This is a genomic window from Marinobacter alkalisoli, from assembly GCF_045449855.1.
Lineage (GTDB): Bacteria > Pseudomonadota > Gammaproteobacteria > Pseudomonadales > Oleiphilaceae > Marinobacter.
Map to the genome: position 1 here is coordinate 113,137 of NZ_JBJJLC010000005.1, position 57,671 is coordinate 170,807.

Here is a 57,671-nt window from a genome sequence, read left to right on the forward strand (position 1 = left end):
GGTTCCTTTGGCTCCGGCGGTTGGGTTCTCAAGCTGGTGCTGACCCGTGGCAGCGGGGGCCGTGGCTACCGGCCCGCGGCTGAGGGGGTACCAAGCCTGATCGTATCCGCCAGTGCCATGCCGCCGCTTCCCGGTCCTGAGGGGGTCGAGGTTGGCCTGGCGGAGTTTCCACTGACCGTAAACCCGCGCCTGGCGGGTATCAAGACGCTTAACCGGCTGGAACAGGTGATGGCGAGCCGTGAGCTCACCGATGACCTGTATGAGATGATCATGCGTGACCCCGCCGGCCAACTGGTCGAAGGCACTCGCACCAACGTTTTGCTGAAAGCCGGTGGCCATTGGGTAACACCACTTCGTGAGCAGCTGGCGGTGGCCGGCATTATGCGTGGCCATGTGCTGGATTATCTGGAAGGTCAGGGAGAGAAGGTCGAATATTCAACGATTTCCCCTTCGAGCCTTGAAGGCAAGGACTGCGAGGGCCTCTACCTGATGAACAGCGTCATTGGTGTGGTGCCGGTTCGCAGAATCGACGGACTGGATTTGCCTGTTGATGACGCTCTTGCGACAATCGCTAACCCCCTCGATTTAGTGGAATCCTAGTTTGCTCCGGAAGTTACTGATAACCGTTATATGTGTCCTGGTGCTGGCTGTCTCTGGCGGCGCGCTCTGGGTGTGGCAGGGCTTGAATACCCTGGATATCCCTGTGGCCCTGGAAGAGCCTGTGCTTCTTGATGTGCCCTCCGGTACCGGTTTCGGCCAGGTGGCCCGCATTCTGGAGACTGAAGGCTTTCTGAAAGACTCCCTGTGGCTGCGTATCCATGGTCGCCTGAATCCGGAGGTTGTCCAGGTAAAGGCCGGGGAGTATGAGATCGTCTCAGGTATGACTCCCAGAGATATCGTGTCGAAGATGGTGGCGGGTGATACCAAGCAGTGGTCCATCCAGTTTATCGAGGGCTGGACGTTTCGCGACATGCGACAGGCTCTTGCGAACAGCGAGCGACTGAAAAAGGAAACCACGGACTGGAGTGATGAAGCGATCATGGAAGCCGTCGGTGCCGAGGGCGAGCATCCGGAGGGGCGCTTCTTCCCGGATACCTTTGCGTTTACCGGGAGTGAAACCGATCTGGATCTGTTGCGCCGGTCCTTTGAGCGCATGGAACGGGTTCTGGCCGAGGAATGGGGCAACCGCGCTGAAGACCTGCCGTACGATTCGCCCTACGAAGCCCTGATTATGGCGTCCATCGTTGAGCGGGAGACCGGCGCCCCCCACGAGCGGGGCCAAGTCGCCGGTGTGTTTGTGCGCCGATTGCAGAAGGGCATGCGGTTACAGACGGACCCCACGGTGATTTATGGCATGGGCGATCGCTATATTGGCCGCATTACCCGCAAGGATCTGCGGCGTCACACCCCTTACAACACCTACCGCATTGATGGACTGCCGCCCACGCCCATAGCACTCCCGGGTCGGGAAGCTATTCATGCGGCGCTGAACCCGGAAGATGGGGATGCTCTCTACTTCGTCGCCCGTGGTGATGGTACCCACAAGTTTTCCCGCACATTGAGCGAGCATCAGAAAGCTGTCAGGGAGTTCCAGTTGAACCGTCGCTCGGATTACCGGTCATCGCCGGCCCCGGTGGTTAATGAGGATAACCCATGAGTCAACGTGGTCAATTCATTACCTTTGAGGGTACCGAAGGGGTGGGTAAATCCACTCAGCTGGAAACCGCGGCACAGACGCTGAGAAACCTCGGGGTTGAGTTCATCGTCACCCGGGAACCCGGTGGCACGCCGATGGCCGAAGCCATTCGTGAGCTGCTGCTGGCGCCGAGGGATGAGCCGGTGAACGAAACAACCGAGCTGTTGCTGATGTTCGCCGCCCGGGCCCAGCACCTCCATACTCGCATCCTGCCGGAACTGGAAGCCGGTCGCTGGGTGTTGTGTGACCGCTTCACCGATGCCACGTTCGCCTACCAGGGTGGTGGTCGTGGTGTGCCCGCGGAACGCATTGCCCTGCTGGAGAACCTGGTGCAGGGCGAGGTCCGCCCGGATCGTGTGATCCTGCTGGATGCGCCGGTGGAAACCGGCATGACCCGTGCCCGCCACCGGGGCGAACTGGACCGCTTCGAGCGTGAGGCGGTGGATTTCTTCCAGCGGATCCGTAATACCTATCTGGAACGTGCCGCTGCCGACCCCAAGCGTTATCAGGTGGTGGATGCGGGCAGATCTCTGGATGAAGTCACCGGGGACGTGGCCCGTCGTATCACCGAGCTGGTTGCCTTGGCCTGATGCCCCAGCTGGTATTATCGCGATGTTCCGCTCAGCTTTGTGCAAAATTTGCTCATATCTGCTTTAATTGAAGTTCATTCGCACTAGTCATCCGGAAACCGGGTATGTTGAACGCACGCTTGCTTAAGCTCCCGATAGCGTCACACCAGCACCGCCATGAACACCATCAGATTGTCGTGGGTGTGCGGGGAGAGGCGGACCTGAGCGTGGACGGTACCGGTTCCCACCTGGATACCTGGCGAGCCTGCCTGGTACCCACGGAAGCGCGTCACGACTACTGCGGCGATAACCAGAACCATGTGCTGGTGATCAACCTTGATCCCTACATGCCCGCCATAAACACACCTGCTCATGCGGAATATGAGCGGTTGGCGCCGTTGTTTGAACGTCCAAGAACCCTGGAAATGGATAATAAATTACAGGGGCTGGTTCAGTTCACGGCCGGTGAGTTTGATCGGGCTCCGGAAAACGAAGGCCTGAAGCAGCATCTGGCGGCAAGCATCCTGCATTGTATGGCGGAGCGCCTGAACGACGGCCGATCGGTACAGAGTAATCGGCACGTGATACGGCCCGACACCATTCGCCGCTATATCATGGAAAACCTGCATCGCAAGATCACGGTCACTGATCTGGCGGGGGTGGCCTGCCTGAGTGTCAGCCGTTTCCATGAAATGTTCCGGGAGGTGACCGGCATTACGCCTCATCAGTTCCTGTTGCAGACGCGCCTCGATCAGGCGGCGCAGTTACTCCTTTCCACCGGTCTTTCGGTGTCTGAAGTCAGTTACCGGACCGGGTTTTCCTCCCAGGGCGCCCTCACGAACGCACTGAGAAAGTACAAGGGCACTACTCCTACCAAGTTACGATTTGGCGAAAAAGTCGCCTGATTTCACAAAAAATCAGCACTTCCGGACGAATTTGCAAAAGAATCGTAGGATTTTGTAAGCCTGTCATTCGTAGTAATACTAACTTATACGCTCAATGACTATCGTCTGGTGATGAGGGTGCATTTGCTGACCTGTCAATCCTGATAATGAGAGCCGAAAGGCCAGTCCCGGTAAGTGTAAGAGGTATGCCGATGTTCAGTGCAAGCAAAGTGCTTGAGCCTGCATTTCAGGAACAGCCGCGATCCTGTTTCTGGCAGGGCATTACCGGGAACTATGCGGTTGATGAGACCCGCTACCTCAACGAGTTGATCCCCCTGGCCCAGAGCGATGCCGCTGAGCAGCGCGCCGTGACCGAAACGGCAACTGCGCTCATCAAAAAAGTGCGGGAGCAGGATGATGCAGTCCACATGGTGGACGCCCTGCTGCAGGAATACAGCCTGGATACCGAGGAAGGCATCCTGCTGATGTGTCTGGCCGAAGCGCTGATGCGCATCCCCGACAAATATACCGCCGATGCCCTGATTGAGGACAAGATGTCAGTGGCGGACTGGCAGAAACATGTGGGGCGCAGCGAATCCACTCTGGTGAACGCCTCGACCTGGGGGCTGCTGCTCACCGGTCACGTGGTCCGGATGGACAAGCGTCTGGACGGCTCGCCATCCAGTATCTGGAAGCGGCTGGTCAAGCGCAGCGGTGAGCCGGTCATCCGCAGTGCGATGTACCGGGCGATGGCCATCATGGGAAAGCAGTTTGTGCTGGGGCGGGACATCAATGAAGCTCTGAAGAACGCCCGAGAGTATCGCGACATGGGGTATACCTACTCGTTTGATATGCTCGGCGAAGCCGCCATGACCCGCGAGGATGCCGATCGCTACCTGCAGGATTATCTCCGCGCCATCGAATCCGTGGGTAACGATACCTATCCGCAAGGCAATGCTCCGACGCCCTCCATTTCCATCAAGCTGTCTGCCCTCCATCCCCGGTATGAAGTGGCCCAGGAAGAGCGGGTTCTGACGGAATTGGCGAGTACCGTCACCGGGTTACTGGAGCTGGCGCGGGCACAGGGCGTGTCGATCACCATCGACGCCGAGGAAATGGACCGCCTCGAGCTGTCACTCAAACTGTTTGAAAAGGTGTTTACCTCACCCGTCGCCAGGGGATGGGGTGGCTTTGGGCTGGTTATCCAGGCCTATTCCAAGCGCGCACTGCCTGTGTTGTGCTGGCTGACCAAGCTGGCGAAGGAGCAGGGTGACGAAATTCCGATTCGCCTGGTTAAGGGCGCCTACTGGGACACCGAAATCAAGATCTGTCAGCAGCTGGGGCTGGACAGCTATCCGGTGTTTACCCGCAAGGAAGCCACGGACACATCCTATCTGGCCTGCCTGCGTTACCTGCTGAGCGATTACACCGAAGGGGCGCTGTACCCGCAACTGGCCAGCCATAATGCCCATACCGTGGCTTCGGTTCTGGAGATGGCGCGGAACAGGGGGCGGAAGATCGAGTTTCAGCGCCTGCACGGCATGGGGGATGCGCTTTATAACGGCATTCTCCAGGAGCACGATATCCCGGTGCGCATCTACGCTCCGGTCGGCGCCCACAAGGACTTGCTGCCTTATCTGGTGCGTCGATTGCTGGAGAACGGCGCCAACTCCTCGTTTGTGCATCGTCTTGTGGATGCGGCCACGCCTGTTGAAGCGCTGGTGCAGAACCCGGTCCAGGGGTTGCTGCGGTATGAATCCCTGCCCAATGACCGGATACCTCTGCCAAAAGACATCTACGGTGAGGAGCGCAGGAATTCCAGGGGGCTGAACATTCATATTGCCTCTGACCTCGACCCGCTGATGAACCACCTGGCGGAGTGGGGCAATGCAAGCTGGCAAGCCGGCCCCCTGATCAATGGCACCCGCCGTCAGGATGGTGAACGTTCAGAGGTATGCTCTCCCTATGACCGGAACAGACCCGTGGGTCATGTGGTGTGGGCGAATGAGTCCCACGCCGAAGAGGCACTGGATGTCGCTGCCTCGGGTTTCTGCGAGTGGAGTGAACGAACGGTCGCGGAGCGGGCCCGGTGCCTGGAAAAGTACGCGGACCTGCTGGAAGCCCATATGGAAGAACTCATGGCCATCTGTTGCCGTGAAGCGGGCAAAACCATGCAGGATGGCATTGACGAAGTCCGTGAGGCGGTGGATTTCTGTCGTTATTACGCCGTGCAGGGGCAGGCCCGCTTTGGCAAGGCCGTGGCGTTGCCTGGCCCTACCGGCGAGAGCAACGAGCTTTATATGGAAGGTCGGGGCGTGTTTCTCTGCATCAGTCCCTGGAACTTTCCCCTGGCCATTTTTACCGGCCAGATCATGGCCGCCCTGGTGGCAGGCAACACCGTGATTGCCAAACCGGCTGAACAAGCAAGCCTGGTGGCCCATCGGGCCACGGAACTGATGCTCGAAGCCGGCTTCCCGCCGGACGTTATTCAACTGTTACCCGGTGAGGGGGCAACAATTGGCGGCAAACTGACCCCGGACCCCAGAATTGCCGGCATTGCCTTCACCGGATCTACTCAGGTTGCCCATATTCTCAATCGCACGCTGGCCCTTCGGGAAGGCGCTATCGTGCCATTGATTGCAGAAACGGGTGGCCAGAACGCGATGATCGTGGACAGCAGCGCCCTACCTGAGCAGGTGGTTCAGGACGTGCTGCAATCCGCCTTTGCCAGCGCCGGCCAGCGCTGCTCCGCATTGCGGGTGCTGTACCTGCAGAAAGATGTGGCGGACAAGATCGAAACCCTGCTGGCGGGGGCTATGCAGGAGCTGTCTGTGGGTAATCCGGAGCTTCACAGTACGGATGTTGGGCCGGTCATTGATGAGGAGGCCCAATCCGGACTGCAGCAGCATCTGCAGTCGCTGGAAAACAGCGCACGATTCATCGCCAGGGCGCCGGTTCCGACTTCCTGCGAAGCCGGGTACTTTATCCCGCCCTCGGCTTATGGCATTTCCAGCATCACGGACCTGAAGACCGAGCATTTCGGCCCGATCCTTCATGTTGTCCGCTATGACGCCGAGAAGCTGGACGAGGTTATTGATGAGATCAATGCAGCAGGCTACGGGCTCACACTGGGAATTCACAGTCGCAGTGAGGGCACCGCAGCTTACATTGAGCAACGGGTAAAAGTGGGTAACTGCTACATCAACCGCAACCAGATTGGTGCGGTGGTTGGTGTCCAGCCGTTTGGCGGCCGTGGCCTCTCAGGCACGGGGCCAAAGGCGGGCGGTCCACATTACCTGCTGAGGTTCGCCACCGAGCGGACACGCACCATAAATACCACGGCAGTGGGCGGTAACGCGTCCCTGCTGTCGCTTGGAATCGAAAAGGTTTGAAGGGCGTCATGCTCTCAAAATGGTGCACAACGACAACTGAGTGATACGGAGGTAAGCATTGAGATGCAGACGCTGGCGTTAATGGCAGTAGCGCACTATAAGGGGATAAGAAAAAAGCAATAAAACAACAAAGGGCGCGATTACCGGATTCAACATGGTAAGCGCGCCAATCGGTCGGAGTTAGTTCCGTCCCATTTGAACTGGAGGAGTTTCATGGCTATTGGTGTTTGGATAAGTCTATTTCTTTATTTTGCGCTCATGATTGCCATCGGCATTTATGCGATGCGCAGAGCTACGTCGTCATCCGAGGACTACATGCTGGGTGGGCGAGCGCTCAGTCCAAAAGTGGCGGCCTTATCGGCCGGGGCTTCGGACATGAGTGGTTGGTTGCTTCTGGGGTTGCCCGGGGCACTGTTTGTATCGGGCCTGGCTTCGGCCTGGATCGGTATCGGCCTGCTTGTGGGTGCGTTCTTTAATTGGACCCTCGTAGCGCCACGGCTGCGTGAACAGACGGTTCACTATGGCAATGCGATCACGATTCCGTCCTTTCTGGCTAACCGGTTCCCGACACAGGCGCTTTCCCTGCGCACGGTGTCAGCCATCGTTATCGTTATCTTCTTCGCGGTTTACACAGCGTCCGGCCTGGTTGCCGGCGGCAAGCTGTTTGAAAGCGCGTTTGCCGGAATCTTCAACTTCGGTGGCTTGAGTGACTACGCTGTGGGTATCGTCATCACACTGGGCGTCGTGCTGTGCTATACGGTTGTTGGTGGCTTCCTGGCTGTGAGCATGACGGACTTCGTACAGGGCTGCATCATGATGCTGGCACTGGTCATCATGCCGGCGGTTGTGCTCTTTGGCGAAGGCGGTGGCGGTTTCGCTCAGGCATCACAAACGCTGAACGAGGTCGACCCCTCGCTACTGTCGTGGACTGAGGGACTGACGATCGTCGGCTGGCTGTCTGCGGTTACCTGGGGTCTGGGCTATTTTGGTCAGCCACACATCATTGTGCGCTTCATGGCAATCCGTACGCTTGAAGAGGTGCCGACTGCCCGTAACATCGGTATGAGCTGGATGCTTATTTCCCTGGTCGGTGCTGTCTCTCTTGGCATATTCGGGCGGGCATACGCGGTGCGTAACGGTATGGATGTAGCGGATCCGGAAACCATCTTTATCATCCTGTCGGACCTGCTGTTCCATCCACTGATCACCGGTTTCCTCTACGCTGCGCTGCTTGCTGCGGTCATGAGCACCATTTCCAGTCAGCTGCTGGTGTCTTCATCGTCACTGACTGAAGATTTCTATCGTCTGTTCCTGCGCAAGGAAGCCTCCGACCGTGAGTGCGTGAATGTGGGCCGGGTTTGTGTCGTACTGGTTGGTCTGGTTGCTGCCGTTATTGCGTCTGACCCGAACTCTCAGGTTCTGGCGCTGGTGAGTAACGCCTGGGCAGGCTTTGGTGCGGCGTTTGGCCCGCTGATTATCTTGTCGCTGATGTGGTCGCGTACGAACGGCGCTGGTGCCATTGCGGGCATGGTTGCGGGTGCAGCCACTGTCATCATCTGGATTTCGCTGGGCTGGAACGGTGAGTTCATGGGTGGCCCGGGTGTGTACGAGATCATTCCTGGCTTCATCGTTGCCTGGATTGCCATCATGGTGGTAAGCCTTGCTACAGAAGATGCCGGCGAGTATCAGGCCATCCCCCGGTAAACAAGAGCGCTTACAACGCTCTGAGTAATGACAGGGGCTCCTTCGGGGGCCCCTTTTTGTATTGGCCGGTTTGTGGGGGGGCTGGGCCCGGGGCGGGGTACCTTTTCTTCTGGGAAAAAGAACTCGCTGCGCTCAGACACCTTTATTCCCGGCAGAAAAGGTACCCCACCCCGGGCCCGATCTGGCTACACAGGGTTATCCGTGGCCAACAAAAAACGCCAGCCCGGAGGCTGGCGTTTTCGTGGAGCTAAACTAAACCTTGAAGGTCAGGTCTTAAGCGACGTCCGCTTCAGACGCCTTCTTGGTGTAGTTCTCCATCTGGTCGAAGTTGAGATACTTGTAGATCTCTTTCGACATGCTGTTCAGGTCCTTGGCGTACTCCATGTACTCCGCCGGAGAGGGGAGTTTGCCCAGTACCGCACCCACAGCTGCCAGCTCCGCAGAGGTCAGGTACACGTTGGCACCATCGCCCAGACGGTTCGGGAAGTTACGGGTGGAGGTGGACAGCACCGTGGACTTGGCAGCCACACGCGCCTGGTTACCCATGCACAGGGAGCAGCCCGGCATCTCGGTGCGCACACCAGCGGTGCCGTAGGTGTTGAAGTAGCCTTCTTCCATCAGCTGCGCCTGGTCCATCTTGGTGGGCGGAGACATCCACAGACGGGTCTTCAGCGGCTCCTTGTTCATCTCCAGCAGCTTGCCGGCGGCACGGAAGTGACCGATGTTGGTCATGCAGGAACCGATGAACACTTCGTCGACCTTGTCGCCAGCCACTTCGGACAGGAACTTGGCGTCGTCCGGGTCGTTCGGGCAGCATACGATCGGCTCTTTGATGTCGGCCAGATCGATTTCCACCACGTGGGCGTACTCGGCGTCTTTGTCGGCACGCATCAGCTTCGGATCGGCAATCCACTCTTCCATCTGCTTGGCGCGACGCTCCAGGGTACGCGGATCGCCGTAACCTTCGGCAATCATCCAGCGCAGCATGGTGATGTTGGAGCGCAGGTACTCGGCCACGGACTCTTCAGACAGGTTGATGGTACAACCGGCTGCGGAGCGCTCGGCGGAGGCGTCAGACAGCTCGAACGCCTGCTCAACGGTCAGGTGCTCAAGGCCTTCGATTTCCAGGATGCGACCAGAGAACTCGTTGATCTTGCCTTTCTTCTCAACGGTCAGCATGCCGTTCTTGATGCCGTACAGGGGAATCGCGTGTACCAGGTCACGCAGGGTGATACCCGGCTGCATTTCGCCCTTGAAGCGAACCAGAACGGATTCCGGCATATCCAGCGGCATAACACCGGTGGCGGCAGCAAACGCCACCAGACCGGAGCCGGCCGGGAAGGAGATGCCCATCGGGAAGCGGGTGTGGGAGTCACCACCGGTACCGACGGTGTCCGGCAACAGCATGCGGTTCAGCCAGGAGTGGATGATGCCGTCACCCGGACGCAGGGCAACACCGCCACGGGTCTGGATGAAGTCCGGCATGGTGTGCTGCATCTCAACGTCAACCGGCTTCGGATAAGCGGCGGTGTGACAGAACGACTGCATCACCAGGTCGGCCTGGAAGCCCAGACACGCCAAGTCTTTCAGCTCGTCACGGGTCATCGGGCCGGTGGTGTCCTGGGAGCCCACGGTGGTCATGTGCGGCTCACAGTAGGTGCCAGGACGAACGCCTTTGCCTTCTTCCAGGCCACAGGCCTTGCCAACCATCTTCTGACCCAGGGTGAAGCCTTTGGTGCCGGCTTCCGGATCCGTCGGCAGACGGAAGGTATCGGTAGCGCCCAGGCCGAGAGCGGCGCGCGCCTTGGCAGTCAGGCCACGACCGATGATCAGCGGAATACGGCCGCCAGCCTGAACTTCGTCCAGGATCACGTCGGACTTGAAGCCGAATTCGGAGAGGGTTTCGCCGGCTTCGTTCAGGATCTTGCCTTCGTACGGACGGATCTCGATGACGTCGCCCATGTTCAGGTCGTCTACCGGTGCTTCGAATACCAGGGCGCCGGCATCTTCCATGGTGTTGAAGAAGATCGGAGCAACCTTGTTACCGATACAGACACCACCGGCACGCTTGTTCGGTACACCCGGGATGTCTTCGCCGAAGAACCACAGCACGGAGTTGGTGGCAGATTTACGTGAGGAGCCGGTACCCACAACGTCACCCACGAAGGCAACGGGCAGGCCCTTGGACTTGATTTCGTCGATCTGGCTCATCGGGCCAGTGACGCCGGGCTCTTCCGGCTTCAGGCCATCACGCTCCATTTTGTAGGCAGCGCGGGCGTGCAGCGGGATATCCGGGCGGGACCAGGCATCCGGAGCTGGAGACAGGTCGTCGGTATTGGTTTCGCCGGTGACCTTGAACACCACCATCTTGGTGCTCTCGGGCACCTTCTTCTTGTTGGTGAACCACTCGGCGTTGGCCCAGGATTCAACCACAGCCTTGGCAACGGCGTTGCCGGCGTCCATCTTTTCCTTGACGTCGTTGAACGCGTCAAACATCAGCAGGGTACGCTTCAGCTGTTCACCGGCCAGCTCGGCCAGTTCAGAATCGTCCAGCAGGTCAACCAGAGTGGCGATGTTGTAGCCGCCCTGCATCATGCCCAGCAGCTTGACAGCTTTGGGCTTGTCCAGCAGGGGAGAGCTGGCTTCGCCTTTGACAATGGCGGTCAGGAAAGCAGCTTTTACATAAGCGGCTTCGTCGACACCCGGCGGAATGCGGTTTTCCAGAAGATAAACCAGAGTTTCTTCTTCACCGGCAGGGGGATTTTTCAGGAGCTCGACCAGCGCGGCGGTCTGCTCTGCATTCAGAGGCTTGGGGGGAATACCCAGAGCTTCGCGTTCTGCAACGTGTTCACGATAGGCTTCTAACACGATATGGACCCTCATCAGTTGGAATGTCCCGCGCCGTGGGCATCGTTGCCTGGCGGGAGTTTTATGGCGGAAAAGGCCGCAGGAGCCTCTGAATAACGCCTCAAATCGCCGATGGGGCTTCAGGATTTATTCAGAGACTCCTTGATCTGGCGCTGCATTCTATAGGAAAGCCCTTACAAAGTTAAGATGGACAGCGGTCGGAGTGTTCTGTTATGTGGTGTATACTCCCCGCCCCGTTATTCTGACCCGATATTTGCCATGACCGAAGCCCTGCAAGAAATACATGATTTTCTGCCCTGCCGCACGCCCCGGCGCTGGATTGAAAACGCCCTGGCCAATCAGGACCTGATGCTGATTGATCACGCCCATTGTGAGAAAAAAGCCGCGTCGACCGCGTTAAGCCTGATGTATCGCTACGTGGACAACACCGATCTGCTGAACAGGATGTCGCGCCTGGCGCGGGAAGAGTTGCGTCATTTCGAGCAGGTGCTGGCGATCATGAAGAAGCGGGGAGTGGATTATGGTCACCTGAGCCCGGCCCGTTATGCCGCCGGGCTGAGGCAGGAAGTGCGGACAGAGGACCCCGGCCGGCTGGTGGATGTGCTGATCGTTGGTGCCATTATCGAGGCTCGCTCCTGTGAACGCTTTGCAGCACTGGCTCCGCATCTGGATGACATACTGGCGGATTTCTACAACAGCTTGCTCAAGTCGGAAGCCCGCCATTACCAGGATTACCTGACCCTGGCAGAACAGGCCAATGGTGGTCCGGTGGGTGATCGGGTGGAGGTGTTTCTGGCCCTTGAGCAGAAACTGATCGAAGAGCCGGACCAGGAGTTCCGATTTCACAGCGGGCCGGTGATGGCCTGAGGGCTGGTCACAACTGCCGGCACAGTTCCATCCAGGCGTCGATGCCGGCACTGCGGTATTTCTGTTTGTGCAGAATAAAGTAGAACTGCCGGTCGAAACGCCGATACTCCGGGACTGTCAACGGCACCAGGCTGCCCCGGCGAAAGGCGTCTGCCAGACAGACTTGTGACAGGCAGCCAATGCCCAGCCCGGCTTCCACCGCACGCTTGATGGCTTCGGTGTGTTCCAGTTCCAGCAGAATATTCAGGTCCGGCAGCAGACCGTGCATGCCTCTCTCAAAGCTTTGGCGGGTGCCTGAACCCTGTTCCCGCATGACCCAGGTGGCGTTGCGAAGGTCGTCGTCATCCAGACTCTTCTTCCGGGCGAGCGGATGGTCGGGGGAGCAGAACACCACCAGCTCATCCTCCCGCCAGGGAATGACTTCCAGCTCCGGTGCCTGAAGTTCTCCCTCTATCAGCCCGATATCCAGTTCGAAGTCACTGACCCGTCTGGCGATGGTGCGGGTATTGGCCACCTCGAGGGAAACCCGGGGGTGCGTAGGGGTATTCATGTATTGGGCCATCACCCCGACGGCCAGATAGTTACCAATAGTAAGCGTGGCCCCGACTTTCAGGGCGCCGACTTCCGAGTGTTTGCTGAATGCCTGCTCCAGCTCGCTGGCCTGGGCGAGCAATGCCTCCACCTTCGGGCGATAGAGGCGGCCGAGTTCATTCAGCTGCAGGCGTTTACCGACCCGGTCAAAGAGCTGGATATCGAACTGGTTCTCCAGCTCTTTCAGGGCGCTGCTGGCAGCCGATTGCGACATCGCGAGGGATTCCGCCGCACGGGTGATGTTCTGAAAATGCGCAGCGGCAAGGAAAACTTCCAGCTGGCGGAAACTGTATTTCATCGACAAACCACCGTAATCGATTAGACCGAATAAGGTTATGAAAATATCCCATTTTGTCGATAGGTTAGCTGCGGGTTAGAATTTATTCAATTCGGATCTTCAACTTATTGCGTTCGAGCAAACAGAACAGGCGAGAGTTAATCATGAGCAACCTGATCAAAGAGAAAGTCACCAGCGTACGCCACTGGAACGACACCCTGTTCAGTTTCACCACCAGTCGTGATCCCGGGTTTCGTTTCAAGAACGGTCATTTCACCATGATTGGTCTGGAAACCGACGGCAAGCCCCTGATGCGCGCCTACAGTATTGCCAGCGCGAACTACGAGGAAGAGCTGGAATTCTTCTCCATCAAGGTTCAGGACGGCCCTCTGACCTCGCGGCTGCAGAAAATCCAGGTCGGGGACGAGATTCTGGTCAGCCGCAAGCCGACCGGCACCCTGATCATGGATAACCTGCTGCCCGGCAAGAACCTGTGGCTGATCAGCACCGGTACCGGTCTGGCGCCGTTCATGAGCATCATCAAGGACCCGGAAGTCTATGAAGCCTATGACAAGGTGATCGTGACCCACGGCGTGCGTTATGTCTCGGAACTGGCCTACCAGCAGGAAATCGAAGCACTGCCGGAAAACGAATTCTTCGGCGAGATGGTGGACGGCAAGCTGCTGTACTATCCCACTGTGACTCGCGAGGATTTCCGTAACCGGGGCCGCCTGACTGACGCCATGGAGAACGGCAAGATCACCCGCGAACTGGGCCTGCCGGATTTCGATCTGGAGAATGACCGTTTCATGATCTGCGGCAGCCCCAGCATGCTCAAGGATACCTGCAGTATCCTCAATAACATGGGCTTCAAGGAGGCCCGTGGCGGCGATCTGGGTCACTACGTGATTGAGCGGGCGTTTGTGGAGCAGTAACAGCCCGCCTATACTGCTGGCCAGACCGGCCACACAAAGACCCCGGGGTGAGAGCTTCGGGGTTTTTTGTTGCGCCAGTACCCAAGCAGACCTGAGGTTGCCCGGACACACATGCTTAATGGCATCTGGCTAAGCTTTTTTATCACCGCGTTTGTCGCGGCGCTTTGGCAATGGTTGGGAGTAGGGGACTCCGAAGTATTCAGCCGCCTGGTGGCCGCGCTGTTCGATATGGCTGAGCTCAGTGTGGAGATCGTGCTGGTGCTGGCCGGGACCATGACATTGTGGCTGGGGTTTCTGGCCATTGCCGAGAAGGCAGGGCTTATCCGGCTGATGGCCAGGTTGCTTGATCCGCTCTTTCGGCGGCTGATGCCGGAAGTCCCCAGTGGTCATCCCGCCATGGGGCTGATCAGCATGAACTTTGCCGCCAATATCCTGGGCCTGGACAACGCCGCCACGCCCATCGGCATCAAGGCCATGCATTCCCTGCAGAGCCTGAACCCCAGCAAGGATACCGCCAGCAACGCCCAGATTCTCTTTCTGGTTCTGAATACATCCTCCCTGACGCTGTTGCCGGTGACTATTTTCATGTATCGCGCCCAGCAGGGTGCGTCTGACCCGACGGTGGTATTCCTGCCGATCCTGCTGGCGACCACCGCCTCCAGTCTGGTCGGGCTGCTCAGCGTCTCGCTGATGCAGCGGTTGAAACTCGGGCACCCGGTGGTCTTGGGCTACCTGGTGGCGGGGGCTGCTGCCCTGGGCCTGTTGCTGACCACGTTAGCGGGTATGTCAGCCCAGGTACTGGCAGCAACCTCCACGCTGGTGGGTAACCTTACTCTGTTCAGTATTGTCATTGCCTTTCTGGCTATCGGTGCTCTGCGCAAGGTGAATGTGTATGACGCCTTTATCGAGGGCGCCAGGGAAGGTCTGGGGTTCACGGTGACCTTGCTGCCCTATCTGATTGCCATGCTGGTTGCCGTCGGGGTCCTTCGGGCCAGTGGTGTGCTGGATGCGGGGCTGGATGGCATTCGTTGGGTGGCAGAAGGGATGGGCTGGGATACCCGTTTCATTGATGCCTTGCCAACGGCGTTCATCAAGCCACTCTCCGGTAGCGGTGCCAGGGCGATGATGATCGAAACCATGGATAACTTCGGCGTCGACAGTTTTCCAGCGCTGGCGGCTGCTACCATGCAGGGCAGCACGGAAACAACGTTCTATGTGCTTGCGGTGTATTTTGGGGCGGTCGGCGTCAGCAAAATCCGGCACGGCCTTGGCTGTGCATTGCTGGCGGATCTGGCGGGTATGGTGACCGCCATCGGGGTGTGCTACTGGTTCTTTGGTTAAGCATTATTTGTGATAAAACGGTGGTTGAACGGAAAGGACCTGAGGTGGGTACTTGAAGAAATTCATGGCGATCCTGGGCGCGGCGCTGTTGTTGGCAGTGCTTGCCAGTTATGCATCCCGACCGGTGCCGATTGAACAGAAGCTTGTTTCCATTCAGGCGCAGGAGGCATTGCCGGGTTTTGACCGCATCGGTCGCGAGCCCATTGACGTTCAGGCGGCTGTTCTGGATCTGGGGGACGATCCCCTGCTGCTCCTGAAAGCTGAGGCCTCGCTGCTGACGTACCCCGACATGGCACGCACCGTTCTCCCGCTGTATGCGTCCGAGCCGGAATTCCGGGAAGTATTGCGTACCTATGGCGAGCATGCCTTGCCCCCCATCGACTTTTTCCTGCGTGAACCGGTCCGGTCTATTGAATGGATGAACAAGGCCGCCCGCCAATATCAGCGGGCAAAGGATTATATTGCAGAACTCCGTGGAAGCTCTGCCGATGCTCCTGAGGAGCCGGATAAGAATGAGGTGCTGACGCCGGAGGAACGGGGCTGGTATGCGGTGAATTTCATTCGCGATGAGGGGCACGATTTCCTGGGGCAGTTTGTGGTGGACCCACGCGGGGAGACTCAGTGGGTCCAGACGGAGCGGGTGACCGAGGGGATTGCCGGGTTCTTTACCAGTGGAGTTCGGCAACTGGAGACAAACTACCGCACCGGCGAGGATATTTCGGTCAGCGATATCGGTTGGGCGTCTGTGGATGTGCTGGTGTTCGCCAGCGCGGTCAAGGTGCTCCGGGCCGGGCGGGCTGTGGCCAGAACCACCCGGGGTGCCAGTCTTTCTACCCGATCGGCGGCACTGGCGGCCCGCATGACAGGGAGTGGCCGGCTGCTGCTCAGTAGTGCCCGCTACGCCAAGTGGCCGGTCCTCATCGGCGCAGGGTACCTGGTGGTACGCCATCCCAGCGTGATTAATGATTTTTTCGCAGGGGTGGCGGATGTGTTGGGTGTGTCGCCCCTGGCCATACAGATCGCCGGCTGGTTGATCATTCTGCTTCCCGCCATGTACGTCGCCAGCTGGCTAGTGTGGCCCGCGATTGTCCTGCTCCGGGGGCTTCTTGCGGCCCTGTACCGGCTTTCCGGTCGAAGGCCCGATTCGGGCCTTCAGTAATCACCAGCAGGGCTGCATACAGTCTTGGGGCGGCTCAGGGACGGCATACATACCAGTAATTCTGGAAATCATGTTCCAGTTCATGCACGTCGACGCTCCGGAAGCCTGCGGCATGAAAGTACTCCAGGGCTTTTTCCTTCCCCCACATGGCTCCCAGACCCTCTCCATCCTGCGCGAGGGAAACCGTCATGCAATGCATGCAGGAAATGGTGTAGAGCAGCGGGCCGATCGGGTGGTCCCGATCACCGTGGTGGTGGCTTGATCCCTTGATGTCCTGGGCGAGATAAACCCCGTCGTCAGCCAGCGCTTTCCGGATACCTCGCAACACAGTGAGAGGCGCCTTCTGGTCGTGCACGGCATCGAATGTGGTGATCAGATCGTATTGGTCAGGTTGATCACTGTGTTCAAGGCCGCTGGCGTCAAATACCTCGAAGGTTGCGTTATCATTCCCGAGCGCCCTGGCTTCCTGGCCGGCGTATCGGATGGCATCTTCGGAAATGTCGTATCCGGTAAACTGGCTGCGCGGGAACAATTTTGCCAGTTTGTTCAGTGCCCGCCCCCTGCCACAACCAACATCAAGGACACGAATGCCCCTTTCCAGCCGTTCAACAAGACCTGGAACGAGCGGCAGAATGTGAGTTTCCAGGGCAGGAACCACAGACTGTCCACTGTCCTCGGCCATGACATCGTGGAACCGCTCGAATCGTTCGTATGGAACCCCGCCTCCCTGTCGAAAGCATTGAACAATGTCGTCCTCTACGGAGCCAAGCAGGGGGATGTATTGAGCAAACACGGCCAAGTTGTCTGTTGGTGACTCCCGGCACAGACTGGCAGCGTGTTCCGTTGGGAGGTGGTAGGTTCTCCTTTCGGCGTTATTCTCCACAATGTTGCCGACTGTCATCGCACCGAGCCATTCTCGGACGTAACGCTCATCCAGATTGGCCTTTTCGGCAATTTCGGCGCTGGTTGCAGGTGGCATGCCTGCCATGGTGTCAAACAGCCCGGTTCGGTGGCCGATCGAAATCATCAGTGCCAACGCACCTGAATTCAGTGTATCCATCATGCGGTCGCCAAATGCGTCTGCCACCTCCTGATTCGTTTCGGTGACGTTATAAGCGATGGTCTCTGCGTTGCCTGTCATAGTGCTATCCTCCTTATTGTCGTTAACGGGTTGTTTCCAGTCACAACCAGCATGTGCCAGGAAGCGAATCGCGACCAGAGAGCACGTGGTACGGTTTTACCTAAAAGAGTTGAGTCTTTTTAAAACAAGGGGATACAGTGTTTTCGGTGCTTCCGTAGGCACTGGCGGTCAGGGTTCCCGCAAGGCAAACCATACTCAGGGTATGGTTCACCGGAGGTGGCAGATGGAAAAGGGACAGGCTACCCGTGAGCGGTTGTTGGACATCACTGAAAAATCGGTACTCCGGAAGGGCTTTGGTGCAACGTCGATTGAAGAGGTGATTGCCGAGGCAGGCATAACCAAAAGTGGCTTCCTGTACCATTTTTCCAACAAGAACGCGTTGGCCCGAGCATTGTTGTTGCGCTATATGGCGCGTGAGGATTCTCTGCTGGACGACGTGTTTGCCCGTGGCCGGGAATTGACTGAGGATCCATTGCAGGGATTCCTGGTAGGACTCAAGTTATTGGCGGAGATCATGGAGGATTTGCCACAGGCACACCCGGGCTGCCTGGTGGCGACCTATTGTTACCAGGAAAGCCTGTTTGATCGTGATGTGCGGGAACTGAATCGGCGTATTGTCCTGAGTTGGCGTGTGCGGTTTCGCACGTTGCTGGACTCGATCTACGAACATTACCAACCCCGGGATATCATCGACCCGGATGCGCTGGCAGACATGGTTTCAACGGTCATTGAGGGCGGCCTTGTTTTGGGAAAGGCTACTGGAGAACGCACCATTTTGCCAAGCCAGCTCATGCTGCTTCGCAGTTACATCAAGCTGTTGTTCGAGCCTGGTGCTTCGCGGTAACGGGACGTTATTCATCCGGTTGAAGGAATGATACGAAAATGGAAAAGCGTGTCGGTTGGTTTCGGGTGCTGGGCGCCTTTTTGATAGCTCTGATAATGGGGGTACTGGCTGGCAGTCTCGTCCAGACTCAATTTAACCTGCTGGCGCTGCGGAATCTGGGCGTTGAGATCGGACTCGGGACGCGCTTGCAAACGAGTCTTGAGGATCTGGTGAACTTTGCCCCGGTCTACGCGGTGGTGTTTGGTGCCAGTTTCCTGGTGTCCCAACTGGTGGCAAGCCTGATGATCAGGCAGCTGGAACTGCGCGGGCGTGCGCCTTTTCTGTCATTGGGCGCCGCTGTCGGGCTTTGGGTAACGTTCAAGCTGGTGGATTTCCTGGCCCCCATGCCCACCCTGATTGCGGCCACACGGGGTGCAGGCGGGATGGTGGCCATGCTGGCGACAGCGGCGGTGGCGGGTTGGTTGTTTGCGCACTTTTCCCGACGGCGCAGGGGTCTTCCCCGTCATCTCGCCATAGGCGCCGTGATCATCACCCTGGGATGGATGGCGCCGCAGGAATCTGCTCTGGCGGATGCGTCCTCGGGTTACCGGCTGGAAACGTTTGCTTCAGGGCTGGAGCACCCCTGGTCCCTGGCTTTCCTGCCTGATGGCCGGGCCCTGGTGACCGAGCGACCCGGACGTTTGCGGTTGCTTTCCGCTGATGGGCAGCAGGTATCTGAACCGCTTGCGGGTGTACCGAAGGTATTCGCCTCCGGCCAGGCGGGATTGTTTGATGTGCTGGTTGCTCCGGACTTTGAGCAGAGTCGACACATTTATCTGGCCTACGCCTGTGGCACCTGGAGCGCCAATCACACCTGCGTTGCCCGCGGCCGGCTGGTCCCGAACGGGCTGGACGATGTCCGGGAGGTGTTCCGCAGCCTGCCAGCGAAAACAGGAGATGCCCATTACGGCGGGCGCATGGCGTGGCTTCCGGATGCCACCCTCATCCTGACGTTGGGAGACGGTTTTGACTATCGTGAGGAAGCCCAGAAACTGACGAGCCACATCGGGACCATTATCAGGATTAACCGTGATGGTTCAGCTCCGGAAGATAACCCATTTATTGCTGAAGCCGAGGCACTGCCGGAAATATTCAGTTATGGGCATCGCAACGTGCAGGGTGCTGTGTATGACTGGGGCAATAATCGCCTGATCACCCATGAACATGGACCCCGGGGTGGTGATGAGATCAATGTTATTGAAGGTGGCACTAACTACGGCTGGCCCGTGGCTACGCTGGGGCTGGATTACACGGGGGCAAGGGTGTCGCCGTTTACCGAGTATGACGGCATGGCCTCTCCCGCGTTGGATTGGACGCCGTCTATCGCGCCGTCGGGTATGACGCTGTACGACGGTGACCTGTTTCCGGAATGGCAGGGCAGTCTGCTGGTTGGCGCCCTCGCAGCAAGACGTGTGCATCGCGTTGTTCTCAGTAACGACGGCGCCGTGGATATGGAAACTCTGTTTGGTGAACTGAATGAACGCATACGGGATGTGCGAACCGGTCCGGAAGGGGCGGTGTTCCTGCTGACAGACAGTCCGGAGGGGAGGGTAATACGGGTAACGCCGTGGTAAGGTACGCCGCTTTAAACTCCGTCTAGTCCGTTGTATGTCAGGAATCCATGTCTGATCTTGCACTCTACCAATACGCCCTCATTGCCCTGATCTTTGTCTGGAGCGGCTTTGTCCGCTCCGGCCTGGGATTTGGTGGTGCGGTGCTGTCCTTGCCCTTTCTGTTGCTGGTGCTCGACGAGCCCCTGGTGTTCCTGCCGATCATCTCGGTTCACCTGCTGTTCTTTTCTTCTCTGACCATCTGGATGAACAACCGCAAGGCGGGCAGGGAAAAGCGCGGCCGTGGTACCGGCGTGGCTGCAGAGGGCACGGTGGACTGGCAGTACCTGTGGAAGATACTGGCGATTATGATCGTGCCCAAGCTCATTGGGGTGGTGGGGCTGATTACCATGCCTTCCCATATCCTCAGTGCCATCATCTTCGTGATCGTTGCGTTGTACTCGGTCTCCTACATTCTCAACAAGCCTTTTCGCAGCGGTAGCCGCACTGTGGATACGGTCTTCCTGATGGCGGGTGGCTATATTAGTGGCACATCGCTGATCGGGGCACCGTTGATTATTGCCGTTGCTGCCCAGCACCTGCCGAAAGAAAAGCTGAGGGACACGCTCTTTGCCCTGTGGTTTATCCTGGTCACCATCAAGATGGCGGCGTTTGTTTATGCCGGTGTGGACCTGCAGTTGATCCACCACCTCTGGTTGTTGCCCGCCGCGGCGATTGGTCATGTTATCGGGCTGAAAGTTCATGACAGGATGCTGCGGGCGGAGACGCCGATATTTTTCCGGGTCCTGGGGACGGTATTGCTGGTGGTCAGTACTCTGGGTATGGTCAGTGTCCTGCTGTAACCCCGCGCCCTTGCGATGACCTGGACAAGGTCGGCTTGCAGCCCTTTCCGTGCAGGACGTCCGTGTGAGCATGGAGGTACCAGCGGTTACCTGCCTGAGTAAACTGATCATCCGGTAACACGACAGTGGTATGGATTCGGCCGTTATCCTTGAGGGTGTTGTCCTGACTACGGTACACACAGTAGACGCCCAGTGTCGTCCGGGTGCTTACCGGCAGTTCGATAAAACCGTCTGACCGCAGGGCGGGTGGCTTACTATCGACGGAGGCAACCGTCAGGCAGGGGCCATAATGCACGCGTTTCAGGTCTTCAATGTATTCGGTCAGGCAATGCTGGCTTTTCAGGAACACCACGCCTTTGGTCCTGCCTTCGTCGCTGGAGGGCAATGACTGACAGCCAGTCAGTGCAATGGCAAGGCCCAGTATCAGAAAGGGTTTCATGGGCTTCCCTCTATTCCTTTTACTGACCATCTCACTTCTTCATTATAAATGGCATGACAGCCTGCCTCAGATCAGGTTCATTTGTTCCCCGCCCGGGCGACGAAACAGGTCGGTGCGTAGTGGGGTGGCGTCATATCGATCGATGCCCAGACTCCGGACCTTTTTGTTGAAGCGCTGGCGGATCAAGTCAGCGTACGGGCCGGTGCCTGTCATGCGCTTGCCGTAGCGGGCGTCGTAACTCTTGCCACCCCGTAAATCACGGATACGGTTCATGACGTGATCCGCACGCTGTGGAAAATGCCTTTGCAGCCAGTCCCGGAATAACTCATCCAGCTCCAGGGGGAGCCGGAGCATAATCCAGCCTGCCTGTTGGGCTCCTGCCCCGAAAGCCGCCTCCAGTATGGCTTCCAGTTCGTGATCGTTGATGAACGGAATGACGGGGGCGATAAGGATACCCGTTGGCACACCAGCGGCCGACAGCTCGCGGATGATCTTCAGCCGCGTGGCGGGAGCAGCGGTGCGGGGTTCCATGGTTCGTTTCAGCCCGTTGTCCAGCGTGGTGAGACTGACCCGCACCGAGCAGAGCCCTTGTGAGGCAAGATCTGACAGCAGGTCCAGATCGCGGAGAATCAACGCGCCCTTGGTAATAATCGACACGGGGTGGCGGTATTCAGTCAGCACTTCAAGAATTTCCCGGGTGATCCGTCGCTGCTTTTCAATGGGCTGGTAGGCGTCAGTATTCACACCGAGGGCAATGGTGGAGACTTTGTACCCGGGTTTGTCGAGTTCCCTTCGGAGCAGTCGGGCGGCGTTTGGTTTGGCGATCAGCCGGGTCTCGAAGTCCAGCCCGGGGGACAGGTCCCAGTAGGCATGGGTCGGCCTGGCAAAGCAGTAAATGCATGCGTGCTCACACCCGCGGTAAGGGTTGATGGACTGATCAAACGGCAGGTCAGGGGACTGATTGCGGCTGATAATGGTCCGCACCTGTTCATCGGTCACCTCGGTGGCCATAGAGTCCGGGTTCAGTTCGTCGTCCGGGTCCTGGTACCAGTCGTCGTTTGTCTGCCGATCAGTGGCAATGGGCTGAAATCGGTTGTGGGGGTTCAATGCGGTGCCGCGGGTTTTCATGGTTAACCTCTGGTACTGTTTGTATATACAGTATTGGTTATCGTACGCCTTGTTTTTGAAGGTGTCGACCCCATATCAAAGGCAACTGTGTTAACGTCCTATCGTTACTCATTCTGGATTTACAGACGCTCAAGGAACGGATACATCATGGTGAACAGTCCTGCCATCACGCAGTACCGCAATGGCCTGCGGCTTACAGTTCTTGCCCTGTTGGCACTCTTGCTGACAGGGTGCGGCATCAACAACATTCCCACCTACGACGAACAGGTGAAATCCGCCTGGTCCCAGGTTGAAAACCAGTACCAGCGGCGGGCCGATCTGGTCCCCAATCTGGTGGAAACCGTGAAGGGGTTTGCCACCCAGGAGCGAGAGACACTGACAGCGGTCATTGAAGCGCGATCCCGAGCAACGTCGATTCAGGTGGATGAGAGCATCCTCAATGATCCGAAGCGGTTGCAGCAGTTTCAACAGGCACAAGGTGAGTTGAGCAGTGCCCTGAGCAGACTGATGGCGGTGTCGGAACGCTATCCGGACCTGAAATCCAGCCAGAATTTCCTGACATTGCAGTCCCAACTGGAAGGCACGGAAAACCGCATTGCTGTGGCGCGCCGTGATTTCATTCAGGCAGTTGAGCGATACAACACTGAAATTCGCACCTTCCCCGGCCGGCTATGGCACAGCTTCCTGTACAGCGATATGGAGCTGCGGGCCAACTTTGAAGCGACGGCTACCGATGCCGAGGATGCGCCACAGGTGGAGTTCTGATGGCTATGCGCAGTTATCGGATGCTGGTGTTCGCCCTGTTGGTCGCACTGTTGCCGTTCCATGCCCTGGCGCAGTCCGGTCCCGAGTTTCCGGAATTGACGGGGCGGGTGGTGGATAACGCCGATATGTTGCCCGGCAAGGCGGAAACACGACTGAACCAGATGCTGGAAGCCCATGAACAGGCCACCAGTGAACAGGTTGTGGTGGTCACCCTGCCAAACCTGCAGGGGCAACCGATTGAAGAGTATGGGTATCAGCTTGGCCGCCATTGGGGCATTGGCCAGGAGGGTGAGGACAACGGCGCCCTGCTGATTGTGGCCGAGGACGAACGCAGAATCCGTATCGAGGTCGGGTACGGTCTGGAAGGTCGGCTGACCGATGCAACTTCATCCACCATCATCAATCAGGTTATTACGCCCGCTTTCCGCGCCGGTGATTTCCCCACCGGCATTGTGAATGGGGCCGAAGCGATGATTCAGGTACTCGGGGGAGAGCCTCTGGCCGTGCCCCAGTCCCAGCCGGGCAGTCGTGAAGACCGGCCGCATCCCGCCCTGGCCATCCTGTTTTTCATTATTGTTGGCCTCTCGTTCTTTGGCGGTATGGGCAGTGGCCGCGGTCGCAGTGCGCTCCTTGGTGGCCTGGTTGCTGGCAGCATGATGGGTGGCCGTGGCGGCGGTGGCTTTGGTGGCGGCGGCTTCAGTGGTGGCGGTGGCGGTTTTGGAGGCGGCGGTGCCTCCGGTGGATGGTAGCGCCATCATCGCCGGGCCGGCGTGGCCAGGAAAAACCCATCCCCTTGATTCTATGAGAACGATACAATCATGACACTATTGAGCAAAAACGAGCAAAAACAGGTAGCCACGGCGATAGCCGAGGTGGAGCAGGAGACGGACGCGGAACTGGTGACGGTTCTGGCCGCCAGCTCCGATGACTACGCCTATATCCCGTTACTTTGGGCAGGGATCCTGGCGCTGCTGGTGCCTGGAGCCGTTAACTTTTTCACCGGCTGGTTTGGTGTGAGCGGATTATTGATGGCCCAATGGAGCACGTTCATCGTCCTGTGCCTGCTGTTCCGGTTCTCGGGTGCAAGTCACCGGCTGGTACCCAGGCCCGTGCGGTTCTGGCGCGCGTCCAATATGGCCCGGCGTCAGTTTCTGGAGCAGAATCTGCATCACACGGCCGGCGGCACTGGCATGCTGATTTTCGTGTCGGAAGCCGAGCATTATGTGGAAATCCTGGTGGATCAGGGTATTTCCGGCCAGATCGATAACCAGGTATGGGAAGGCATTGTGGCCGATTTCACCAGCAAGGTCCGTCAGGGCAGAACCCTGGAAGGCTTTGTTGATTGCATTCAGGCCTGTGGCACCCACCTCAAGGCCAAGGTTCCCGCCACCCGCGAGAAAAACGAGCTGCCCAACCACCTGATCATCCTGGAATAACCCGGGGCAGGTGGCGGGCTGCCGTCACTGTTGTTCGGAGCCAGCCAGTCCCTGGATGTCCGGTATGGTGCGCACGTGGAGGTCGCGTTGCGGGAAGGGAATTTCGATGCCCGCTTCGCGCAACGCTCTGGTGACTGAGGCGTGAATTTCGTGGGACAGCGGCATGATATCGAGCAGGTCCTTGACGAACACCCGCACTTCGAAATCAATGCTGCTGTCTCCCAGCCCCACACAGAACACGGCGGGTGCCGGATCATCCACTACACGCTCGTTGTCATGGGCGACGTCAGCAAGGATCTGCTGCACGGTATCGACATCGGAGCCGTAGGCCACCCCAACGCGGAGAATAACCCTGGTGATGGGGTCTGACAGCGTCCAGTTGGTCAGATCCTGAGTGACAAAGGTCTTGTTGGGAATGATTTGTTCCTTGCGGTCCCAGTCCACCAGGGTGGTTGCGCGTATGCGAATCCTCGATACCGTTCCGGTGATGCCGTCAATCGTCACGGTGTCGCCTACCCGGATCGGACGTTCAAAGAGCAGGATGATGCCCGAGACGAAGTTGGCGACAATCTCCTGCAGCCCGAATCCGAGCCCAACGCCCAGAGCCGCTACCAGCCATTGCAGTTTCGACCATTGAACACCCACCACGCCGAGGCAAAACACCACCCCGATAAACACGATGAGGTAGGTAGTGATGGTGGTGATGGCATAACCGGACCCCGGTTCCAGGTTCATTCTGCTCAGTACCATGACTTCCAGGGTGCCGGGCATGTTCTTCACAGCGAGAACCGTGCCCACAGCCACCAGCAGTGCCAGCATCAGGTCTCCCAGCGTAATCGGCAGGGGATCCCCGCCTTCCAGGTCGGTGGCAATGGTCCAGAGCGTAATGTTGTCAAACAGTTGCAGCGCGGGAATAACGCTTGCCCAGAGTAACCAGAGACCGAAAATGGCCACCACGGCAACAAGGATCTTCAATAGAGAGGTACTTTGCTGGTTAATGTCCCTGAGGTCCATATCCGGCATGTCCAGCGCGGGCGGCACGCCTTCACCAGAGGATTCGGCTGCTTCTCTGGTTTCTGCCATTTTGCGTTCGGCAGCGCGTTGCTCCCGCAGGCGTTCCAGTGTCAGGCGGCGCTCCCGCACCGACAGGGCGCGCAGGCCCAGGTAAAACAGCAGCGCGTTGAAGGCGAGCCAGCAGATGCTGATAAACAGGTTGCGTTCCAGTTCCAGCGCTGTGTAGTGGTAGCCCAGAAGGGATGCCAGGGCGAGGACCAGCGGTGTGGCCACCGCCAGGAAATGCAGGGCCATCAGGAACCGGCCATCCGCTTTTTCCGCACGCACCGCGCTCATGATGCGCTGGGCAAAGATTGCCAGTGTGACCGATACCACAATGAACAGGAGCCGACCGAGGCTGCCGTTAAACTCGGCCCCGGTGGTTGTGGCTGTAATGGGAGTCAGTATTGTAATGGGGATCAGCACAGCCAGCAGGATCGGGATTTCCTTGCGGATAGCGCTGAGAGATTGTGCGTTCCAGTGGAAGTGGTTGTCCCCAAGGCCGTTCTTTCGGGCGACCTTGTGTATCAGGTTCAACAGAAAGGCAATAAAGGCTGCTGCTGTAAATCCGTCGGACAGCGCTGAAAAAAATTCGTTGCCTTCCATGAGCAGCAATGCGCCGGCCGCCAGGACGAGAACGACGGGCAGCGTCAGCAACACACTGTTACCCAGCGCCAATAAGGTATAGGCGATCCGGTCACGCCCGACGTTACCGACGTACTTGCTATTGGCCACCAGATGTTTCTGTATGGCCCGGCGTTTGATCAGCAGCATAACCAACAGCACGAACAGCAATGCGATTCGGAAACTGCGTTCGTTCAGGGAGTCTTTGACTGCCTCTCCCAGGGGCTCCAGCCGGAGCTCAGCGGCAAGCCAACTGGCGGACTCAAACAGGTTCGCAAAGGTATCCAGGTCAACCGGTGATGCGTTGGGTAACCAGAACAGGCGCTGTTGCAGCAGTGTCTGATAATCGAGTACCTGTTCCTGCAGGGCGCTTACAGTGCTGTAGTACTCATTCAGAACGTCAATGTGTTGCGTTACCGCCTCATGGAGCTGACGAATCAGTCCGGCGCGTTCACTGCGCAGTTGGTCACGGGCGCTGTCTTCCGGATCTACGATTGCCTCAAACTCCTCCAGTCTGAGTTGCTCTTCGCGGGCGGTGGACAGCTTATCTTCAATGCCTTCGATGAGATCACTGGCAATACTCTGTCTTTGGAGCCGTTCCAGTCTTTGTTTCAAAAGACCGGCGTAGTCACCGGTCAGGTTGAGCCCGGCTTTTTCCAACCTCAGTTCAAAGCTATCGTACTCGTCGTTCAGCCGCTTGAGGATGGATTCGGCGTATTCCAGGCGTTCGACACTGGACTCGAGATCGGTGAGGCGCTGGTTGAGGGAGGAGTCGAGAGTGCGGACCTGCTCGAGAATATCCGCATTCATCGCATCCTGTAGCTCAATTTCCGGGGACTTCTCTGCTTCCGCCTCAAGCTTCGGCTGTACGGCTGGCACCGCGGCTTTGGCTTCGGATTCTTTCTCTGTCTCTGTCTCTGTCTCTGTCTCATCCTGGCCATACGCTGGCATGGCCAGCGAGCACAACAGAACCAGCCAGGTCAGCCATTGTTTCAATAACGATGCGCTGACTGGCTGGCGATGACCTTTCATCGATGGATTATCCTCGCACTGTAAGTTGATGGTTATGTCGCTCTCATGCCGGGATCATTTAAGCTTGTAGGCCACTACAAAGTCGCCAATGGTGGTGCCGATGGAGCCATGGCCACCAGCTACCTGAACCACCATCTGTTCACCTTTGCTGTTCAGGTAGGTCATGGGTGTGGCCTGGCCACCAGCGGGTAATCGTGCGCGCCAGAGCTCCTCGCCGTTGGTCAGGTTGTAGGCGCGAATGTAATTATCCACCGTTGCCGCCAGGAAGACCACGCCACCTTTGGTGATCACCGGCCCGCCGATACCGGGCACTCCCAGTTTCAGGGGCACGGGAATCGGCGCCATGTCTTCGATGGTGCCGTTCTTGTGTTTCCAGGCAATGTCGCCGGTTCGGAGGTCAGCGCCCGCGACATATCCCCAGGGTGGTCGCTGACAGGGAATTCCCATGGGCGACATCAGTGGCTGAAGTTCCACGGCGTATTCCGCGCCGGCATTCTCGTTCAGGCCCTGCTCGCCGGTATTGGTCGGCCCCAAATCCTCCTGGTTCTTGGGTACCAGTCTGGATGTGAACGCCATATACAGCGGCATCCCGAACATGACCTGGCGCTCGGGATCCACCGCCACGCCGCCCCAGTTAAACACCCCGAAGTTGCCCGGGTACACGATGGTGCCCTGTTCCGATGGCGGTGTGTACTGGCCTTCGTAGCGCAGGGACTGGAACTTGATGCGGCAAATCATCTGGTCGATGGCGGTGGCCCCCCACATATCGGACGCTTTCAGGGGCGGCGGCCGGAAACTAAGCGCGGATACCGGCTGCGTAGGGGCCGCATAATCTCCCTCGATCGTGCCTTGCGGCGCCTCCTGTTCAGTGATGGGAATCAGAGCGTCGCCGGTTTCGCGGTTGAGTACGTAGACGTCCCCCTGTTTAGTGGGTACCACCAGCCCTGGCTGCACCCCATCCCTGGTTTCGATGTCCACCAGGCTCGGTTGCGCGGGGGTATCCATATCCCAGAGATCGTGATGCACAAATTGTTGTACCCACTGCACCTCGCCGGTTTCAAGGCTCAAGGCCACAACCGAGGAAGCGTAGGTTTCTTCCTCCGGCGTGCGGTACATGCCCAGTTGGTCCGGAGTCCGGTTTCCCATAGGGAAATACACCATGCCCAGCTCTTCGTCAGCACTGGCTATCGACCAGCTGTTGGGAGAGCTGGTGGAATAGGTGTCTTCGGCTGCGATGGGTTGGGTCTGATCCGGGTTGGCCGGATCCCAGTTCCACACCAGTTGGCCGGTTTTGGCGTCATAGGCGCGGATGACGCCCGATGGCGAGTTAATGTCATAGTTGTCGTTAACTGAACCGGCCACGACAACCAAACCGTTGGCCACGACCGGTGGTGACGTGGAGTAGTAATAGCCATCCTGGCGATAGGGCATGTTGTGCATCAGGTCCAGTTCCCCATTGTCTGCGAAATGACTGCAACGGGCGCCGGTTGCCGGATCCAGTGCCAGCAGCCGGGCATCGGAGGTAGGCAGGAAGAGCTGCGCATCGCAGGCAACGCTTTGCAGGTCCTCGGCGGGCCCCTGAGCTGTCTCCACGGGGAGAAGGTCGGTCAGTCCCTCTGCCGGTGGCAGATAGGAGACGCCCCGGCAGGTCTGGTGCTGACGCTGGCTTTCCGGCGGCACTTTGGCGTCGTAGACCCAGCGCTCCGTGCCGTCGTCCGCATCCAGCGCGACCAGCCAGTTGTGGGGGGTACACAGGTAGAGCGTATTGCCAACTTTCAGGGGCGTCGCCTGATAGGTGGTTTCAGTGACGTCGTCCGGCCCCTTGCGATCGCCGGTCTGGTATTCCCAGGCCTGTTCCAGGTTTGCGACGTTGTCGGGGGTGATCTGGTCCACGGGGGAGTAACGCTGCCCCAGGTTGCTGCGGCCATAGCTGAGCCAGTCGCCTTCGGGCACTTCGCCAAGGCGAGGATTGCCGATAACGGATTCGGCGTTGAGCTCACCTTCGATACGGTGGGCGTCATAGGGAATACTGGCCACGGTGAATAGCCCGACCACCACCCAGGCCAGGGCAAGGGTAGCCGCACCATGTCGTTGCCCGGCCACCGGGAAAAGCAATGGGATTGCGAGTACCAGGAGCACCCCGAGCCTTGAAGCCAGTGGCCACCAGTCAAATCCTGCTTCCCAGTATGCCCAGACGGCGGTGGCAACCAGCAGAAGGGCATAGAGTATCTGAGCGAAGGCGCGGCGGGATTTCAGCACCACGGCGATTGCGATCAGTGTTGCTCCGGCCAGCGTGTAGTACCAGCTGCCACCCAGGGAAATCAGCCAGACACCGCCTATAAGCAGGGGCAGTCCAAAAAGGAAAAGGATAATGGTCAGTAAAAGCATGAGGCTGAAAACTCCTTTTCTCGGACGTTGGTATGTCTTTGAGTAAAGGGGGCGGCACAGGCCCGGTCAAGTCCGGTTTGTATGAATGCCCCCAAGCACTTACCGCAACCAGTTGCGCAGCTTGGTGGCGAGCAGCTCCGCATCGGAAAGGGCGTCTCGCTCCCGCAGCAGCCTTGCCAGCACATCGGGCCTGTCGGTGATGATGTTATCAACACCCATATCCACAAACCGCGACATCGCCACCGGTTGGTTCACTGTCCATACGTGAAGTTCATTGCCGTCCCGGTGAGCCCTTGCCACGGCGGCCGGGGTTGCGCGATTCAATCGCAACCCCAGGATGTCGTAGTTGTCTTCCCACAAGGGCCCGATCACAAACTGGGCCAGCAGGGCTGTTTTCAGTTCGGGCTCCAGCTGTCTCACTTCCTGCAGGGTTGCCCAGTCTGCGGCGGCAACCACCGTGCCTTCCACAAAGTCTTTGTCCTGCAATAGCTCGACGACGGCGCGAGTGAGATTGGGGGTGTTGCGATCGGGTTTCAGGTCCACGAATAACCCGGCACGGCCACGAACCGACTCAATCGCCTGGGCAAGGGTGGCTACGCGTTCATTCCCGAAGGCATCGTCAAACCAGCTGCCGGCATCCCGGTCGCGGATGTCATCGTACGTCACCTCACTGATTCGCTCCTTCAAACCGAATACGCGCTTCATGTCAGAGTCGTGCCAGAGCACAGGTACACCGTCCGCGGTGATTTGAACGTCGATTTCAATATAGTCAGCACCGTCCCTGATGGCCTGCTCAATAGCGCTGAGCGTATTTTCGGGCGCCTGGAAGGCACTGCCGCGATGGGCGGTGATGGTGACCTGTTCCCGTTGGCCCAGAGAGTCCACCACAAACCAGGCCTGGGACAGTGCCAGAATGACCACCAGGGCTTCCGCAACCCAGGCCTTGGGGCCCGCGTTGTCCGGCATCGGGTAGCGAAGCGAGGGCTCCGGTGCGGGCAGGCTGTTGCCGCTTGCCCGGTGGTACAGGCTGACGATGAAAGCACCATAGGCGGCTGCCGCAAAGAAGGTCACCGCAATACCGATCAGGATGTAGCTGGCAATGAAAATGAAGACAGCGGGCACCAGTATGTCTGTCCGGTCGGGCAGGGTTGCGAACAGCGCGGTGGCGATATGATCAAACCCGAGAGTGACCAGAATCGGCAGCAGGATCACCATGGTCAGGCCGGAGATCAGTACGCCGGTGGCGTGTCCGCGGTGGCCCCGGGTCAGTCGGGTGCTTTCTCTCAGGGCATCCAGGGGGCGTTGGCTCTGCAACATCAGGCAAGGGACCGCCAGGATCCAGCGCAGGTAAAGCGTACCGTTGCAGATAGCCAGGCCGATCAGGGAGAGGGTGGCGCCCGCAGCAAACCACCAGAGTTCCGGTGGTTTCTCCAGGCGCAGCAGGTAGGGATCGTACGACGCCAGCAGCCATACCCAGGCAAGTGCGATTGCGGTCAGAAAGGGCAGTGCGATCAACAGGTGGGTAAGCACCTGGATCACGGTTAACTGGAATAGCGCGAGGCTTTTGCGCGCCGCCCCCCAGAGCGCGTTCAGGGCGGTACGGTAATGCCGGCACGGAGGCGATGCGGCGATCAGGGTCATGCCAGCCTGCTGCAACAGGATCACCAGGACGGTGAGGTTCAGAGTCACCACCACCCACACCAATCCCCCCGGCGAGATCAGAAACTCGAGAATCCCCCCGGTGCTGATCGCGGCCCGACCAGTGACTGGCCTCAGGGAGGCCAGTGCCCAGGTGATAGCCGGGGTGAGCACCGCCATGGCCAGACCTGAAAAGAACAGGTGAAGGGTGAGCAGGGCACGGCGTCGGGTGTGCAGGATATTCAGTGTGCTGGTGATCAGTGTTTTCATGGTTCCCGGACTTCAGGACGCTGAATGTGTTGCCGGTGTATGAGGCTAGTTCTCCGTCGGCTCCGGCACGGTTGCATTTTCAAACAGTGCCAGCCGGTCCTCCAGTGACAGGAACGGTGGCTCGTCGGATTCCTGGAAGGTGCCAAACATACGTTTTGGATCGAAAGACCAGGACGTGCAGCGCGTCAGCATTTCGGTACATGCCAGTAATTGCCCGCTTTCACGAAGGAAATACTTGAGCCCGGTGTAAGTGTCTGCCAGCAGGATATCCCGTCGCTGGCGATCGTTGGAGACCAGCAGGCTGCGGCCAATCATGCTGCCCGCCTGTTCACCATGGCCGGTGACATCCAGGATGGTCATGGGGATGTCCAGTTGAGCGGTAATGGCATTCTTGTTGGCGTAGCGGGACAGATCCTTTTGCTCAGGGGGACGGACTGCCAGCGCCCCCATATTGCTGTTGAGGGGCAGGGTTTCGTGGTCGGTGCGCACAAAGCCCCCTGATTCGTCGGAGGTCAGGATCACCAGGGTGTTGTCCAGGATGCCGGCGGCCTCGAGTTGCTCCAGGAAGTTCCCCAGGGTCTTTTCCATCACTTTCATTGCGTCCCGGCGCGCTTCCTGTGGCTTCACGATCTTGTTTTCATCGGATTCTTCACCGGCCGCGGCCCGATCCGTCTCCATTTTCTCCTCGGCTGCTTCACCAATGTTAAACGGATGGTGGGTGCCTACGTTGAGCAGGGTGACAAACCACGGCGAGGTTTCCTGATCCAGTGCCAGGAGGCGATCGGCAACATCGGCGAAGTACTCCGGGTCCGGCGGCCCCCAGCCCTCCATGTCATCCCCGTTGTCAAAACGTTCGGCGCCGGTTACATCCATGAACCCCGCCCTGGGCATGAATTCGTCTTTTTTCATATAGGTTATCGGTGCGGCCTGCCAATAGGCCGTGTGGTAACCCTGGGCCTTCAGTTTGCCCGGCAGGCAGTCGGGACTGACGCGCTCCTCGGCCACGTCCAGCATTTTGGTGGAGGCCCGGCGAAAATCCGGGTAACGCCCGCAGATGATGGTGAAGGTTCCCCGGTCTGTCTGGCGCTCCATACTGAGCGTATTGCGATAGAGCCGGAAACCCCGGTTTTTCAGGACGCCCTCCAGATGTTCAAGCCGGACAGCGGGCTCCAGTTCATGATATTGGCTGACACTGGGGAAGTAACCGCCGGACAGGCCTTCAATCATGATCAGCAGCACGTTCGGATGCCTGTCGTTGGGGCGCGACGTGACCTGCTGGTGAAAAAAGTTGGTACGTACTTCCAGGCTTTCGTCCGCTTCTACGGCTTCGTCACCTATCACGATGCCCAGGGGATTGATGATGGCTCCGGGAATCTGGGCAAACAGGCTGGCGACCACATTATTGGCTGGCGTGGTCAGACTGGGGAAAGAAAGGCTATACACCAGTATAACGGCGGCAGCCGCTGTGATCAGTGGCGTGCTACTCTCCGGCGGCACGGGCACCAGCGCACGGTGGATACGGTGAAGGACCCAGGCGAAGGCAATATAGGCGGGCAGGAGAAACAGGTAGACGTTGATCAGGCTGCCACTGATAAAGGTCGGGTTCATACCCTTGCCGGCGAAAGCCAGCTGAAACAGCGTGCCGTGTGTGGTCAGATGCATGCCTGCAACGTAGGCAGCGCAACCCAGCAGGATCACCAACAGGGCACGGAACGGCCCCTTGGTAAGAGTCAGCAACACCCCGAGTATGAAGGCGCCGGCCAGGTCGCCAGCCAGGGTACCGACGGGGCTGGGCCAGACACCGCTCTGGAGAATCAGACCGGCTCGCACCAGCAAAAGCCAGCCGAAGGCCAGCAATACCGTCAACAGAAAGCGACGATCCGTGAGGACCGTTAAAAATCTCATGGGGCTGACTTTCCTGTGCAAAGTGTTTCCATACAGTATGCTTGAGTGTTCTCGGGCTTCAACTCTTTGGCTGAGCTGAGGCGGCTCTGTGTCGCAGAATTAATCTTGGGGACATCGTATTCGGTGTTTAAATGTGGGCGGTAGCGACTGTTTGTCAGGAAGGGAGGATCAGGGTTTTGCGCACGATGGTGGTTGGCCTGTTGTTGGGGTTCGCGATTCTGTTGCTGGTCGATGGGACCACCCGAGGGCAGCGCGCGCTGGATTTGTCCCTTACCGAAGCCGAGCTGGCGTGGATCGGCCAGCGGGTGTTCCAGAATGAATGCGCCGGCCGGCAGGAGTGCCTTGTGCACTGGAACCAGGGCGAGGCGTTTCCTTCGCTCGGCATTGGGCATTTCATCTGGTATCCGGAGGGGGTCGACGAACGATTTGTCGAGAGCTTTCCAGCGCTGGTCTCCTTTATGAAAGAGCGAGCGGTGGCGGTGCCCGAGTGGCTCAGCAATACCGCGCCCTGGCCGGACCGGGGCGCATTCCAACGAGTGGCGGACAGCCCTCAGGTTGAAGCGTTGCGCCGGTTCCTGGCCGAAACCAAGGGGCTTCAGGCAGAGTTTATCCTGCAGCGGGCCCGCTCTTCTATGAAGGCTGTTGTTGCGGCGGCGCCAGAAGGGGAGCGGTCACTGATCCGGGAGCGTCTGGCGGCTTTGATTTCGACACCGGGGGGTGCCTATGCCCTGCTGGATTACGTGAATTTCAAAGGGGAAGGGCTGTCCGCTGCCGAAGCCTATCGCGGAGAGGGGTGGGGGTTACTACAGGTGTTACGGGCGATGTCCGGACCGGATGACGGAACGATGCTCGAGCAATTCCGGAGCGCGGCCGCGACAGTGCTGACCCGGCGGGCCAACAATGCCAGCGATCCCATCGAGAAAGAGCGCTGGCTACCTGGCTGGCTCAAGCGGCTCGACACCTACCGGGAGCCGCCTGAGTCCGTGCTATGACCGCCTTTCTCAGAGCGGCTGCTTGTCCAGTACGGGTTCCTTTCCAGGCTCAACGCTGAGCCACCAGACATGCTTATCCCAGTCGCCCAGCACAATGCGTTTGGCCGGCTTGCCATTGGCTTCCAGCTGATGCTCCGCAGGGCGATGGGTGTGGCCGTGGATCAGCCGTTGCACACCGTGCTCTTCCATGACCTTGACCACCTCTTCCGGGGTGACGTCCATGATGAACTCGTCCTTGCCCTGGTTTTTCGCCATGCTGATCTCCCGTAACTGGCGGGCCATCTGCTGGCGGTCTTCCAGGGGACGCTGGAGGATCATCTGCTGCCATTGCGGGTTGCGCATGTTCTCGCGGAACTTCTGGTATTCCACGTCGGCGGTACACAGGCTGTCACCGTGCATCAGCAGGGTGGGGGTGCCATATAGATCCACCACAGTGGGGTCGTCCAGCAGTGTGGCCCCGGCGCGAGCGCAAAAGTCCTCACCAATCAGGAAGTCACGGTTACCGTGCATCAGGAAAATGGCGGTGCCGCTGTCGCTGAGAGTCTTCAGCGCCTTGGCAACCTGCTCCTGTAGCGGGGTACGTTCATCGTCCCCGATCCAGGCCTCAAAGAAATCCCCCAGGATGTAGAGCTGTTCCACACCACGGGCGCGATTTTCCAGAAACCCGAGAAACGCGTCGGTAATGTCCGGCCTGGACTCTTCCAGGTGAAGGTCGGAAATGAACAGCGTGGTCACGCCGCGCCTCCGTCCCCGACTACCTCCGCCTTTTCGATCACCACGTCTTCGGCGGGAACGTCCTGATGGCCGGCACGCATGGTGGTACGCACGGCGCGGATGGCGTTCACCGTGTCCATGCCGTCAACGACCTTGCCGAACACACAGTAGCCCCAGCCTTCTGCGTTCTTTGCAGTGTGATCCAGAAAACCGTTGTTCTCGACGTTGATGAAAAACTGGGCCGTTGCGGAGTGCGGGTCCATGGTGCGGGCCATGGCCACGGTGCCCTGCATGTTGCTGAGCCCGTTGTCGGCCTCATTCTGGATCGGCTCCCGGGTTTTGCGTGGTGTCATGCCCGGCTCGAATCCGCCGCCCTGAACCATGAAGTTGCTGATAACACGATGAAAAATCAGTCCGTCATAGAAGCCGTCACGCACATACTGCTCGAAATTCTTGGCGGTTTCCGGGGCTTTTTCGTAGTCCAGTTCCAGTGTGATGTCACCGTGGGAGGTTTTCAGCAGAATCATCAGGGTTTCCTGTTCAGAAGGTTGAATATCGATAGAGGACACATTGTACTGAAGAGTTTCTGCGTGTGCATGAGTTAGGGCAGTATTTGTGAGTATAATACGCGGTTTCAGATCCACTCCCTTTTAACTAGAGAACCTATGAGCGCCGAGTCGAAGAAAGCCCATAACTTTATCCAGAGCCTGATCGAAGACGCGATTGCCAAAGGCGAGCACACCGGCCAGGTGGTGACACGGTTCCCGCCGGAGCCGAACGGCTACCTGCACGTCGGGCATGCCAAGTCCATTTGCCTGAATTTTGGTATTGCCGACACCTTTGGTGGTGAGTGCAACCTGCGTTTTGATGACACCAATCCCGAGAAGGAATCCCAGGAGTACATTGATGCCATCAAGCAGGATGTGGAGTGGCTGGGCTACACCTGGGGCGGCGAGGTTCGTTATGCCTCCGATTACTTCGATACCATCTATAACTTTGCTGAAGAGTTGATTGCCAAGGGCAAGGCGTACGTGTGCGCGCTGACGGCGGACCAGATGGCGGAATTCCGGGGTTCCCTGAAGACTCCGGGCAGAGACAGTCCCTACCGCGACCGTCCGATCGACGAGAGCCTGCAGCTGTTCCGTGATATGCGCGACGGCAAATACCAGAACGGTGAGCTGGTGCTGCGGGCCAAGATTGATATGGCGTCTCCCAATATCAACCTGAGGGATCCGATTCTGTACCGCATCCGCTACGCGGACCATCACCAGACCGGTGACAAGTGGTGCATCTACCCGATGTACGACTTCACCCACCCGATTTCCGATGCCATGGAGGGGGTCACCCATTCCCTGTGCACACTGGAATTCGAGGATCATCGACCGCTCTACGACTGGGTGCTGGAGAACATTTCCGCTCCGTGCCAGCCACGGCAGATTGAATTTGCCCGGTTGAACCTGAATTACACCATCACCTCCAAGCGCAAGCTCAAGCGCCTGGTGGATGAAGGCTTTGTGGACAGCTGGAACGACCCGCGCATGCCTACCATTTCCGGCATGCGCCGCCGCGGTTATACGCCGGAATCCATCCGCACCTTCTGCGACATGATCGGTGTCAACAAGGCGGGCGGCACTGTGGATGTGGGCATGCTGGAACACGCCATCCGTGAGGATCTCAACACCCGCGCGCCGCGCGCTATGTGTGTGATGCGGCCGTTGAAGGTCACCCTGACCAACTATCCGGCGGACAAGACTGAAACCCTGGTGTTGCCGGTTCATCCGCAAAACCCGGACATGGGGGAGCGGGAAGTGACCTGGAGCCAGACGCTCTATATCGACCGCGAGGACTTCGTCGAGGAACCTCCCCGCAAGTGGAAGCGCCTGGCGCCGGATCAGGCGGTCCGCCTGCGTGGCGGTTATGTCATGACCTGCCGTGAGGTTATCCGGGATGACAGCGGTGAGATCGTCGAACTCAAGTGCGAATACGATCCGAACACTCTGGGGGTGAATCCGGAAGGCTACAAGCCGAACGGGGTGGTTCACTGGGTGTCTGCCACGGACAGTGTCGAGGTCGACATCAATCAATACGACCGGCTGTTCAACCACGAGTCTCCGGACAGCGACAAGGACGGTGATTTCGTCGACCACATCAACCCGGAGTCCCTGGTGCGCCTGAGCGGTGCCCGCGCCGAAAAAGGGTTGGCGGAGCCTCATACGGATCTGCCGTACCAGTTTGAGCGTGAAGGTTATTTCTTCTGTGACCAGGAGCAAACCGAAAGCGCCGGTCGTCCGGTGTTCAACCGCACCGTAACGCTTCGTGATTCCTGGGGTAAGGGGGGCAAGTGATTCGTATACACAACACGCTCACGCAGCAAAAGGAAGAGTTCAAACCCATCGAACCGGGCAAGGTGCGCATGTATGTGTGCGGCATGACCGTGTACGACTACTGCCACCTGGGCCACGCCCGGGTGCTGGTGGCTTTCGATGTGATCACCCGTTACCTGCGCCATCGTGGTTATGACGTGCACTACGTGCGCAACATTACCGACATCGACGACAAGATCCTGCGCCGGGCGGATGAGAACGGCGAGGTTTACACCGACCTGACCGAACGCATGATCGCGGCCATGCACGAGGACGAGGCTCGCCTGGGCGTACTCTCCCCGACGGAAGAGCCCCGCGCCACGGCTTACATCGATGAGATCATTGCGATGATCCACAAGCTGGTCGCCAGTGGCCACGCCTATGCCGCGGATAACGGCGATGTTTACTTTGCTGTGGAGTCGTACAAAGACTACGGCAAGCTCAGCAAGAAAAAGCTGGAAGACCTGGTGGCCGGCGCCCGGGTGGATGTGCAGGAAGCCAAGCGCAGCCCGGCGGATTTCGCTTTGTGGAAAGCCGCGAAGCCGGGCGAGGTAAGCTGGGAGTCTCCCTGGGGGGATGGCCGGCCGGGCTGGCATATCGAGTGCTCGGCGATGTCCAACTGCTGCCTGGGTGAAACCTTCGATATCCACGGTGGTGGGCCGGATCTACTGTTCCCGCACCATGAGAACGAAATCGCCCAGTCAGAATGCGCCAACGGCCATACCTTCGTGAACACCTGGATGCACGCCGGTGCGATTCGGGTGAACAAGGAGAAGATGTCCAAGTCCCTGGGCAACTTCTTCACCATCCGCGAGATACTGGAGAAGTACCCGCCGGAGATCGTGCGTTACTTCCTGGTATCCAGCCACTACCGCAGTCAGGTGGATTACTCGGAAGAGAGTCTGGCGGAGGCCGGCCGCACCCTCACGAAGCTTTACCATGCCCTGCGTGGGGTGATTCCGGCCAAGGACGTGGCGGAGACTGAGCACGACAAGCGTTTCGAAGAAGTTATGGATGATGATTTCAATACCGCCGGAGCCATAGCCGTGCTCCATGCCGTGGCCAATGAAATCAATCAGCACCGTCGTGAAGGTGAGGACGAGGAGGCCAGGCAGGCTGCGGCCGTGCTGGTCCGTCTCGGCGGCGTGCTGGGGCTCTTGCAGCAGGACCCGGAAGCCTTCTTCCAGGCGGACACCGGTGGAGAGCTGACCTCCGGGGAGATCGAGGCCATGATTCAGGCCCGTGCGGAGGCTCGCAAGGCAAAAAACTTCGCCGAAGGTGATCGCATCCGCGACGAACTGGCGGAGAAAGGCATCATTCTTGACGATTCTCGTGAAGGAACGACTTGGCGTCGGGGCTGACCTTGTACGGATTTTCCCGTACAATCCCGCGCTCACTTAGAAACAACTCCCCTGTCAGAGGGAGTCGGGAAATTAACCCACTGAGGCAGACAACGATGACAGAACGCGTACAAGTCGGCGGCATTCAGGTCGCGAAGAATCTGTATGATTTCGTGAACAACGAAGCGATTCCGGGAACCGGAGTTGATGCAGACAAATTCTGGGCTGAATTCGACAAGATCGTGAACGAGCTGGCGCCGCGTAACCGCGAACTGCTGGCCAAACGCGATGCCATTCAGGAAAAGATGGACAGCTGGAACCGCGACCACAAGGGTCAGAAGCTGGACATGGCCGAGTACAAATCTTTCCTGAAGGACATCGGCTACCTGGTTGACGAGCCGGGCGAGTTCAAGATCTCCACTTCCAATGTGGATCCGGAAGTCGCCACCATGGCTGGTCCGCAACTGGTGGTTCCGATCATGAACGCCCGCTTTGCCCTGAACGCAGCCAACGCCCGCTGGGGTAGCCTGTACGACGCGCTGTACGGCACCGACGCCATCTCCGAAGAGGGTGGTGCGGACAAAGGCCGCGGCTACAACCCGGTCCGCGGCGCCAAGGTTATCGAGTTTGCCCGCAACCTGCTGGACAGCTCTGCTCCGCTGGCTTCCGGCAGCCACAAGGATGCCGCCAAGTATCTGGTTGAAGCTGGCAAGCTGGTGGTCAAGCTGCAGAACGGCGAAACCACTGGTCTGAAAGACGAAGCCGGCTTTGTTGGCTACACCGGCGCTGCTGATGCGCCGACCGGCGTGCTGCTGGTCAAGAACGGCATGCACTTTGAAATCCAGATTGACGCCAGCCACCCGATTGGTAAAGACGACGGCGCCAACGTGAAAGACGTACTGATGGAGTCCGCGCTGACCACCATCATGGACTGTGAAGATTCTGTTGCTGCCGTGGATGCGGACGACAAGGCCCTGGCTTACCGCAACTGGCTCGGCCTGATGAAGGGCGACCTGCAGGAAACCTTCGAGAAGGGCGGCGAACAGCTGACCCGTAAGATGAACGCTGATCGCGGCTACACTGCACCTGACGGCGGCGAGCTGAGCCTGAAGGGTCGCAGCCTGATGTTCATCCGTAACGTGGGTCACCTGATGACCAACCCGGCGGTGCTGCTGAAAGACGGCAGCGAGATTCCGGAAGGTCTGATGGACGGCCTGATCACGTCCCTGATCGCCATTCACGATCTGAAGGGCAACGGCAAGTTCCAGAACAGCACTACCGGCTCCATGTACATTGTGAAGCCGAAGATGCATGGCCCGGAAGAAGTGGCGTTCACCAACGAATTCTTCGGTCGTGTTGAAGATGCCCTTGGTCTGCCGCGCTTTACCCTGAAAGTCGGCATCATGGACGAAGAGCGTCGTACCACGGTGAACCTGAAAGCCTGTATCCACGCAGCCAAAGAGCGTGCGGTATTCATCAACACCGGCTTCCTGGACCGTACCGGTGATGAGATTCATACCTCTATGGAGCTGGGTCCGTTTATCCGTAAGGGGCCAATGAAGCAGGCAACCTGGATCAACGCGTACGAGCAGTGGAACGTGGACATCGGTCTGGAGACCGGTTTCCGTGGTGTGGCGCAGATCGGTAAGGGCATGTGGGCCATGCCGGACCTGATGGCAGGCATGCTGGAAGCCAAGATCGGTCACCCGAAAGCTGGCGCCAATACGGCCTGGGTACCGTCCCCGACCGCTGCCACCCTGCACGCGACCCATTACCACCAGGTATCGGTGGCGGACATCCAGAAAGAGCTGGAGAGCCGCACCCGCGCCAACCTGGACGACATCCTGACCGTGCCGGTCATGGACGATCCGAAGTCACTGTCTGCTGAAGATGTTCAGCAGGAGCTGGACAACAACGCCCAGGGCATCCTGGGTTACGTTGTGCGCTGGATCGACCACGGCGTTGGTTGCTCCAAGGTGCCGGACATCAATGACGTGGGTCTGATGGAAGACCGCGCTACCCTGCGGATTGCTTCCCAGTTGCTGTCCAACTGGCTTTACCACGGCATTTGCTCGGAAGAGCAGATCATGGAAACCATGAAGCGCATGGCCGCCGTGGTCGACAAGCAGAATGCCGCTGACCCGTCGTACCGCGCGATGGCCGGAAACTTCGATGACAGCATTGCCTTCCAGGCAGCGTTGGATCTGGTTCTGAAGGGCCGCGAGCAGCCGAACGGCTACACTGAGCCGCTTCTGCATGCCTACCGCCTGAAGGCGAAGGCCAAGTACGGCCAGTAAGTTTTAGCCGTGCAACAAAAAGCCCCGCTTTCGAGCGGGGCTTTTTTGTGGGGAGCCTTCAGGGCTTTGTCGGATTACGGCTGCGCCTAATCCGACCTACGGGAGGGGGGCTGGAGCTTGTAGATGTAGGTCGGATTAGCGAAGCGTAATCCGACAGAACCGCAGGCTTAGTCCTTATGCAGCTCATTCGCCGCGTACAGGGTATTCTCCAGCAGCGTCGCAATCGTCATCGGCCCCACACCGCCGGGCACCGGCGTAATATAGGCGGCACGTTCTGCTGCGACCTCAAAATCCACATCACCCCGCAACTTGCCGTCTTCCATGCGGTTGATGCCCACATCAATCACCGTGGCCCCGGGTTTCACCCATTCGCCTTTAATCAGGCCGGGCTTGCCCACGGCGGCAATCAGGATATCGGCTTCGCCCACAAACTTCTCCAGGCTGGGGGTGAAGCGGTGGCAGATCGTGGTGGTGGCGCCTTTCAGTAGCAGTTCCATGATCATGGGGCGACCGACAATGTTGGATGCGCCGACAATGACCGCGTGCTGGCCCTTGTAAGGTGTGTCGATGCTGTCCAGCAGGGTAATGACTCCCGCCGGTGTGCAGGGGCGTAGAGCCGGTTTGCGCTGCACCAGGCGACCGATATTGAATGGGTGAAAGCCATCCACATCCTTGTCGGGGCGGATTTTGAGCAGAATCGGGTCAGCGTCGAGATGGGCCGGCAGAGGCAGTTGCACAAGAATGCCGTCCACGGATGGGTTCTCATTGAGTTCGTCTATCAGCGCCTCCAGGGTCTCCTGGGAGGTGTCTTCCGGAAGGTCATAGGACAGCGACAGGATGCCTGCCTCGTCGCATGCCTTGCGCTTGTTGCCGACGTATACCTGTGAGGCGGCGTCGTTGCCGACCAGAACTACGGCAAGCCCCGGGACTCTCAGCCCTTGCTGTTTACGGGTTTCCACGCCGGCGGCAACCTGCTGGCGAACCTTGGCGGCAATCTCTTTTCCATTGATCAGTTTGGCGCTCATGTCTCTGTACTTGTCGGTTGGGCAAAAATGAAGGCTGCGCATTGTCTCATGCTTCGATCAGAACTCCAATTGGCCACATGCCTGAGGTGGAGGGCAGGGAACTTATTCTGGGCGCATCGGTCATTTAATTCGTTGCCGCTTCAATCAATTTCCAAATCCGTGTTGACGGCAGGGGCCGGCGCCGGTAATATGCGCGCCAACTTTGCTGAGGCACTTGTTGTTCAGTTCAGACGGGGTATAGCGCAGTCTGGTAGCGCGCCTGCTTTGGGAGCAGGATGTCGGGAGTTCGAATCTCTCTACCCCGACCACTTTTCTGGATATTCAGGTGGGCGAACGGTCAAGCGCCCGTAGCTCAGCTGGATAGAGCACCCGCCTTCTAAGCGGGTGGTCGCAGGTTCGAGTCCTGCCGGGCGCGCCATAAAGTCGTCGGCTTGGTCCGCACCGGGGTCGCCGAACCAGCAAAGTTGATGTGAAGATGTGAGTGCCGAAAGGCATGCTCCAATGTGGTGGACGTAGCTCAGTTGGTAGAGCTCAGGATTGTGACTCCTGCGGTCGAGGGTTCGAACCCCTTCGTCCACCCCACTTTTCTTTCAGACTTGATTTCCGCGTTTGTTGAGTTTCATGATGACAGTGGTCATCGGTAATTCTGCATTCTGTTGTGCGAGAGTGGCGGAACTGGTAGACGCGCTGGATTTAGGTTCCAGTGGGGCAACCCGTGAGAGTTCGAGTCTCTCCTCTCGCACCACCCCCCCTTTCTTTTTTGTTTTTCGTCCCCACCTTTGTCGTTACAAAGCCAGAATGTCGATGCAACTGCTGAAAGTGCCTGTGACAGGTGATTCTCTCGGCGGGGCAAACCGTGATAAACTACCGGCTTTTAATTTTCGGTCCTTTTGCGGGAAACTGCCCGGGGACGGACTTTTAGGTTTAATTTCATTCACATACTGAACCTGTAATTTGAGGATCTTCCATGCAAGTGTCTGTTGAAACGACCTCCAACATCGAGCGTCGCATGACGATTGGTGTGCCCGCCCAGGAAATTGATCAGGCGGTTCAGAAACGCCTGCAGGAAACTGCCCGTACTGTACGCCTGAACGGTTTTCGTCCGGGTAAGGTGCCCATGAGCGTGGTCAAGCGTCGTTTCGGTGCCAGTGTCCGCCAGGAAGTCGTTGGCGAGGTTATGCGTGATACCTACATCAAGGCACTGCAGGAGCAGGACATCAATCCGGCGGGCTGGCCGAACCTTGAGCCGACCGTGATGGAAGAGGGCAAGGATCTGGAATTCGTTGCCACGTTTGAAGTGCTGCCGGAAATCGAGCTGGGCGATCTGAGCAAGATCTCCGTTGAGAAGCTGACCGCCGAAATTGCCGACAAGGATATCGACAACATGATCGATAACCTGCGTCGTCAGCAGGCCACCATGAAGGAAGTCAAGCGCAAGTCCAAGAACAAGGACATTGTGACCATCGACTTCAAAGGCTTCATCGATGGTGAGGAATTCGAAGGTGGTGCGGCTGAAGGGCACCGTCTGACCCTGGGTTCCGGCCAGATGATCCCCGGTTTCGAGAAGGGCATTGTCGGCGGCAAGACCGGTGAAGACCTGGAAATCGAGGTAACCTTCCCGGAGGACTACCAGAATGAAGATCTGGCGGGTAAGCCGGCCAAGTTTGAAATCAAGATTCACAAAGTTGAAGAGCCGCAGCTGCCGGAACTGAATGAAGAATTCTTCAAGAAGTTCGGCATTGAGGCCGAAGACGAAGCCACTTTCCGTGAGGAAGTGAAGAAGAACATGGAGCGTGAGCTCAAGCAGGCTGTTTCAAACAAGGTCAAGAACGACGTGGTCGATGGCCTTCTGGAAACCACCGAGCTGGACATTCCGGCTGCCCTGGTGGACCAGGAAATCGATCGCCTGCGCCAGGACGCGGTTCAGCGTTTCGGTGGCCAGGTTGATTTCCAGCAGCTGCCCAAGGAAATCTTTGAAGAGCAGGCCAAGCGTCGCGTGAAGACCGGCCTGCTGTTCCAGGAAGTGGTCAAGAAGAACGACCTGAAAGCCGATCCGGCCAAGGTTGACGAAAAGATTCAGGAAATCGCGTCAACGTACGAGCAGCCGGAGGAAGTGGTTGCCCATTTCAACAGCAACCCCGAGCAGAAGTCCCAGATCGAGTCTTCCGTACTGGAAGATCTGGTTGTGGACCATGTGCTCGAGCAGGCCAAGGTCAAGGAAAAGAAGGTCAAGTACGAAGAAGCCGTTCAGGCGGGTCAGCCTCAGCAGGGCTGACTGCTTCGGGACCCTGAATTGGGGGTCCTGTTGGCCGAAATAGGAAAACAGCCGGCATGTCCGGCTGTTTTCATCTTGGCCCGGTGCTGGCAGAGTATAGGGTGTAGAACACTGATAACGCAGTGGCCAGAGGCCACGATCTCATTGTCCAGAAGGAGTTCAGGCGCATCATGACGCAAAAACCTATTGATGGTCCCGCAATGGTAACCAGTTCCGGCCTGGTTCCGATCGTTATTGAGCAAACCGCTCGCGGTGAGCGTTCCTTTGATATCTACTCCCGGTTGCTCAAGGAGCGGGTAATCTTCATGGTGGGTCCGGTCGAGGACCACATGGCCAACCTGATCGTGGCGCAGTTGCTGTTCCTGGAATCTGAAAACCCGGACAAGGACATCCATCTTTATATCAACAGTCCCGGTGGTTCGGTGACTGCGGGCATGTCCATCTACGACACCATGCAGTTTATCAAGCCGGACGTGGCCACGTTGTGCGTAGGGCAGGCCGCCAGCATGGGTGCATTCCTGTTGGCTGGTGGCGCCGAGGGCAAGCGTGCGTGTTTGCCGAACTCCCGGGTGATGATTCATCAGCCGCTGGGCGGTTATCAGGGCCAGGCAACCGATATCGAGATCCACACCCGTGAGATCCTGAAGATCCGCCACACCCTGAATTCCATCCTTGCGCACCATACGGGGCAGGACCTCGATACCATTGCCAAGGACACCGATCGGGACAACTTTATGGATCCTCAACAGGCGAAAGACTATGGCCTGATTGATTCTATACTTGATAAGCGCGTGCCGAATAAATAATACTGAAGGTAATCGCATCATCCTTGGCCGGCGTATTAGCCAGTAACGCCGGCAAACCAAGATCAGAGGTATTTCAATGGCAGATGAAAGAAACGGCAAGGGCGACGATAACGGCAAGTTGCTCTACTGCTCGTTTTGTGGAAAGAGCCAGCATGAAGTCCGTAAGCTCATTGCAGGGCCCTCGGTGTTCATCTGCGACGAGTGCGTTGACCTGTGCAATGACATTATCCGCGAAGAAATTCAGGAGAATACGCAGGAAGAAGCCAGTGATCGTCTTCCGACACCTGCTGAAATCCGCGATACCCTGAATGAATATGTCATCGGACAGGATCGTGCCAAGGTTGTGCTTTCGGTTGCTGTCTATAACCACTACAAGCGTCTGCGCTATGGCGAAGGCAAGGCTGAGGTGGAGCTGGGTAAGAGTAATATCCTGCTGATTGGCCCGACCGGTAGCGGTAAGACCCTTCTTGCCGAGACACTGGCACGCATGCTGAACGTACCTTTCACCATTGCGGACGCCACCACGCTGACCGAAGCCGGTTACGTGGGCGAGGACGTTGAGAACATCATCCAGAAGCTGCTGCAGAAGTGCGATTATGACGTGGACAAGGCCCAGCGCGGCATTGTGTACATCGATGAGATCGACAAGATCTCACGCAAGTCTGACAACCCGTCCATTACCCGGGACGTTTCCGGTGAGGGCGTGCAGCAGGCGCTGCTGAAGCTGATTGAAGGCACGGTTGCCTCGGTGCCGCCCCAGGGTGGTCGGAAGCACCCACAGCAGGAATTCCTGCAGGTGGATACCGGCAATATGCTGTTTATCTGCGGTGGCGCCTTTGCTGGTCTGGACAAGGTGATTCAGGAGCGTTCCGAGCGTAGCAGCATCGGTTTCTCCGCGACGGTCAAGAGCCCGGATGACACCAAGAACACCGGCGACATTATCAAGGATGTCGAAACGGAAGATCTGGTGAAGTACGGCCTGATTCCGGAATTCGTTGGCCGTTTGCCGGTTGTGGCAACGCTGACCGAGCTGGATGAAGAGGCGCTGGTCCAGATTCTGACAGAGCCGAAGAATGCGCTGACCAAGCAGTATCAGAAGCTGTTCGACATGGAAGGCGTGGAACTGGATTTCCGCGAGGATGCGCTGAAGGCGGTTGCCCGCAAGGCCATGGTACGGAAAACCGGTGCCCGCGGGTTGCGTTCCATCATGGAGGCGACCCTGCTGGAAACCATGTACCAGATTCCATCCGAGCATGATGTCACCAAGGTGGTTATCGATGAGAGCGTGATCAGCGGCGATTCTGAGCCGTTCAAGATCTACGCTGGCAGTGACCACGCCAAGGCGGTTCCCGAGGACTGATTCAGTCCCTGGAGTTCCGTCAGCAATAAAAAGGGGCGATTTCGCCCCTTTTTATTCTTCTGTAACCCGCTTTTCCCGCCCTGTTTCGTTTCGTAAAAAGATTGCAATTTTTGCCGACGCCCCAATCATGGGTGATATGCTGAAAGAAACATCGTCAGAGGATTCCTTATGACCCGGATACCTGAAGAGTCTGTGCACGAATACCCGCTGCTTCCCCTGCGTGATGTAGTGGTGTTTCCGCACATGGTCGTTCCGCTGTTTGTGGGACGCGAAAAATCCATCCAGGCGCTGGAAGCCGCAATGGAGGGCAGCAAGGAGATCCTGCTGGTCGCACAACGGGATGCCTCTACCGATGAGCCGGGCCCCGAAGATGTGTTCGATATGGGCACGCTGGCGACTGTGTTACAGATGCTGCGCCTTCCGGACGGGACGGTGAAAGTCCTGGTTGAAGGCAATGCCCGCGCCACGCTGAGCGGTATCGTCGAGGGTGATTACCTGTCCGGCAAAGCGCTCATGATGGATGAAGATACGCTGCCGGAGCGTGAAGAAGACGTTCTGGTCAAAACCCTGATGGATGAGTTTGAAAAGTACGTCAAACTGTCCAAGAAGGTGCCTTCCGAGGTCTCCAACGCGTTGACCGGGATCACCGATGTCGAGCGCCTGGCAGATACCATGGCGGCTCACCTGGAAATGCGCATCCCGGAAAAACAGGAGCTGCTGGAAGCGCTGGATGTGCGCAAGCGCGTTGACCTGCTGCTGGGCAAACTGGACGGCGAGATCGACCTGATCGAGGTTGAAAAGCGTATCCGTGGCCGCGTCAAAAAGCAGATGGAGCGTAGCCAGCGCGAGTATTACCTCAACGAGCAAATGAAGGCTATCCAGAAGGAAATGGGTAACCTGGGCGAGGGTAACAACGACTTCGAAGAGCTTGAGCAGAAGCTTGAGGAAGCTGGCCTGCCAGAAGAGGCCCGCAAGAAGACGGAAGTCGAGTTGAACAAGCTGAAGATGATGTCACCGATGTCGGCCGAGGCCACGGTGGTGCGCGGTTACATCGACTGGATGCTGGCCGTGCCCTGGAAGAAACGCAGCCGCGTCCGTCATGATATCGAGAAGGCCCGCGAGATCCTCGACAGGGACCACTACGGTCTGGATGAGGTGAAGAAGCGCATTCTGGAATACCTGGCGGTACAAAGCCGTGTGAAGAAGGTGAAGGGACCCGTGCTGTGCCTGGTTGGCCCTCCCGGTGTGGGTAAAACCTCGCTGGGCCAGTCCATTGCCCGTGCGACCAATCGCAAGTACACCCGCATGGCGCTGGGTGGTGTGCGTGACGAGGCGGAAATCCGCGGTCACCGCAAGACCTACATTGGCGCTTTGCCTGGCAAGTTGCTCCAGAAGCTGTCCAAGGTCGGGGTAAAAAACCCACTGTTCCTGTTCGATGAGATCGACAAGATGGGTATGGACCATCGCGGCGATCCCGCGTCGGCACTGCTGGAGGTGCTGGACCCGGAGCAGAACCACACCTTTAACGATCATTACCTGGAAGTGGACTACGACCTCTCGGATGTCATGTTCGTGTGTACGTCCAACTCCATGGATATTCCGTCCGCGCTGCTGGATCGCATGGAGATCATTCGCATCCCGGGTTACACCGAAGACGAAAAGGTCAATATCGCCCTGCGCTACCTGCTGCCCAAGCAGGTCAAGGCCAACGGTCTGCGCAAGGATGAGCTCACGATTCCCGAGGAGACCCTGCGGGACCTGATCCGCTATTACACCCGGGAAGCCGGTGTGCGTGGCCTGGAGCGTGAGATTGCGAAGATCTGCCGCAAGGTTGTGCGTGAACACGTTGAAAGTGGCGAGAAGGCCTCTGTGACGCTCTCTCCGGAGGTGTTGGAAGACTATTCCGGTGTCAAACGATTCAAGTACGGGCTGGCGGAAGAAACCAATCAGATCGGTCAGGTGACCGGCCTGGCGTGGACTCAGGTTGGCGGTGAATTGCTGACTATTGAGTGCGCCCTCACCAAGGGTAAGGGGCGCGTGGTGAAAACCGGTTCCCTGGGTGACGTCATGCAGGAGTCCATCCAGACGGCGCTGACGGTGGTCAGAAGCCGGGCACCCGGACTGGGAATCGCGGATGATTTTCACGAAAAGCACGATTTGCACGTGCACGTTCCCGAGGGCGCAACACCAAAAGATGGCCCCAGCGCCGGTATTGGCATGTGTACAGCACTGGTTTCTTCACTCACCAAAATCCCGGTGCGTGCCGATGTTGCGATGACGGGTGAAATCACCCTGCGTGGTCGCGTCCTGCCCATTGGCGGCCTCAAGGAGAAGCTGCTTGCGGCCCATCGGGGTGGTATCAAGACAGTGGTTATCCCGGATGAAAATGTTCGTGATCTCAAAGAGATACCGGACAATATCAAGGAATCACTGGAGATTATTCCGGCGAAATGGATTGACGAGGTTCTGGATGTCGCGTTGGCTTATTCGCCTGAGGCGAGAGCTGCGGATTCGTCCCCCGAAACCGGATCCGGGAAACCGCGGGACGATGATTCCGATACCGCTGAGCGCATAAATACACATTAAACCCTTGATGAGTTGTTGACACGCCGGAGAGCCCATTGGTATAACTGTTTCGCCGTGAAGCAGCCAATACCAAGGGCTCCCGCGCAGTAAGTGCCTATTCCGAACACCGGTTAACAACCGAAAGGAATAAGAAAACTGAAGAATGGAATTCTCTGACCGCTTATGCGATAGTCGAGAACGTCCGAGAAAAAACAAACCAACCTATAACATCTTCAACCTGAAATCGAAGGGGTTTAGTGTGAACAAGTCCGAACTAATCGATGCAATTGCAGAGTCCGCAGATATCTCCAAAGCCGCCGCTGGCCGTGCTCTGGACGCAATGACCAACTCCATCACCGGTGCCCTGAAAAAAGGCGATCAGGTAACTCTGATCGGTTTTGGTACCTTCTCCGTTAAAGAGCGTGCTGCCCGTACCGGTCGCAACCCGCAGACTGGTGCCGAGATCAAGATTCCGGCCTCCAAAGTGCCTGGGTTCAAGGCAGGTAAGGCCCTGAAAGACTCCGTTAAGTAAACGGTTCTTTCTCTGGCGGCGCCGGTCATGCGGGTGCTGCCGGAGCGGTTGGCCCGGGGTCAACTCCGACGCCAGCCAGCTCCAGATGAATTCAAGGCGCATTCCGGACAGGATGCGCCTTTTTACGTTAAGCCTCTTAAATTTCGTCATCTCACGACAAGAATCAGCTCGACTTTGATCAGGGATCCGGGAGAAACATGCTTCAAGATATTCGGGAAAATGCCCAGGGCACCATTGCCAAAATCATCATCGGTCTTTTGATCGTTTCACTCTCCATCTGGGGGATGGATGCAATCGTTGGTGGATTTTCCGGCGAGCCCGAAGTGGCTACCGTAAACGGAGAAGACATCACCGAGCGCGAGTTCCTGCGTGTTGTGCAAATGGAAGGTCAGCGTCGTCTGTCCGAGATGGAGAATCCCGATCCTTCCCTGCTTGATGAAGACCGGATTCGCCGCGATGTGCTCGAGTCGCTGATTCAGCAGCAAGTGCTGATTCAGGACGCCAATGCCCAGGGGCTGGCGCTGTCGGACGAGGACATTGATTCCCTGATTACCCAGATGCCGCAGTTCCAGGTCGATGGCACGTTCAATCGTGACCGTTTCGTGGCTGCCGTTCGCAATATGGGCATGGGCGTGGGTGAGTTTCGTGAAGCCATGCGCAAGCAGTACGTGGTCAACCAGATTCGTGCCGGGATCGCCCAGAGCGGGGTGGTAACCGATGAAAATGTTGCGCAGTTGCTGCGTATTCAGAATCAGACCCGTGATTTCCGGATGCTGACGGTGTCTGCCGAGACCGTTCGTGACGGCGTTGAAGTGAGCGATGCCGAGATCGAAGCCTATTACCAGGACAATATCGATCAATATCGCCTGCCGGAGCGGGTGGACGCTGAATACATCGCACTTTCCCTGGAAGCCCTGGCAGAAACCGTTGAGGTCAGCGACGAGGACCTTGAGGCCTACTACAAGCAACAGGCATCGGAACTGGCAAGCGAGGAGCGTCGCGCAGCTCATATCCTGATTGAGGACGGCGAGAGCGCGTCTGAGACGATGTCTGAGGTTCAGGAGCGCCTGGAGTCCGGCGAAGACTTTGCCGATCTGGCCGAAGAGTTCTCTGTTGACACCCTGTCGGCGGAACAGGGTGGCGATCTGGGTTTTGCGGAACGCGGCATTTATGACGAGGCCTTTGAGGAAGCGCTGTTTGCCCTGGAAAAGGGGGAGATCTCAGAGCCGGTGGAAACCAGCTTCGGGGTGCACCTGATCAAGCTGCTGGATGTTCGTAGCTCCGAGGTGCCGCCACTTGAGGAAATGGAAGCTGAGTTGCGCCGTGAGCTGGCACAGAGCCAGGCCCAGGATCGCTTTGCCGAGGTCCGCACCCAGCTGGCCGACTCCGCCTATGCGGCCGACGATCTCAACGCGCCGGCGCAGGAGCTGGGGCTGGAGATCCGCGAAACGGACGGTGTGACCCGGGATGGCGGCGACGCGCCCTTTGACCACGCCGGCCTGGTTCGCCAACTGTTTTCCGACGATGTCCTGAAGGATCGTTTCAACACCGAACTGATTGGTGTTGGTGACAATGTGTCGGTGGTTGCCCGTGTGAAGACTTATTACGAAGCCGAGGAGCAACCACTGGAAGCCGTGCGTGACGAGATTCGTATGGCACTGCTGGAGCAGAAGACCCGGGAAGCACTGAGAGAGCGTGCGGATACCCTGATTGCCGAGCTGGAGTCTGGCAAGGAGCCGGAAGAGATGGGTGTTGGTGACTGGCAGTCTTATGAAGATCAGCCACGAAACAACCCCATTCTTGGGGGCGCGATCATGTCCGGAGTCTTTTCTCTCGAGCGTCCGGAAGGCGACCAAGCGGTCTTTGGCTCGGTCCTGTCGGATGACGGCATCGCCATTATTGCCCTTGAGGCGGTGAATGAAGGGGACGCGAGCCGGGAAGGGGAGGAGTTCAGCCAGCTTCGTAACTTCCTGGCGTCACTGGAAGGCCAGCGAGAATACCGGGCTTATCAGCAATACCTCCGGGAGAGCGCTGAAGTCGAGCGCCAGTAAATGAAAAAGGCACCCGTCAACGGGTGCCTTGTTAGTGGAACTATCTGCTGAATACGGCGACGGACAGCCCGGGCACAGTGAAGGTGCCGCTCGCTGCCGCAGCGCTTGCCGTCGGTGACGTGTCAGCCATGACTGTGAAGGTGCCACTCAGGCCGGTGTCCAGGGATTGCTCTGTTCCGGTGCCGTTGATAGCCACCACAATCTGGTCGACATCGCTGTCCAGGTCTGCCAGCCCGTTATCCGGGCCGTCGTCCAGGCTGAACAGGATCACGCCGGGTAGCTGATCAGCCCCGGTGTTGTGGAAGCTCAGGCGCTCGCTGACCTGTTCAGCCGTTTGCAGCCGGAACAGCTCGCTCTGGCTGCGCACCGACAGCAGTTTCTCTACCTGTTCGCGAGTGTAGCTGATCTCGCCCGGTGTGGGGGCGGTTGTAAACTGGCCGATGATCTCGGTAATCAGTTCCCAGTTGGCGCCGTCCTTGTCCTGCCGGGGCAGGCCGCGATTCCAGGCGGTTTCCTGGTAGCTGAAGTCCACCTCGTTGAACCAGTCTCCGGAATCGTAGCTGTCCCGCTCCATGGATTTGGAGCGCAGCAGCTCCGAGCCCATATGGATGAACGGAATACCCTGGCTGAGAATGGGCACTGACAGACCGACCACCTGCATCTGGGCGCGCTCCTGGCGTGTGGTGGCAAAATCGGCCTTGTACTGGTTGTTGTCCCAGAGTGTCTGGTTGTCGTGCTTGGACACGTAGTTGATGATTTCCTGAGGGTCGGCGGTGTAACCGGCGTTCTGGCCGTTGTAGTCAATCTCCGCGCCAGTTCTGGTGGACCCGTCCGCCGTTACCAGGGCGTAGTCCCTCAGGCTGCCGGCAATGCCGATACGAATCCAGTCGCTGATCTGCAGCAGACGCTCCTTCTCCGCGTCGCTGCCGCTGTTGCGGTCGTTGGGAATGCTGAACAGGCCGTTGCCAAAGCCCTGATTGGCTCGCAGGGCATCACCGCCGTCGAACGGGCCGCCTCCACGCACGGCATCACGCAATCGATCATTGAATGAGCCGATACCGGTACCCGCCATGTTGGGCTGGATGGCATTAACGCCGCGAGCGTTATTAGCCACCTCGCCAAAGTTCCAGGCCTCGCCGTAGAAGTAGGTATCCGGATCAACCGCTTTCACTGCATTCAGCGCTTTCTCCATATTGGACAACATGTGGTGGCCCATCAGGTCGAATCGGAAACCTGAGATGCTGTACTCGGAAGTCCAGGTCACCAGGGAGTCGATCATCAGTTTTTCCATCATCCGGTGCTCGGATGCGGTATTTTCACAGCAGGTGGACTGCTCAACCACCCCGGTTTCGGGATTCTGGCGGTGGTAGTAGCCGGGCACCAGCTTGTCCAGGACCGACTTTTCGGCCAGTCCGGACGCATTGGTGTGGTTGTAAACCACGTCCAGCACCACATTCAGGCCAAGCCCGGCCGCCGCCTGTACCATCTGGCGGAACTCCAGAATCCGGGTTACGCCGTCGGCATCGGAGGCATAGCTGCCCTCCGGAACAGTGTAATGAACCGGGTCGTAGCCCCAGTTGAAGCTGTCCAGGCCACGAAACGTTCCGTACAGCGCCTGGGCATCACCGGTTGTCGGGTCGAATGACTCCAGTACCGTGCGGACGGTGTTGCCGCTGTTGCAGTGGCCGGCGTAGTTATCCGCTGCCTCATCCGACAGCTCGCAAAGCTTGCTGAAATCGTCGTCCAGGTTGACGACCTCCGCCGGGTCTTCGTTGACCGTGGCGATATCAAACGCCGGCAACAGGTGGAGGTGGGTGATGCCGGCGTTCGCCATGGCTTCCAGGTGGGCAATGCCATCGCTGGCGGTTTCCGTGAACGCCGCGTACTTGCCACGGTTGGCTGCGGCCACCGTTTCATCCGTGGCACTGAAATCCCGAATATGGGTTTCGTACACCACGACGTCTTCCGGGGCGAGCACGGGCGGTGTGCTCAGGCTGTCCCAGTTGGCCGGTTTCAGATCGCTGTCATCCAGCTCGACCACCTGCGCATACACGCCATTTTCTGACAGGCTGAGAGCGTAAGGGTCCGAGGTCATCGTGGTTTCGATGGCATCGGTGCGCGGATGGTATACCGTCACCTCGTACTGGTAGAACTTGCGATCAACATCCGCGGTGTTGCCGGTGTGCTCCCAGACACCATTGTTGCGTGTCATGTCGACAGGATAACCACTAACCATGCTGCCATCGGCGCTGAATACGTGCAGACGCATGCTTTGTGCCGTTGGCGCCCACACGGCAAAGTCTGTGTCGGCGCCGTTAACCGTCGCGCCCAGGGTGCCATCGTAGGCATACAGATCATCCAGTACACCGGGGATTTGCAGGCGCGTGGCTGATACCAGTTCATCGTCACTGTTATAGGCGCCGGCTACCAGTTGGCTGCGCAGGGCCTCCGTCCGGGTTTGCGCATCCGTATCCACGGAATAGGCAGGCCAGCCTGCCAGGTGGGGGAAGGCCTGTTCCAGCTCGGGCGACAGGGTTGTGGCGCTCAGTTGGATGGCGGTTCCGTTTTGAAGGGTCTTGTCGGCATCATCGACGGTGATACCCGCGCTGGCATCGTAACGGAGCTCTACCCGGGCTGCGTTACCGGTGTCCGCAAACACCAGGGTGTTGGCATCCAGCCAGTGTGCCCTGGCGCCATCGATGGTCAGTCCCTCGGCTTCAATTGGGTCGGGGGATAACAACTCACTGCCACTGAGCGTAAAGATGCGGTTTCCCAGGGCATCAAAGTGCCAGCGCTTGTTGTCATCACCCAGATCCTTTTCATCACCCTTGTGCATGATGAAGTTGATGCAGTCTCCGCCATCGCGCATGGGGATGATGTAGTAGGCACCGTAAGTGTCATTGACGCCGCTATAGGTGTGCGGGTCGCTCCATTCCGTTGGCACCTCATCGGCCAGGCCGTCACAGCCGGACGCGGCGTCGTTCCACAGATGCAGACCCCAGCCGCTGTAATCACCTTCAGGACGTTTGTAGTAGAGAATTGCTTCGTTCTCACCGGGTTCCAGCAGGGCAGTTGAGTTTCCGCCTTCGCTATCGCCGGAATCGGGAGAAGAGTTGCTGCTATCGTTGTTGCAGCCGACCAGGGCCAGTGAAAGCACCAGGGCCCAGCCGCCTGCAACCAGTTTATGGTCAGGCATAACGAGTATCCTTTTTCCATTGTTTTTGTTTGAAATGTGCCATGCGCACCGACAACGCCAGAGCGCAAACGTCACGGTTTCATGGTTGCGTGAACCCGGGCAGGGCACATCCTTCGGAAGCAGACTTTTGGAGGCGTAGCTTACGCGGGGTATGGGGAGTAGGAAGGGACGGGCAGATGCCCACAAAAAAGGGCCGGCTGATAAGCCGGCCCAAGGAGGTCCAACGAGAGAGTGTGTGGAGTTTAGAGCTTTACCACCAGGCTTCGATCTGAGCGCCGATCTGGATATCACCGTCGATACCCTCGCCACCGCGCGCGCCTTCAGCCTGATCGCCGAAGAAGGCGGCTGCATAGGTGCGGATGACCGGGCGAGCCCAGTAACCGGGGCCTGCCTGCCACTGCTGGGCGATGGCAATTTTCTGCAGATCCTGGGATTCAGCATCCACGCCGTTGAAAGTGACGTCGTCGTAGCCTACTTCGATCGCGGTGCTGCTGATCGGGCTCCAGTTATAGGTCGGGCGAACCACCACGCTGATGCGTTCGGCATCATCCTGAGCGGAGTCAAAGGGCTTGCCTTGCTGGTATAGGGCGGAGTAACCCATTTCCCACTTATCACCCAGCTTGACCACGCCGTGGTCCAGAATGCGCCAGCTGCTTTCCAGATAGCCTGCCACGTTGCCGTTGTCGACACGGCCGGGACCGCCGGCTTCAAAGCCGGTAAAGCCCATGGAGTCGGCGCCATACTGGACAACGAATTTGTTGAAGCCGCCCATGAAGCCTGATGCGAGTTCGGCGAGGAAGTGGTAGCCGTTCTCGTCTTCAATGCCAAGATCTTCCTGCTGTTCGGACAGGTCCGCCATGGCGTAAACGCCGGCCAGCGTGAGGGTGCTGTCGCCCAGCGGGAGGGCATATCGAAGATCGAACTTGTTGTTCTGTACGATCTCGGCAGTGTCGCCGTCGGGATTGTCGTGATTGACGTACGCTACGGACAGTTTGCCGGGCCCGGCGGAAATGTTTTCAACGCCGGCGCCGTAACCGGAGTTGTTCAGGTAGTACAGATCCAGGTGGTGGACATCCAATCGCTGGTAGAAACGTTTGCCCGCCCAAAGGGTAGAGCCGGGCAGGGATTCAATGACGTTATCACCGGCGATGTAGAGCTGGCGCAAGGCGATGTCACCGCCGTCATAGCCCCCACCAACGTCGTTTCTTGAAAAGCTCTGAAAGTCATTGCCCTGGTCGCTCGCGCCATACGACACCATGGACTCGAACCGGAACGATCGGCCGTCCTCGTTGTATAGCTCGTCGCCCAGGCTGATTTCTGCATAGGTGTCGCACTCATCGGCCAGACGTCCGACATAATGGCCTGTAGCGCCGTTGCCGAAGCAGGTCTGTTCACCGCCGCTGCCGAGGTTGGTAGAGCCGCCGGCCCGTGCATAGCCGTGAAAATCCACCGCTACGGCGGGTGTCGCCATGATGGCTGCCGTCACTGCCGCAGCCAGGGGGAGTTTTTGTGCAAGGAAGCGCTTATTGTTTTGCATCATAGGGTCCTGTGCTTTTTGTCTTTTTTGAATGTCAGGGAAGCGGAATCTCCGGTTGACGCATGTTGTGAGCTGCCGTGTCCGGATCTGACTTCCGGTTCCCTCGATTGCAGCTTCTGCCAATCGGACATTGGGAAACCGGATTTCATAGTCCTGCAACATAGCGGGGGGTACATCCTCCATACCGGAGAAAAAGGGGGGGTAGTTTTCAGGGGGAGGAGGGGCGTAGAAGGATGAGCCCCTCAACCAATCGCTCTGCTACCTTATTGGCAGGGTCACTCGGATGGGAAACGTGTTGGCTTCAGGCTTTCCTTGATTTTCTTCAGGTGGCCAAGAAAGTCCGCACCGCGTTTGAGTGTGACGCCGGTTGCGAGGATGTCGATCACGGTCAGATGAATGATCCTCGAGGACATCGGCATGTAAACCTCGGTGTCTTCCGGGGCGGTTACCTCCAGTACGACGGTGCAAACCTCGCCGAGGGGAGAGTCCGGATTGGTGATGCCGATAACGGTTGCCCCGTTGGCCCTGGCGATCCGTGCAATGTCCACGGTTTCTTTGGTGCGGCCAGTGTAGGAGATCATTACGATCACATCACCGGTAGCGGAACCGGCAGCGACCATGCGTTGCATGAGTGCATCGTCATAGGACATGACGGGGATGTTGAAGCGGAAAAACTTGTGCTGGGCGTCCAGGGCTACGGGGGCGGAGCCACCCATGCCGAAGAAGTTGATCTGTTTCGCCTGGATCAGGTAATCAATCGCAGTTGCCAGGGCTTTGGGATCCAGCGCCTGGCGCGCCTTGTCGAGGCTCGCGATGGTGGTCAGCACGATCTTGTCCGCAAACTCGGCCACGGTGTCGTCCGGTTCGACATTCTGGCCGATGTAGGGGGTGCCGGTGGCAATGCTCTGGGCCAGCCGGATCTTGAAGTCCGGAAAGCCGGTTGCGGAGAAGCCACGGCAGAACCGGTTAACGGTGGGCTCGCTGACATCGGCTGCTCGGGCAAGCGCGGCAATGCTGTAGCGGGTTGCGGCGGTGGGATCGCGTAGGATGGCCTCGGCCACCTTGCGTTCGGACTTGTTTAGACTGTCCAGCCGGGCCTGGATGTCTTCAATCAGATTATCGTCGCGGTTCGCCTGGTTCGCAGCCATTAAAGGGTACTCCCTGAATCATCGGCGTTCGTGGTGATATTTTGGGCTGATTATACCGTGTTTTCCGCGATT

At 58.2% G+C, this 57,671-nt stretch carries 41 protein-coding genes and 4 tRNA genes (1 of these 45 running past the window's edge); 30 read left to right on the top strand and 15 right to left on the bottom strand.

The features are described 5' to 3' along the window. The 6 genes from pabC to putP form a co-directional block, all read left to right on the top strand. A protein-coding gene (gene pabC, locus ACJO5Y_RS02655) for an aminodeoxychorismate lyase (RefSeq protein WP_406984846.1) crosses the window boundary here: on the top strand, nucleotides 1–600 show its 3' portion. 213 nt of this gene lie to the left of the window's left edge; only the last 600 of its 813 coding nucleotides appear in the window; its start codon lies beyond the left edge, outside the window; it ends in the stop codon at nucleotides 598–600. 1 nt (nucleotide 601) lies between these two features. Further along, nucleotides 602–1,657 carry an endolytic transglycosylase MltG gene (mltG, locus tag ACJO5Y_RS02660; RefSeq protein ID WP_406984847.1) on the top strand — a complete coding sequence of 352 codons (1,056 nt, stop codon included), beginning with the start codon at nucleotides 602–604 and terminating at the stop codon, nucleotides 1,655–1,657. Beyond that, nucleotides 1,654–2,286: a dTMP kinase gene (gene tmk, locus ACJO5Y_RS02665; protein ID WP_406984848.1), complete on the top strand. Its 633-nt coding sequence runs from the start codon at nucleotides 1,654–1,656 to the stop codon at nucleotides 2,284–2,286. The genes mltG and tmk overlap by 4 nt, the downstream gene beginning before the upstream one ends. A gap of 104 nt (nucleotides 2,287–2,390) precedes the next feature. Then, entirely contained in the window at nucleotides 2,391–3,170 is a 780-nt protein-coding gene (locus ACJO5Y_RS02670; RefSeq protein ID WP_406984850.1) for a helix-turn-helix transcriptional regulator, read from the top strand. Nucleotides 3,171–3,361: 191 nt separating this feature from the next. Continuing rightward, complete coding sequence (gene putA / locus ACJO5Y_RS02675; protein ID WP_406984851.1) at nucleotides 3,362–6,541, top strand: bifunctional proline dehydrogenase/L-glutamate gamma-semialdehyde dehydrogenase PutA; 3,180 nt, start codon at nucleotides 3,362–3,364, stop codon at nucleotides 6,539–6,541. A 213-nt stretch (nucleotides 6,542–6,754) separates the two neighbouring features. After that, nucleotides 6,755–8,245: a sodium/proline symporter PutP gene (putP, locus tag ACJO5Y_RS02680; RefSeq protein ID WP_406984853.1), complete on the top strand. Its 1,491-nt coding sequence runs from the start codon at nucleotides 6,755–6,757 to the stop codon at nucleotides 8,243–8,245. Nucleotides 8,246–8,518: 273 nt separating this feature from the next. Here putP and ACJO5Y_RS02685 read toward each other — a convergent pair whose 3' ends face one another. Next, nucleotides 8,519–11,113 (bottom strand): bifunctional aconitate hydratase 2/2-methylisocitrate dehydratase, encoded by a 2,595-nt coding sequence (locus tag ACJO5Y_RS02685; RefSeq protein ID WP_406984854.1) that lies wholly within the window; start codon nucleotides 11,111–11,113, stop codon nucleotides 8,519–8,521. 258 nt (nucleotides 11,114–11,371) lie between these two features. On the opposite strand from ACJO5Y_RS02685, the gene ACJO5Y_RS02690 reads away from it, so the two are divergent. Continuing rightward, nucleotides 11,372–11,980, top strand: a complete 609-nt coding sequence (locus ACJO5Y_RS02690; protein ID WP_406984856.1) for a MiaE family protein — start codon at nucleotides 11,372–11,374, stop codon at nucleotides 11,978–11,980. A gap of 7 nt (nucleotides 11,981–11,987) precedes the next feature. Here ACJO5Y_RS02690 and ACJO5Y_RS02695 read toward each other — a convergent pair whose 3' ends face one another. After that, nucleotides 11,988–12,869 carry a LysR family transcriptional regulator gene (locus ACJO5Y_RS02695; protein WP_406984857.1) on the bottom strand — a complete coding sequence of 294 codons (882 nt, stop codon included), beginning with the start codon at nucleotides 12,867–12,869 and terminating at the stop codon, nucleotides 11,988–11,990. A gap of 143 nt (nucleotides 12,870–13,012) precedes the next feature. Here ACJO5Y_RS02695 and ACJO5Y_RS02700 point away from each other — a divergent pair, with 143 nt between their 5' ends. The 3 genes from ACJO5Y_RS02700 to ACJO5Y_RS02710 all read left to right on the top strand — a co-directional run bounded on the left by ACJO5Y_RS02700 (nucleotide 13,013) and on the right by ACJO5Y_RS02710 (nucleotide 16,283). Then, nucleotides 13,013–13,783: a ferredoxin--NADP reductase gene (locus tag ACJO5Y_RS02700; RefSeq protein WP_406984858.1), complete on the top strand. Its 771-nt coding sequence runs from the start codon at nucleotides 13,013–13,015 to the stop codon at nucleotides 13,781–13,783. A gap of 111 nt (nucleotides 13,784–13,894) precedes the next feature. After that, nucleotides 13,895–15,124: a spore maturation protein gene (locus ACJO5Y_RS02705; RefSeq protein WP_406984859.1), complete on the top strand. Its 1,230-nt coding sequence runs from the start codon at nucleotides 13,895–13,897 to the stop codon at nucleotides 15,122–15,124. A gap of 52 nt (nucleotides 15,125–15,176) precedes the next feature. Continuing rightward, nucleotides 15,177–16,283 carry a hypothetical protein gene (locus ACJO5Y_RS02710; protein ID WP_406984861.1) on the top strand — a complete coding sequence of 369 codons (1,107 nt, stop codon included), beginning with the start codon at nucleotides 15,177–15,179 and terminating at the stop codon, nucleotides 16,281–16,283. Nucleotides 16,284–16,317: 34 nt separating this feature from the next. On the opposite strand, the gene ACJO5Y_RS02715 is transcribed toward ACJO5Y_RS02710, so the two are convergent. Further along, on the bottom strand, nucleotides 16,318–17,424 hold the full coding sequence (locus tag ACJO5Y_RS02715) for a class I SAM-dependent methyltransferase (RefSeq protein WP_406984862.1): 1,107 nt from the start codon (nucleotides 17,422–17,424) through the stop codon (nucleotides 16,318–16,320). Nucleotides 17,425–17,647: 223 nt separating this feature from the next. Here ACJO5Y_RS02715 and ACJO5Y_RS02720 point away from each other — a divergent pair, with 223 nt between their 5' ends. The 3 genes from ACJO5Y_RS02720 to ACJO5Y_RS02730 are packed head-to-tail and all read left to right on the top strand — an operon-like array spanning nucleotide 17,648 to nucleotide 20,720. After that, nucleotides 17,648–18,268 carry a TetR/AcrR family transcriptional regulator gene (locus tag ACJO5Y_RS02720; RefSeq protein WP_406984863.1) on the top strand — a complete coding sequence of 207 codons (621 nt, stop codon included), beginning with the start codon at nucleotides 17,648–17,650 and terminating at the stop codon, nucleotides 18,266–18,268. Between the two features lie 38 nt (nucleotides 18,269–18,306). Continuing rightward, entirely contained in the window at nucleotides 18,307–19,881 is a 1,575-nt protein-coding gene (locus tag ACJO5Y_RS02725) for a PQQ-dependent sugar dehydrogenase (protein WP_406984865.1), read from the top strand. 47 nt (nucleotides 19,882–19,928) lie between these two features. Further along, entirely contained in the window at nucleotides 19,929–20,720 is a 792-nt protein-coding gene (locus ACJO5Y_RS02730) for a TSUP family transporter (protein ID WP_406984867.1), read from the top strand. Here the strand turns inward: ACJO5Y_RS02730 and ACJO5Y_RS02735 are convergent. Together ACJO5Y_RS02735 and ACJO5Y_RS02740 are read right to left on the bottom strand one after the other, a co-directional pair. Continuing rightward, nucleotides 20,704–21,159: a hypothetical protein gene (locus ACJO5Y_RS02735; RefSeq protein ID WP_406984868.1), complete on the bottom strand. Its 456-nt coding sequence runs from the start codon at nucleotides 21,157–21,159 to the stop codon at nucleotides 20,704–20,706. The two genes, ACJO5Y_RS02730 and ACJO5Y_RS02735, sit on opposite strands and share 17 nt — an antisense overlap. 66 nt (nucleotides 21,160–21,225) lie before the next feature. Further along, a complete protein-coding gene (locus ACJO5Y_RS02740) occupies nucleotides 21,226–22,287 on the bottom strand; it encodes a PA0069 family radical SAM protein (protein WP_406984869.1) in 1,062 nt (353 codons plus the stop codon). Nucleotides 22,288–22,434: 147 nt separating this feature from the next. Here ACJO5Y_RS02740 and ACJO5Y_RS02745 point away from each other — a divergent pair, with 147 nt between their 5' ends. The 3 genes from ACJO5Y_RS02745 (at nucleotide 22,435) to ACJO5Y_RS02755 (ending at nucleotide 24,488) form a co-directional block, all read left to right on the top strand. After that, nucleotides 22,435–23,052: a LemA family protein gene (locus ACJO5Y_RS02745; protein WP_406984871.1), complete on the top strand. Its 618-nt coding sequence runs from the start codon at nucleotides 22,435–22,437 to the stop codon at nucleotides 23,050–23,052. A 5-nt stretch (nucleotides 23,053–23,057) separates the two neighbouring features. Beyond that, complete coding sequence (locus tag ACJO5Y_RS02750) at nucleotides 23,058–23,801, top strand: TPM domain-containing protein (protein ID WP_406985030.1); 744 nt, start codon at nucleotides 23,058–23,060, stop codon at nucleotides 23,799–23,801. 69 nt (nucleotides 23,802–23,870) lie between these two features. Continuing rightward, entirely contained in the window at nucleotides 23,871–24,488 is a 618-nt protein-coding gene (locus ACJO5Y_RS02755; protein WP_406984872.1) for a TPM domain-containing protein, read from the top strand. A 24-nt stretch (nucleotides 24,489–24,512) separates the two neighbouring features. On the opposite strand, the gene ACJO5Y_RS02760 is transcribed toward ACJO5Y_RS02755, so the two are convergent. From ACJO5Y_RS02760 to ACJO5Y_RS02775, 4 genes are all read right to left on the bottom strand, one after another. Further along, the gene (locus tag ACJO5Y_RS02760) at nucleotides 24,513–27,197 is read right to left on the bottom strand and encodes a mechanosensitive ion channel domain-containing protein (RefSeq protein ID WP_406984873.1); all 2,685 of its coding nucleotides are present in this window, start codon (nucleotides 27,195–27,197) and stop codon (nucleotides 24,513–24,515) included. A gap of 54 nt (nucleotides 27,198–27,251) precedes the next feature. Further along, nucleotides 27,252–29,585 (bottom strand): glucose/quinate/shikimate family membrane-bound PQQ-dependent dehydrogenase, encoded by a 2,334-nt coding sequence (locus ACJO5Y_RS02765; RefSeq protein WP_406984875.1) that lies wholly within the window; start codon nucleotides 29,583–29,585, stop codon nucleotides 27,252–27,254. A 99-nt stretch (nucleotides 29,586–29,684) separates the two neighbouring features. Then, nucleotides 29,685–31,493 carry a glycerophosphodiester phosphodiesterase family protein gene (locus ACJO5Y_RS02770; protein WP_406984877.1) on the bottom strand — a complete coding sequence of 603 codons (1,809 nt, stop codon included), beginning with the start codon at nucleotides 31,491–31,493 and terminating at the stop codon, nucleotides 29,685–29,687. 45 nt (nucleotides 31,494–31,538) lie between these two features. Beyond that, a complete protein-coding gene (locus tag ACJO5Y_RS02775) occupies nucleotides 31,539–33,398 on the bottom strand; it encodes an LTA synthase family protein (RefSeq protein WP_406984879.1) in 1,860 nt (619 codons plus the stop codon). A 185-nt stretch (nucleotides 33,399–33,583) separates the two neighbouring features. Between ACJO5Y_RS02775 and ACJO5Y_RS02780 the strand changes: the two genes are divergently transcribed. After that, on the top strand, nucleotides 33,584–34,390 hold the full coding sequence (locus tag ACJO5Y_RS02780; protein ID WP_406985031.1) for a hypothetical protein: 807 nt from the start codon (nucleotides 33,584–33,586) through the stop codon (nucleotides 34,388–34,390). Between the two features lie 9 nt (nucleotides 34,391–34,399). Here the strand turns inward: ACJO5Y_RS02780 and ACJO5Y_RS02785 are convergent, their stop codons facing one another. Together ACJO5Y_RS02785 and ACJO5Y_RS02790 are read right to left on the bottom strand one after the other, a co-directional pair. Further along, the gene (locus tag ACJO5Y_RS02785; protein WP_406984881.1) at nucleotides 34,400–35,125 is read right to left on the bottom strand and encodes a UDP-2,3-diacylglucosamine diphosphatase; all 726 of its coding nucleotides are present in this window, start codon (nucleotides 35,123–35,125) and stop codon (nucleotides 34,400–34,402) included. Further along, nucleotides 35,122–35,631, bottom strand: a complete 510-nt coding sequence (locus ACJO5Y_RS02790; protein ID WP_297792387.1) for a peptidylprolyl isomerase — start codon at nucleotides 35,629–35,631, stop codon at nucleotides 35,122–35,124. Before ACJO5Y_RS02790 ends, ACJO5Y_RS02785 begins: the two co-directional genes overlap by 4 nt. Before the next feature lie 138 nt (nucleotides 35,632–35,769). Between ACJO5Y_RS02790 and ACJO5Y_RS02795 the strand changes: the two genes are divergently transcribed. The 3 genes from ACJO5Y_RS02795 to ACJO5Y_RS02805 all read left to right on the top strand — a co-directional run bounded on the left by ACJO5Y_RS02795 (nucleotide 35,770) and on the right by ACJO5Y_RS02805 (nucleotide 41,104). Next, a complete protein-coding gene (locus tag ACJO5Y_RS02795; RefSeq protein WP_406984883.1) occupies nucleotides 35,770–37,449 on the top strand; it encodes a glutamine--tRNA ligase/YqeY domain fusion protein in 1,680 nt (559 codons plus the stop codon). Further along, a complete protein-coding gene (cysS, locus tag ACJO5Y_RS02800) occupies nucleotides 37,446–38,828 on the top strand; it encodes a cysteine--tRNA ligase (RefSeq protein ID WP_406984885.1) in 1,383 nt (460 codons plus the stop codon). The genes ACJO5Y_RS02795 and cysS overlap by 4 nt, the downstream gene beginning before the upstream one ends. Nucleotides 38,829–38,923: 95 nt before the next feature. Further along, nucleotides 38,924–41,104: a malate synthase G gene (locus ACJO5Y_RS02805; protein ID WP_406984886.1), complete on the top strand. Its 2,181-nt coding sequence runs from the start codon at nucleotides 38,924–38,926 to the stop codon at nucleotides 41,102–41,104. Between the two features lie 167 nt (nucleotides 41,105–41,271). On the opposite strand, the gene folD is transcribed toward ACJO5Y_RS02805, so the two are convergent. Beyond that, the gene (folD, locus tag ACJO5Y_RS02810; RefSeq protein ID WP_406984887.1) at nucleotides 41,272–42,129 is read right to left on the bottom strand and encodes a bifunctional methylenetetrahydrofolate dehydrogenase/methenyltetrahydrofolate cyclohydrolase FolD; all 858 of its coding nucleotides are present in this window, start codon (nucleotides 42,127–42,129) and stop codon (nucleotides 41,272–41,274) included. 231 nt (nucleotides 42,130–42,360) lie between these two features. On the opposite strand from folD, the gene ACJO5Y_RS02815 reads away from it, so the two are divergent. From ACJO5Y_RS02815 to ACJO5Y_RS02860, 10 genes are all read left to right on the top strand, one after another. Continuing rightward, nucleotides 42,361–42,437, top strand: a tRNA-Pro gene (locus ACJO5Y_RS02815). Between the two features lie 33 nt (nucleotides 42,438–42,470). Next, a tRNA-Arg gene (locus ACJO5Y_RS02820) sits at nucleotides 42,471–42,547 on the top strand. Between the two features lie 88 nt (nucleotides 42,548–42,635). Then, a tRNA-His gene (locus ACJO5Y_RS02825) sits at nucleotides 42,636–42,711 on the top strand. 78 nt (nucleotides 42,712–42,789) lie between these two features. Beyond that, nucleotides 42,790–42,874: transfer RNA gene (locus ACJO5Y_RS02830), tRNA-Leu, on the top strand. A gap of 222 nt (nucleotides 42,875–43,096) precedes the next feature. Next, nucleotides 43,097–44,404, top strand: coding sequence for a trigger factor (gene tig / locus ACJO5Y_RS02835; RefSeq protein WP_406984888.1), 1,308 nt, complete (start codon nucleotides 43,097–43,099; stop codon nucleotides 44,402–44,404). Between the two features lie 170 nt (nucleotides 44,405–44,574). Beyond that, entirely contained in the window at nucleotides 44,575–45,210 is a 636-nt protein-coding gene (gene clpP, locus ACJO5Y_RS02840; RefSeq protein WP_406984890.1) for an ATP-dependent Clp endopeptidase proteolytic subunit ClpP, read from the top strand. Between the two features lie 76 nt (nucleotides 45,211–45,286). After that, nucleotides 45,287–46,570: an ATP-dependent Clp protease ATP-binding subunit ClpX gene (gene clpX, locus ACJO5Y_RS02845; RefSeq protein ID WP_406984892.1), complete on the top strand. Its 1,284-nt coding sequence runs from the start codon at nucleotides 45,287–45,289 to the stop codon at nucleotides 46,568–46,570. Between the two features lie 168 nt (nucleotides 46,571–46,738). Beyond that, nucleotides 46,739–49,156 carry an endopeptidase La gene (lon, locus tag ACJO5Y_RS02850; RefSeq protein ID WP_406984894.1) on the top strand — a complete coding sequence of 806 codons (2,418 nt, stop codon included), beginning with the start codon at nucleotides 46,739–46,741 and terminating at the stop codon, nucleotides 49,154–49,156. Between the two features lie 238 nt (nucleotides 49,157–49,394). Then, entirely contained in the window at nucleotides 49,395–49,667 is a 273-nt protein-coding gene (gene hbs / locus ACJO5Y_RS02855; RefSeq protein WP_012135993.1) for a non-specific DNA-binding protein Hbs, read from the top strand. Between the two features lie 197 nt (nucleotides 49,668–49,864). After that, a complete protein-coding gene (locus ACJO5Y_RS02860) occupies nucleotides 49,865–51,718 on the top strand; it encodes a SurA N-terminal domain-containing protein (protein WP_406984897.1) in 1,854 nt (617 codons plus the stop codon). A gap of 40 nt (nucleotides 51,719–51,758) precedes the next feature. Here the strand turns inward: ACJO5Y_RS02860 and pulA are convergent, their stop codons facing one another. The 3 genes from pulA to ACJO5Y_RS02875 form a co-directional block, all read right to left on the bottom strand. Next, nucleotides 51,759–54,914, bottom strand: a complete 3,156-nt coding sequence (gene pulA / locus ACJO5Y_RS02865) for a pullulanase-type alpha-1,6-glucosidase (protein ID WP_406984899.1) — start codon at nucleotides 54,912–54,914, stop codon at nucleotides 51,759–51,761. Nucleotides 54,915–55,164: 250 nt separating this feature from the next. After that, the gene (gene lamB / locus ACJO5Y_RS02870) at nucleotides 55,165–56,451 is read right to left on the bottom strand and encodes a maltoporin LamB (protein WP_406984900.1); all 1,287 of its coding nucleotides are present in this window, start codon (nucleotides 56,449–56,451) and stop codon (nucleotides 55,165–55,167) included. Nucleotides 56,452–56,726: 275 nt separating this feature from the next. After that, nucleotides 56,727–57,599 carry a MurR/RpiR family transcriptional regulator gene (locus ACJO5Y_RS02875; RefSeq protein ID WP_406984901.1) on the bottom strand — a complete coding sequence of 291 codons (873 nt, stop codon included), beginning with the start codon at nucleotides 57,597–57,599 and terminating at the stop codon, nucleotides 56,727–56,729. Nucleotides 57,600–57,671 lie beyond the last annotated feature (72 nt).

Coding starts and splice junctions, on each gene's coding strand:
- tmk (WP_406984848.1), top strand. CDS start 1,654: ATGAGTCAACGTGGTCAATTCATTACCTTTGAGGGTACCGAAGGGGTG.
- ACJO5Y_RS02670 (WP_406984850.1), top strand. CDS start 2,391: ATGTTGAACGCACGCTTGCTTAAGCTCCCGATAGCGTCACACCAGCAC.
- putA (WP_406984851.1), top strand. CDS start 3,362: ATGTTCAGTGCAAGCAAAGTGCTTGAGCCTGCATTTCAGGAACAGCCG.
- putP (WP_406984853.1), top strand. CDS start 6,755: ATGGCTATTGGTGTTTGGATAAGTCTATTTCTTTATTTTGCGCTCATG.
- ACJO5Y_RS02690 (WP_406984856.1), top strand. CDS start 11,372: ATGACCGAAGCCCTGCAAGAAATACATGATTTTCTGCCCTGCCGCACG.
- ACJO5Y_RS02695 (WP_406984857.1), bottom strand. CDS start 12,869: ATGAAATACAGTTTCCGCCAGCTGGAAGTTTTCCTTGCCGCTGCGCAT.
- ACJO5Y_RS02700 (WP_406984858.1), top strand. CDS start 13,013: ATGAGCAACCTGATCAAAGAGAAAGTCACCAGCGTACGCCACTGGAAC.
- ACJO5Y_RS02705 (WP_406984859.1), top strand. CDS start 13,895: ATGCTTAATGGCATCTGGCTAAGCTTTTTTATCACCGCGTTTGTCGCG.
- ACJO5Y_RS02715 (WP_406984862.1), bottom strand. CDS start 17,424: ATGACAGGCAACGCAGAGACCATCGCTTATAACGTCACCGAAACGAAT.
- ACJO5Y_RS02720 (WP_406984863.1), top strand. CDS start 17,648: ATGGAAAAGGGACAGGCTACCCGTGAGCGGTTGTTGGACATCACTGAA.
- ACJO5Y_RS02725 (WP_406984865.1), top strand. CDS start 18,307: ATGGAAAAGCGTGTCGGTTGGTTTCGGGTGCTGGGCGCCTTTTTGATA.
- ACJO5Y_RS02730 (WP_406984867.1), top strand. CDS start 19,929: ATGTCTGATCTTGCACTCTACCAATACGCCCTCATTGCCCTGATCTTT.
- ACJO5Y_RS02735 (WP_406984868.1), bottom strand. CDS start 21,159: ATGAAACCCTTTCTGATACTGGGCCTTGCCATTGCACTGACTGGCTGT.
- ACJO5Y_RS02740 (WP_406984869.1), bottom strand. CDS start 22,287: ATGAAAACCCGCGGCACCGCATTGAACCCCCACAACCGATTTCAGCCC.
- ACJO5Y_RS02745 (WP_406984871.1), top strand. CDS start 22,435: ATGGTGAACAGTCCTGCCATCACGCAGTACCGCAATGGCCTGCGGCTT.
- ACJO5Y_RS02750 (WP_406985030.1), top strand. CDS start 23,058: ATGCGCAGTTATCGGATGCTGGTGTTCGCCCTGTTGGTCGCACTGTTG.
- ACJO5Y_RS02755 (WP_406984872.1), top strand. CDS start 23,871: ATGACACTATTGAGCAAAAACGAGCAAAAACAGGTAGCCACGGCGATA.
- ACJO5Y_RS02760 (WP_406984873.1), bottom strand. CDS start 27,197: ATGAAAGGTCATCGCCAGCCAGTCAGCGCATCGTTATTGAAACAATGG.
- ACJO5Y_RS02765 (WP_406984875.1), bottom strand. CDS start 29,585: ATGCTTTTACTGACCATTATCCTTTTCCTTTTTGGACTGCCCCTGCTT.
- ACJO5Y_RS02770 (WP_406984877.1), bottom strand. CDS start 31,493: ATGAAAACACTGATCACCAGCACACTGAATATCCTGCACACCCGACGC.
- ACJO5Y_RS02775 (WP_406984879.1), bottom strand. CDS start 33,398: ATGAGATTTTTAACGGTCCTCACGGATCGTCGCTTTCTGTTGACGGTA.
- ACJO5Y_RS02780 (WP_406985031.1), top strand. CDS start 33,584: ATGGTGGTTGGCCTGTTGTTGGGGTTCGCGATTCTGTTGCTGGTCGAT.
- ACJO5Y_RS02790 (WP_297792387.1), bottom strand. CDS start 35,631: ATGATTCTGCTGAAAACCTCCCACGGTGACATCACACTGGAACTGGAC.
- ACJO5Y_RS02795 (WP_406984883.1), top strand. CDS start 35,770: ATGAGCGCCGAGTCGAAGAAAGCCCATAACTTTATCCAGAGCCTGATC.
- ACJO5Y_RS02805 (WP_406984886.1), top strand. CDS start 38,924: ATGACAGAACGCGTACAAGTCGGCGGCATTCAGGTCGCGAAGAATCTG.
- folD (WP_406984887.1), bottom strand. CDS start 42,129: ATGAGCGCCAAACTGATCAATGGAAAAGAGATTGCCGCCAAGGTTCGC.
- tig (WP_406984888.1), top strand. CDS start 43,097: ATGCAAGTGTCTGTTGAAACGACCTCCAACATCGAGCGTCGCATGACG.
- clpP (WP_406984890.1), top strand. CDS start 44,575: ATGACGCAAAAACCTATTGATGGTCCCGCAATGGTAACCAGTTCCGGC.
- clpX (WP_406984892.1), top strand. CDS start 45,287: ATGGCAGATGAAAGAAACGGCAAGGGCGACGATAACGGCAAGTTGCTC.
- lon (WP_406984894.1), top strand. CDS start 46,739: ATGACCCGGATACCTGAAGAGTCTGTGCACGAATACCCGCTGCTTCCC.
- ACJO5Y_RS02860 (WP_406984897.1), top strand. CDS start 49,865: ATGCTTCAAGATATTCGGGAAAATGCCCAGGGCACCATTGCCAAAATC.
- pulA (WP_406984899.1), bottom strand. CDS start 54,914: ATGCCTGACCATAAACTGGTTGCAGGCGGCTGGGCCCTGGTGCTTTCA.
- lamB (WP_406984900.1), bottom strand. CDS start 56,451: ATGCAAAACAATAAGCGCTTCCTTGCACAAAAACTCCCCCTGGCTGCG.
- ACJO5Y_RS02875 (WP_406984901.1), bottom strand. CDS start 57,599: ATGGCTGCGAACCAGGCGAACCGCGACGATAATCTGATTGAAGACATC.